Genomic DNA, 50,794 nt, shown 5'->3' with positions numbered 1-50,794 from the left:
ACGCCCTGCTCAAAGCCGATCGATGCTGGACGCAATCTCCAGCTTGATCATCACGGATACTCTAGCCGAACAGATCTGCCAGGAAGTCCCGCATGGACCGGAAACTGCGTTTGTCGGCGTCCGAATTATAGGCGAGCCCCTTGTCAGGCATGTTGACTGCATGATCGGTGAACGCGTGCCCGGTGTGACCATAGGCGTGGATCTGCCAGTCGCAGCCCGACTGCGTCAGCTCTTCGGCGAGCGCGACCGTGGCGGCCGGAGGAGCGATAGGATCATCCCAGCCATGGCATATCAAAAGCTTCGCTGTCATGGCGGCATTGGGAAATGGTGGCGCGTCGTACACGCCATGGAAGCTGACGCCACCGGCAATATCCGCGCCGCTGCGCGCCAGGTCGAGCACGCATTTGCCGCCGAAGCAAAAGCCGATCGAGGCTGTCCGGCTCGCATCCACTTCCGGCAGGGATTTCAGGTGCGCGTGTGAAGCCTTGACCCGGTCGCGGAGCAATGCGCGATCGGCGTTGAGCGCGTTCATGTAGCGCGCCATATCCGGATCATCGCGGCTGGTGCGCTTCCCTTGGCCGTAAATGTCGGCGACGAGCACCGTGTACCCAAGCGCCGCGACCTTTTCAGCATAGGCGAAATCCGCTTCCTTGGTCCCCAGAACATTGGAAAAGAGCAGAATGCCGGGCCGAGGTCCTCCTGCGCTCTTGTCCAGGACGGCCATGCTCTCGAAGGGGCCACCAAGGCCTTCATGAAGCGTGACGCGGCGGGTGATGGTCATGGGCAAGCCTCGCTCGAAATAACAGCGAAGCCGACATTAGGCTGGTGCAGACAGGAGACAAGGGCGCCTGTGCGCTGTCATTTCTCACATAAAAAAAGGGCGCCCTCGCGAGAGGGACGCCCTTTCTTTTTCTGCTGAGCCGTTTCTTAGAAACGGTAGCCGAGGATCAGCGCAGCCTGGTGACGCTCGGGGTTCACGTTGCCGATGTTCTCGTAGCGCGAATAGCGATATTCGGCGCGCGCGATGAAGCCCTGAACGGTCGTTTCCAGACCGGCGCCCAGGCGGTAGCCGTCGAGCTTGAAGCCGTCGTCGGCGGCATTCTCAAAACGGGCGTTGGTGTAGCCACCCTTGGCATAGGCCATGACGTTCGGCACGACTTCGCCGCCGATGCGGACGCCTGCATAGAGGTCACGATCAGTGCGAAGGCCGAGCTCCTTCACGTCGGAATCGGCATATTCGCCTTCGATGCCGAACACGGCGCCGTTGACGTTGATGTCATAGCCGATGATGCCGCCATAAAGCAGGTCGCTGTCATGGTTGACGGAGTTAACGTCCACATGATCCAGACCGACGACGCCGGCGATGTAGGGACCGGAAAACGGCACGGCGTCCTGCGCGAAAGCGGGGGCCGAAACGCTGGCAAGCAGCAGCGCCGAAGCGATGAGTTTTTTCATGAGGAGGCTCCTTCTCTGGGTTCCTGTTGTCGTTGGGCGCGCTTTAGAGAGGCTGACGGGGGCGAGTAAAGCTTCGCAAACAACGACATGCCGCATTGCACCACGCACTGTGGCAATGTTGCATCACGTCTTGAAAGTGGATTATCGTGCTCCACCAGCTTCCAGGAAAGCTGGCCAGCCCCGCTTTTTCAGGCCTGCATCAAAGTTACAGGCTGCCATATCCCGGTGCTTCGCCGCGCGCCTGCTTGTCTAGCCGGGTAGGGCGTTTCCAGCCGATGCGCGGGCGCTTGCGCAGCCGCAAGGTTGGCCAATCGCCATTGTCCATACGTTCCGCGAGGCGCATGCCTTGAGCCCGATAGGCTGACAGAACGGCATCCGCCTGCTCCTTCAGCAATCCCGCGAGCAGGATCGTGCCGCCTTCTTCCACCAGCGCACATAGCGAGGGCGCAAGTTCGATCAGCGGACCGGCAAGGATGTTCGCGATCAGCAGATCATAGGGCGCCCGGGTAGCGATAGCCGGATGATCGACGCCCGCCGCGACATAGAGCGCGAGCTGGCCTTGTCCCTTTCCGGCCTGGATTTTATTGGCGGCAGCATTTGCCGCACTGATATCAACGGCAACCGGGTCGATGTCGGATGCTGTGGCATAGGCGTTGGGCCACAGGTGAAGCGCTGCGAACGCAAGCAATCCTGTTCCCGTGCCGATATCCGCAACATTGCCAAAGCGCATGCCGACACGACGCATCCGATCCAGCATCTGAAGGCAGCCTGCGGTTGTTTCATGCTGCCCGGTGCCGAACGCCCGGCTTGCCTCGATCAGGAAGTTGACATGCCCCGGCTGTTCCGGATCGCTGGCAAGGTTGCGGATGTGGAAGCGCCCGGCGGTAACCGGCTCCAGACCCTGCTGGCTCAGCGTTACCCAATCCTCGTCGGGCAGCTGTTCGACCACCGGCTTGATACCATTCGCGCTCGGCACCAGCGAACGAAGAAGCTTGATCGCGGCGGGGCTGGGCTCGCCTTCGAAATAGGCGTCGAGTTGCCAGGCATTTTCATCGTCCGGCGTCGCTTCGCTGGTCATCAGCACCGGCGGCTTGTCCATGAGGGCAAAGGCCGCGATGTCGCCGTCCAACGCCTCCGCTTCGGCGCGGGTGCAGGGGAGGGTCACTTTCCAGCTTTGAGCGGATGAGGGCGCGGCATCGGTCATGGCGCGGCCTTTAGAACTTTGAACGGGAGAGGGGAAGCGGGGGCGCTTTTCCCTCAACCTGTTTCGTCATGCCAGCGGAAGCTGGCATCTTTTATGGATGGTGCGGATTAGCCGTGCAAAATCCCGGCATTGCCTGGAGCGCCCCTCGGGTCGCTAGGGTGACGGTTAGCGAGGGGCTCTGCAGGGCCCACCCCCGACCCCTCCCGCCTGCGGGAGGGGAGAAGTGGGTCAAGCCACTTGCCGTCCGAAATCGGACGATGCGGCGCGCAGGCTGGCAAGCTTGCCTTCGACGCTCATGAAGCCGCGTTCCAGCTGGTCTATTTCCGAAGCGACGACCTCCGTATCCTGACGGATCGCGGAAATGGTGCTCGACATGGAGTCCGCCGCCAGCGCCGTCTCGTCGACAGCGGCGGTGATCATGGTGACCGTCTGGGCCTGTGCATCCATCGCATGGCGGATGCGATCGGCGCTCGATTGCACTTCGCCTACCGTGTCGCGGATCCGCTCGTTGGTTTCCACCGACTGCCGCGTCGAAGCCTGAATATCGGCGATCTTGCCTGCAATCTCGTCGGTGGCACGCGCTGTCTGGTTGGCGAGGCTCTTCACTTCCTGCGCAACGACAGCAAAGCCGCGTCCCGCATCACCTGCGCGGGCTGCTTCGATCGTGGCGTTGAGGGCAAGGAGGTTCGTCTGGCCCGCAATGTCGCGGATCAGGCCGAGGATCGATTCGATCGATTTGGCATGTTCCGACAAGGTGGCGGACATGGTCACCGCATCTCCCGACTGGCGGGCGGCGCGCTGGGCAACGTCTGCGGCGCTCTCCACCTCGGTGCGGGCGTCCTCGATCGCGCGGATGAGACCCGCCGAAGTACGCGCCGCTTCCCGCATCGCAATGGCCGACTGTTCAGCCGCCGCAGCGACTTCAGAAGCCTTGCCGAGCATGCCGCGCGTGGCGGCGGAGGCGTCCTTCGCCTGTTCACGAAGCGATTCGCCCAGATGCGAAGCGCCGTCGATCTCGCCCATGATCCGTTGTTCGAAAAGGGTGCCGATGCGCTGGCGCTCGTTGCGCTGGGCTTCGGCTTCGTCGCCGGCAAAGGCATTGGTCATCATGCTGGCATCGACCATGCTGACCATCGTGATGATATTCACCAGCCGCTGACGAGTGGCGTCATCCGCAGCCTTTTGCCAAATGAGGCTCGTCAGCTTCTTGTTGGCTTCCGATACCGCCGTCAGGACGACACCCAGCGGCAAGCCGCGCTTGCGAGCCAGCCGCACACAAGCGATGCAACTGCCCGCCCAGCTGCCTGCTTCATAAAAGCTGAGCTTCTGCCGGACATATTCATGCGCTTCGGTCTCGATTTTCGCGATCGTCGAAGCGGCCAGCGTGCTGCGCAGATGCGACTGATCCATATAGCTGTCGAAAAAGGTGCGGGCCACGACCGACGAGGCGTCGCCTATCAGGTCACGAATTTCGCGAAGTCCCGCGGCCAATTCGCCGGTTGGATCGATTTCGGCCATGCTGGCGATCATTGCGCTCTTCGCTGGTGCGACGGACGTCATATGCGGCAAACCTCAATTGTCTTGTTCGTGTCCGAGGTCATAGCGCGATCTGGTTAATCAGTTCTTAGCCGAGATCGCCCGCCCGCGCGGCCAGCGCGGCTTGCCCTCTTGACCGATCGTGCCTAAGGGGACGGGAATCAGGGACAAGCATCAGGGACGTAGGTAGATATGGCGCGAACCACGAGCCGGCCGCTCTCGCCGCATTTGACGATCTGGAAATGGGGGCCGCACATGGCGATCTCCATCCTGCACCGCGTGACCGGCAACGGTCTTGCAACCGTTGGTGTGATGGGGGTTGTATGGTGGCTGATGGCGGCGGCGATCGGGCCGGAAGCCTATGCAAGCTTCATCAACTGCGCCACCTCGCCCCTGGGCTATCTGGTGATGGTCGGCATCAGCTGGTTCTTCTTTCAGCATATGATGTCGGGCATCCGCCACTGGGTGCTGGACCTGGGCGCGGGCTATGAACTCAACACCAACAAGCGGTGGGCGCTGGTGATCCCGTTTCTATCGACACTGGCCACCGTCGCGCTGTGGGCCTTTATCTTCGCGGGGAAATTCTGATGGGAACGGGAACCGGAATCGGCCGCGTTCGTGGCTTGGGCTCGGTGCGCCACGGCGCGGGCCATTGGCTGACGCATCGCTATACGTCGGTCAGCAACCTGCTGCTGGTGCTGTGGCTGATCTTCAGCCTCGTCAGCCTGCCGGGCCTGGATTATGAGAGCGTCCGCAACTGGATCGCCAATCCGCTCGTCGCCGTGCCGCTGATGCTGATGCTTGTCAGCGTCTTCTGGCACCTGCGCCTTGGCATGCAGGTGATGCTGGAGGATTATGTTCACGACAAGGGGCTGAACTTCTTTGCCATCCTGCTGCTCAACTTCTACACTATTGCTGGCGCCGCCGCTGGCATCTTCGCGATCGCCAAGATCGCGCTCACGGGGGTCGTCAAGTAATGACCGAAGCCTATAAGATCATCGACCACACCTACGACACCGTCGTGGTGGGCGCGGGCGGATCGGGCCTGCGCGCGACCATGGGCAGCGCCGAAGCGGGCCTGAAGACCGCCTGCATCACCAAGCTGTTCCCGACCCGGTCGCACACCGTCGCGGCACAGGGCGGCATCGCCGCGTCGCTCGGCAACAACTCGCCCGACCACTGGACCTGGCACATGTACGACACCGTCAAGGGGTCGGACTGGCTGGGCGACCAGGACGCGATCGAATATATGGTGCGTGAAGCGCCTGCGGCCGTGATCGAGCTGGAACATGCCGGCGTGCCGTTCAGCCGCAACGAGAATGGGACGATCTACCAGCGTCCGTTCGGCGGCCATATGCAGAATATGGGCGCCGGCCCGCCGGTGCAGCGCACCTGCGCCGCCGCCGACCGTACCGGCCACGCCATGCTGCACGCTCTGTACCAGCAGAGCCTGAAATATGATGCGGACTTCTACATCGAATATTTCGCCATCGACCTGATCATGGAAAATGGCGAATGCCGTGGCGTGATCGCCATCTGCATGGAAGATGGCTCGATCCACCGCTTCCGCAGCCATGCGGTCGTGCTGGCGACGGGCGGCTATGGCCGCGCCTATTTCTCCGCCACCTCGGCACATAGCTGCACCGGCGACGGCGGCGGCATGGTGCTGCGCGCGGGCCTGCCACTCCAGGATTTGGAGTTCGTTCAGTTCCACCCGACCGGCATCTACGGCGCGGGCGTGCTGATCACCGAAGGCGCGCGCGGCGAGGGCGGTTACCTGACCAACTCCGAGGGCGAGCGCTTCATGGAGCGCTATGCCCCCTCGGCGAAAGATCTTGCGTCGCGTGACGTCGTGTCGCGCTCGATGGCGATGGAAATGCGCGAAGGGCGCGGCGTGGGTCCGAACAAGGATCACATCTACCTGCACCTCGACCATATCGATCCCAAGGTGCTGGCCGAGCGCCTGCCGGGCATCACCGAAAGCGGCAAGATTTTCGCGGGCGTCGACCTGACGCGCCAGCCGCTGCCTGTGACCCCGACCGTCCATTACAATATGGGCGGCATCCCCTGTAACTATCATGGCCAGGTGGTGACGAAGGTCGGCGATGATCCGGAAGTCGTCGTGCCGGGCCTCTATGCAGTCGGCGAAGCGGCCTGCGTGTCGGTCCATGGCGCTAACCGCCTGGGTTCGAACTCGCTGATCGACCTTGTCGTGTTCGGCCGCGCTACGGGCCTGCACCTCAAGGAAACGATCAAGCCCAATGGTTCGCACCGGCCGCTGCCGACCGACGCGGCCGATCTGGCGCTTTCGCGTCTCGACCATTATCGCAACGCCAAGGGCGGCTCGCCGACGGCGAAGATCCGCCTTGAAATGCAGCACACCATGCAGAAGCATGCCGCCGTGTTCCGCGACAGCGCGCTGCTGAGCGAGGGCGTCACCAAGATGGCGCAGGTCAATGCCAGCTTGGCTGATGTGGCGGTCAGCGACCGCTCGTTGATCTGGAACACCGACCTTATCGAGACGCTGGAACTGGACAATCTCATGTCCCAGGCGGTCTGCACCATGGTCAGCGCGGAAAATCGCAAGGAAAGCCGCGGTGCGCATGCGCATGAGGACTTCCCGAACCGCGACGATGAAAACTGGATGAAGCACACCGTCAGCTGGTTCGAGGGCTGGGGTGGCAAGGGCGGCAAGGTGTCGCTCGATTACCGCCCGGTGCACGACTATACGCTCACGGACGAAGCGGAATATATCAAGCCCAAGGCACGCGTTTACTAAGACGCTGCCTCAGGCAGGATGCAAGAGGGGCGGGCTGCAAGGCTCGCCCTTTTTCGTTTATTGGGTCGTCTGACATATTGAGGGAGGTGGCGATGTCGAACCCAAACAGACATTCTGGCCAATGCCATTGCGGCGCGGTCGCGTTCGAGGTTGAGCTGAGCAATGGCCTTGACAGCGCCCGGCGTTGCACCTGCTCATTTTGCCGTATGCGGGGTGCCCTAGCGGTGTCGGCAAAGCTCGATGGTCTACATGTCGTGCGAGGCGCGGACATGCTTACCAGCTATCGTTTCAATACAGGAGCAGCCGAGCACTTCTTCTGCTCGCAGTGCGGGATCTACACCCATCACCAGCGCCGCTCCAATGCGAACGAATATGGCGTGAACGTCGCATGCCTCGAAGGAATGAGCCCCTTCGACTTCGATGAGGTTCCGGTGCTGGATGGTGAGAAGCATCCCAGCGATAATGGCGGACGCACGCGGATGGCGGGGGTGCTGAGGTTCGTTCGGGCGGGTAACGATGATTAGGGCGAGTGTTGAACGGGTGATATGTTGGGATTCTTCCCCTCCCGCAGGCGGGAGGGGCTAGGGGTGGGCGTGAGCGCAGCGAGCTTCCGGGGCGCTGTTCAAGAGCAATCTCCCGCCGTTGCGCTGGCCCACCCCCCCCTCCGGCCTGCGGGAGGGGGAATGGCTGCTATTCACCGACCCAAGACAGGCGGCCCAGGTGTTGCTGGTCCCCATCATCTGCTGACCCGCCTTGAGAATGGTAAACCCCCTCTGGCGCAGTGTCCCTCCTCTCGCTAAGTCTTCTTCCAATGACGATCGATCCTCTGGTCCTGTTGCAGGCCTATGCCATCGGCGTGTTTCCCATGTCCGATGATCGGGATGCGGAGGAGGTCTATTGGATCGAGCCCAAGCGGCGGGCGATTATGCCGCTTCATGGCTTTCACATGTCCCATTCGCTGGCCCGGACGATCCGCCGGGACAGATTCCGCGTAACGGCCAATCGCGACTTTGGCGGGATTGTATCACTGTGCGCACAGGCGGCGGAGGACCGGCCTTCGACATGGATCAACAGGGAGATTGAACAGACATACCGGCATTTGCACGACATCGGCTTTGCCCATTCGATCGAGGTCTGGGACGGCGATGAACTGGTAGGCGGGCTTTACGGGGTCGCACTTGGCCAGGCATTTTTCGGGGAGAGCATGGTGTCGCGAAGGACCGACGCGTCGAAGGTCGCTTTAGCGTGGCTTACCGCACGGATGCGCTTTTCCGGCTTTACCCTCCTGGACTGCCAGTTCATGACCGAACATCTCCGGTCCTTGGGCGCCATAGAGATTAGCCAGAAGGACTATCTTGCGCTTCTGGCAGGTGCGCTCGGTGAAGTGCCGCTCGGTGCGGGGCGTTCGTCAGCATTGGCTGGCGGTTCGGGAGCCTGGGCAGAACTGGCATTTGCCCCGCTGGCGGGGGACGCAGCGGCAGGGGGTTCGCCTTTGCTGCCCAGCTTGACCGTATCGGGGCCGCTTTCCGGCCAGGACATCGTACAGCTTCTCACCCAGACATCGTAAATCGGATGCTGCACGACATTGCGTTCAGGCCGCTCCTTGAACAGCCAGCCCGAAAAATTGCGGCGCCATTTGTTGTCGGCGGTACTGCGTACGTCGAGTTGGACGAAGGCGCCGGTTTCCTGGACATTTTCCCACGGCGCGCTGGTTTCGCAGGCCTGTAGCCGGACGATCGCGTCGCCCAGGCGCAAGGCGTCGCCGGGCTTCATTGTGAGGTCGGTCGTTATGCCGTTGCGCTTGTTGAGCAGTCCGATCACGGCCACCCGCTCCGCCATCGGGGTGCCGGGCAGGGCATCGGACCCGCCATTACGGATCTTTTGTCCTTCGATCTTCACCGGACCGGTGCGATTTTCAGTCGGCGGCTCATTGTCGCCGCAGGCCGCCAGTGACAGCAGCAACGCAAGGGGCAGGATCGGCAGGACCGCCCCCGCCGGGCGCAGGATCATGATGCGTCAGGGCTCCACGCTTCATAGTCGCCGGTTGCACGCTGACGCTGCGCACCCTTTTCGAGCGCGCCGGTCGGGCGGTAGGCATGGGGTGTGCCAGTCGCGTTGGGCGTGAAATCCCGTTCCCATATGCGCGGCGGAGGAAGGAAGCTTTCCGGCGTTCCCTCAATGGTGTGATGGAGCCAACCGTGCCATTCCGCGGGCACGCGGCTGGCGTCGTTATTGCCGTTGTAGATCACCCAACGGCGGGTGCGGCCGTGCACGTCCGTGCCGCCTTCATAATAGATGTTGCCCTGATGGTCTTCGCCCACCTTCTTGCCCTTGCGGGAGGTGTAAAATGCGGTGCCGATGGTCGCGCCATTCCACCAGGTGAAGATCTTGGCCAGGATTCCCATGCGCCAAGCGCTTAGCGCCTGCCGTGGGGCATTGGCAAGGCGGATATGGCGTCAGCGCGCGCGCGAGGGGCAGAAATCAAGCTCGCCGGGGCTCTTGATCGCGGGATCGACGCAACTGCCCCAGGATACGCTATCCCCCTCGGAAATGCCGAGTTCAGCGGCGCGTCCGCCCCGCAGTTCAAGGACGGCGGTCACCGGGACCCCGGCGGAAACCGGCACGCGTGAATAGGGCGCGGCGTTGGGGGCGATGAAGGCTATCGTGCCATCGGTCCGGATGAAGAGCATGTCCAGCGGGATCAGCGTGTCCTTCATCCAGAAGCTGGCGGTGCGCGGCGGCGTCATGGGGAACAGCATGCCGCCGTCCGCATCCAGCGACTTGCGGAACATCAGGCCCTTTTCCTGCTGCTGCGGCGTGACCGCGGTTTCCACGGCGAAGCGGTGGCTGCCGCCCTTCGTCCGGATTTCGAGCGGCAACAGATTGTCTTGCCGGGCTGCGGCGCTGGCGGCTTTCTCCGCCTTGGGCTGCGTCGGGGAGCAGCCAGCCAGCAAGGCGACGAGAAGGGGAAGAGCGATCCTCATGCCCCGCTGCTAGCCCAAAGCGGAAGAGGAGCGCCATAGATTTCGCCTCAGGCCGTCACTGGTCGCGTTCGGGCGGTTCCCCCGGAGCCGCGTCGATCCAGCGGCGCGCCGTTTCGAAACCATGCCCCGCCCGCAGGAAGGCGGCCAGAGCCTTGTCACGCTGCTTGGGATCGGCTGGTGCGGCGGCATAGGGGCCGAGGCGCTTCCGGCGAGCGAATCGATCGGCCGCGTCCCAGCTGTCGTTGGAAAGCTGCGTGTCCGCTTCTTCCCTGTCCGCATCGGCGATGCCGTCGGCACGGAGCGTCTGCGCTACCCGCCGCGCGCCATAGCCCCGACGGGTAAGCGCAGCACTTTTCATGACGGCAAAGCTGCGGTCATCGACATAGCGCAGTTCCGCAAGCCGTTCGACGAGCCGCTCCGGCGCGGGCGGGCCTTCGCCATCCCATCCACGTTCCTTTAGCTTGCGATTGAGATAGGCAAGCAGCTTCGCGCGGCTTGTTGCAAAGCGGCTGACATAGCGCAGCGCCAGATCGCGCAAGCTGTCGCCATCCAGAGGCGGTCGGGGGCGTATACCGGTCATGTCCGCATCTTCATGGCAATGGTTTATGCAAGCGCCGCCTTGATTATGCCACAGTGGGGCCGGAATTTTACCGCGCCTTATGCTGTAGAAAGCGACGCTGGAATGCAACTATCCGGTGCATCGCTGCTTCAAAGATGATAGCGGCCCCGCCGGAAGACAAGATGAAGACAATCGGGTGACGCCAATATGACGGGTTCGCAGAGCATGATGGCACCGACGCCGACCGAAGACAGCCTGCCTCGGCGCTTCTCCGATTTCGAGACCCTGGGCGAGGCGCTCGATTATGCGGCGAGCGGCCGGCGCGGCCTGAACTTCCACGATGCGCGCGGCAATCTGGCGCGGCCTTATCCTTTTTCGGAACTGCGCGACGACGCGATCGCTTGCGCTCAGCGGCTGATCGCCCATGGCGTCAAGCCAGAGGATCGCGTGGCGCTGGTCGCGGAAACTGGGGCGGATTTCGCGCAACTGTTCTTCGGGATCGTCTATGCGGGCGCATGGCCGGTGCCGCTGCCCCTGCCGACCAGCTTCGGCGGCAAGGAAAGCTATATCGACCAGCTGAACGTCCAGTTGAATAGCTGCGACCCGATGCTGTTCCTCTTCCCCAAGGAACTGGAGGAGATGGCGGGCGAGTCCGGGCGGCAGAAGAATGTCGAGAGCATCGCCTTCGAGGATTTCATCGCGCGCGAGGCCGTGGCTAGCGATCTGCCGCAGGCGAGGGGCGACGAGATCGCCTATCTGCAATATTCCAGCGGTTCGACCCGCTTCCCCCATGGCGTCGCGGTGACGCACCATGCGCTGCTGAGCAATCTTGCCGCGCACAGTCATGGCATGCAGGTGCAGGACAGTGATCGCTGCATCAGCTGGCTGCCCTGGTATCATGACATGGGCTTGGTCGGCTGCTTCCTGTCGGTGGTCGCGAACCAGGTGTCGACCGACTATATGAAGACCGAGGATTTCGCCCGCCGTCCGCTGGCGTGGCTGGACCTGATCAGCCGCAACGAAGGCACCTCGATCAGCTATTCGCCGACTTTCGGTTACGACATCTGCGCGCGGCGCATGTCGAGTCAGACGAAGGCGCAGGACCGGTTCGACCTGTCGCGCTGGCGCCTTGCGGGCAATGGTGCGGACATGATCCGGCCTGACGTGATGCAGAGCTTCGTCGATGCGTTCGCCGACGCGGGTTTCTCGCCGAAGGCGTTCCTGCCGAGCTATGGCTTGGCCGAAGCTACGCTGGCGGTCACCATCATGCCGCCCGGCGAGGGCATCATCGTCGAACTGGTCGAGGAAACCGATCTCTCCGGCGGCGACGCGACCGAGGGACGGCCGCAGCGCTTCCGGTCGATCGTCAACTGCGGCAGGCCTGCGCGCGACATGATCGTGGAAATCCGCGACGAAGATGGCGCGCCGCTCGGCGAACGGCAGATCGGCAAGGTGTGGACCACCGGGCCTTCGCTGATGGTGGGCTATTTCCGCGATCAGGAAGCGACTGACGCCTGCATGGTGGACGGTTGGCTCGACACCGGCGACATGGGCTATCTGAGCGATGGCTATCTGTACATCGTTGGTCGCGCCAAGGACATGATCATCATCAACGGCAAGAACCACTGGCCGCAGGATATCGAATGGGCGGTGGAGCAGTTGCCAGGCTTCAAGCAGGGCGACATCGCCGCCTTCGCCATCACGACGCCGGGCGGCGAAGAAGCGCCCGCCGTGCTGGTGCACTGCCGCACGTCCGACAATGACGAGCGCACGCGGCTGCGCGACCAGATTCGCGAGCGGGTGCGGGCGATCACCGGCATGAACTGCGTCGTCGAACTGGTCCCGCCGCGCACCTTGCCGCGCACCAGTTCGGGCAAATTGAGCCGGTCGAAGGCGCGCAACCTGTATCTGACAGGTGAGATCAGGCCCTACGACATCGCGGCCTGAGCAGGGCCTGCCTACGGGCAGGTCGCGCCAGATTGATATGGCGCGGGCTGGCGCTCCAGGTCATCGAAGGATGGGCAGCTGAGACCGGCTGATGTGGAAGTCTTCCGCCTAAAATGCCGTCGTGCTCGTCTGTGCGGGATGACGAAGATGGGTGGTTAGCGGAGCCTCCGCAATGCGATGGCAAGCAGAGGAAGCCGCCGTCGCGTTGTGAACGAGGAAGGTGGTGCGCTATCCGGAATCAAATTCTTATGAGCCCCGCTTGGGGCATGACCTTATGGCTGCTGCTTAGGATCGATCCGGACAAGAGCGACACCAAAGCCGCAGCTGGAATGCGCATCTAAGAAGAACTCTTGGTATCGGTTGAACAGACCATCAAGATGCTGATCAATTTCCTCTTGTGTGTAGTCCAATGAGTTAACACAGCCATAGCCACGATCCGATGCCCGCTTATGCGCCGCGTCCGCATCATCGACGCCGAAGCAGACGGTCAAAATGCCTTCTCCACGGCGAGCAAGAAATTGCGACACTGCGCTATCCTCTTCTCGGCCCGCCATCGGCGCGCACAACTCGATCCCCGCATCCCAAGAGATGGCGACATTGATACCGAAAGGCTCCCCCGTCCAATCAGCATCCATGAAAGTGGCACCTAATAGTTCACTATACTGGCGCTTCGACTTCTCCAAATTATGTACTGCGATTACAACGCGATCTACGCCCCTAAGCCCCATAAACCTCTCCAACTATATTTCTGGCATTTATTAGCTTTGCGCCGCACGTAATCAAGGCCGCGCGTAGAAGTTAACCTTGACGCGTAAGCCTAAATGAGCGGCAAAAATCGGCATTGCCCGCACGCTCTGGAATTACTTGGATCCGTGAGAGTTACCGGTCTCCTTTCACACACTGCTCGAGTGCTCATGAATCGCTAAGGTTGGTCGCTCCCGGACCTTTCACTATGCAGCATGATGACCACGCCTGTCTCATGGCCAAGTGTCACCCAACAGCCACATCCATATCCAAAAACCATCCTATTTCTCCAACAGGGCGCGATTTTTCCCTGTCCTATTTCCTGCCGGAGAGCCTAATCGCCGTGCGTCTTTGAAATGTCAGGTATATCGCGCCCTCACCTACACGCGCGCGCGGGTACGCGCGCGCATACACTGTGAACTTCGGCGGAAAACAAGCGCTTGGAGCCTTTCGGCCTGCCTCCCCGGTCCTACGCGGATTGGAGCGTCCAGCCAGTTTGATCGGACCTGCCAGCGCGCCGCTGCCCCGGCTGGGCTCAAGCCTTGGACAATTGCCGCTCGACTGTGGTCCACAAGGCCGCGAAGGCCTGCGCTGGCGGCGATGATGCAGCGAAGGAGCCTAGAGGCTTTCTCTGCACGGTCATCTGTTCGACCAGGCTCGCCATCGGGATGGCGGCCCAGCCGGGCTGTTCCTCCAGCGCTTTCCGGTGGAGGGCGCGGCGGCGGTCGACCATCGAATAGACGGGCAGGATCGGCGCATGCGATCCGCCGCGCTGGACGAGGTAGCGGGCGACTTCACCCATGGCCCGTTGCGACAGGGGGGACGGGATGACCGGGATGACGATCATGTCGGCGGCGCGCAGCACCTGCTCGCTGGTTTCCGTAAGGCCGGGCGGGCAATCTAGGATGATGCGGTCATAATCCCGGCCTAAGCTGTCGATCAGCTTGGCGAGCCGCTTCTTTTTATCCATTTCCCGGAAGAGATGGTCCAGGCTGCGCAGGGACGTGTCGGCGGCGATGAGGTCAAGGCCGGGAACGGTCGAAGGCTGGATGAGCTTGCGGACCTCCACATCCTTGCTGAAGATCGCCTGGGCAGCATCGCGGCTCTGCCTGTCGGTGGAGATCAGCCAGCTGGACGCGGCTTGCGGATCGAGGTCCCACAGCAAAGTGCGTCGCCGCGAGATGGTGGCGGATGCCCAGGCGAGATTGATCGCGAAAGTGGTCTTACCCACGCCACCCTTGAGGCTGTAAACGGCGATGGTCGCCAATGCCGGTTCCTTTGCCATGGGTGAAAGCTACGGCTTTGACCCGCCAAAGCAAGCGGACAATCATAGGTTAGTGACGCTGTCGTGACAGACGCGCGGACCTTATGAAAAATCCCGCCGGAGATGACCGGCGGGATTTTCCTGTTTCGACGAATGGATCAGGCCGCGGCGCGGCGTTCCTTCAGTTCCTCGTTCAGCATCTCCGCGAGCAGGAATGCGAGTTCGAGGCTCTGCGCCGCGTTGAGGCGCGGGTCGCAATGGGTGTGGTAACGATCGGCAAGGCCCTCGTCGGTGATGGCGATGGCGCCGCCGGTGCACTCCGTCACATTCTGCCCGGTCATCTCGGCATGGATGCCGCCACCGAAGCTGCCTTCGGCGCGGTGCACGGCGAAGAAGCCGCGCACTTCGGCCAGAATGCGATCGAAGGGCCGCGTCTTGTAGCCATTGGCCGCCTTGATGACGTTGCCGTGCATCGGGTCGCAGGACCAGACGACAGGATGACCTTCCTTCATGACCGCGCGAACGAGCTTGGGCAGGCCCGCCTCGATCTTGTCATGGCCGTAGCGCGTGATAAGGGTGATGCGCCCGGCCTCACGCGAGGGGTTCAGGATGTCGAGCAGGCGGATCAGCGCGTCGGGCTCCAGGCTCGGGCCGCACTTCATGCCGATCGGATTGCCGATGCCGCGTAGATATTCGACATGCGCCGACCCTTCGAACCGCGTGCGGTCGCCGATCCAGAGCATGTGCGCGGACGTGTCGTACCAGTCGCCGGTCAGCGAATCCTGCCGGGTCAGCGCTTGCTCATAGGGGAGCAGCAGCGCTTCATGGCTGGTGTAGAAGCTGGTCCCGCCAAGCTGCGGCACGGTTTCGGGCGAAAGGCCGCAGGCGCGCATGAAGTCGAGCGCCGCACCGATCTGGTCAGCGACGGCGTCGAACTTCGCGGCCAGCGGGCTGCGGCCCATGAAATCCAGCATCCAGCCATGGACACGGTCCAAGCTCGCATAGCCGCCCGTCGAGAAGGCGCGCAGCAGGTTGAGCGTCGCGGCCGACTGGTTGTAGGCGCGGATCATGCGTTCCGGATCGGGCTCACGCGACTCTGCTGTGAAGCCGATGTCGTTGACATTGTCGCCGCGATAGCTGGGCAGTTCCACGCCGCCGATCGTTTCCGTATCTGCCGAGCGCGGCTTGGCGAACTGGCCCGCCATGCGGCCGACCTTCACCACCGGCAGCTTGGACGCAAAGGTCAGCACCACCGCCATCTGCAACAGCACGCGGAAAGTGTCGCGAATGTTGTTGGGGTGAAACTCGGCGAAGCTTTCGGCGCAATCGCCGCCTTGCAGCAGGAATGCCTCGCCGGTCGTGACCTTGGCGAGTTCAGCCTTCAGGTTGCGCGCTTCGCCGGCAAAGACGAGCGGGGGAAACTGGCTGAGCTGACCTTCCACGGCGGCAAGCGCCTGTGCGTCACGATAGACGGGCATCTGAATGCCCTTATGCTCGCGCCAGCTTTCCGGCGTCCACTTCGCCGTCACGTCTTTTCTCCCAAAGCTATAGAAATAGGGGCCGCCCCTACGCTGATGTAGGGGCTAAAGCAAGTTTATACCAGCGGCGGAGGGCAAGGGGTGGCGCTGAGGCGCGGCGGGCACGAAGCGATATGGAGTTTGGTAAACCCGCAGCCTCTCCACCCGCCCTATCGCGGCGTCATTTCTCGCACGGATAGTGTCCGTTCAAGGCCACGCTGACCAGAACCGAAGCGGGCGCGTTGCGCTGGTCAGGATAGCGTTGGAGATAGGCAACGACGATCTTTCGCACTTCTTCGGCTTGCATCTTGTCGGGCCAGCAATTAGGGAGCGCGCGGCCGATGAACACGTCTTTCTTGATGCCATCCACCGCCCCGACGATGTAGGCGGTGCAAGCCAGCGCATATTCGGGCGCCTTGTTGCGGCACTTGGCAAGCAATGTGCTGCCAGTTTCGAACATGAAATTCTGCGCAGCTACCGGGGACGCGGCAGCGGGGCTTACAGCCGAAAGAAGCAGCGCCGCTGCGAGTTGCAATTTCATGGGTCGATGGTGCCCTTCCGCCATAATCCTGTCCAGCCGGACAAGCGCAATCGCGGCACGGCCTACCGCATCATAACGGTTTCGTAACTATATGGTAAATAACGACTTTACCCTAGTTCCAGCCGCCAATCCCAGCGCAGCGGGTCGCCGTCCATGACCTCCACTCCACGAGCGATCAAAAGGTCCCTGATCTCGTCGGACAGGACGAAATCCTTGGCGGCGCGCGCGGACTGACGACGGTCCAATTCCGCTTCAATCTCTTCAGGCGTGATCTGCGCGCCCTTGGGCATGATACGTAAGTCCGCCCGGCTAAGCTCCAGAAGGTTGAGGCCTAGGGCTTGATCAAAGGCGGCGATGAGGCAGAGCTTTTCATCCACCGGCACCTTCTTAAGCGCAATGGCTTCTTCCAGAAGAGGCAGGGCACGAGGCGTCATCAGGTCGTCGCTGATCGCTGCGTCAAATTGTTCGAGCAGCGGAGAAAGCTTGGGGTGCAGGTTGGTGCGAAGATAGTCGAGGCGCGGAGACTGCCAGGTCACGCCCTCTGCTCGCGCTTTGAGACCCTCGACAGCCATCACCAGCCGCTTGAGACGGGTGAGGGCCGCGCCGACGCTTTCCGCGCTGAATTCGAGCTCGCTGCGATAATGAGCGCCAAGGCATAGCAGGCGATAGGCGAGCGGATGGACGCCCGCGTCGATCAGCGAGAAGAGGGTGGTGAAGCCGCCCTTGGACTTGCTCATCTTGCCCTGGCGATCGACCAGGAAGTTGTTGTGCATCCACCAGCGCGCGCCAGTGAAGCCGGGCTGGGCGTCGGTGCAGCCGCAGTAGGCCTGATTTTGTGCGATCTCATTGGGATGGTGGATTTCGCGATGGTCGATGCCGCCGGTGTGGATGTCGAACGGATGGCCAAGGCGCGCCTCGCTCATTACCGAGCATTCAAGGTGCCAGCCCGGCGCACCTTTGCCCCAAGGGCTGTCCCACTCCATCTGCCGCTGCTCCCCGGGTGGGGACTTGCGCCAGATGGCGAAGTCGGACGGATTGCGCTTGCCCGCGACCGGATCGATCCGGGCGTGGGCGGCATCGTCCCGCCCGCCTGCCAGGGCGCCGTAATCAGGCACGCTGCTGCTGTCGAAATAGAGGCCGCTTTCCAGTTCGTAGCAGTGCGCTGGGGCTATCTTCTTCGCGAACTCGATCATCTGCGGGACATAGTCGGTGGCGACCGTCCATTCGCTTGGCTCGATGATGTTGAGGTCCGCGATGTTCTGCTTGAACGCGTCGGTATAATGCGCCGCTATGTCCCAGATGCTTTTTGCCTGAGCGCGGGCGGCAGCCTCCATTTTATCATCGCCCGCGTCTGCGTCGCTCGTCAGGTGCCCGACATCGGTGATGTTGATGATGTGGGTGACGTGCATGCCTTTCCACAGCAATGTACGGCGCAGCGTGTCAGTGAACACATAAGCGCGCAGATTGCCGAGATGAGCGTAGTTGTAGACGGTCGGGCCGCAACTGTAGACGCGCGCATGGCCAGGGTCGATCGGGGCAAAAGGTTCGACGGCGCGGGTAAGGCTGTTGAACAGGCGCAGCGGGGCGTCGGCATGCTGATCATGGGGCATGGTGAAGCCATGTCGCGAACCGCATCGGGGGTCAACAGCGGACTATCGCCTGATAAGCGCTATTTCTTCAGCGAGCGAGACGTTTGAAAACGGACGAGGGCGGATTGGATGGATGAGACGGGTTGGCTCTGGCCATCGTAGGCGACAGGTGGATTGTAGCTTTGCGTCAGCTGATGGCATGCGATAGCGCCCAACTGTCCAAGTTCTTGAAGTGGGGACGAGCCGCCGGGCAGGGGCGCGCAATCGGCAATTCGTCCATCGGCAGAGACCTCAAGTGCAACGCGAATATCCGCCGGATCTGGCGATCCGGAAGGCAACCGTTCCACGGTCAGCGCCACGACATGTTTTGGCGGTGCAGGCGGCAGGTTTTTCGCGGGAATGCGGAAGGTGATCCGGTGAAGATACAGGCCCGTCGTGGCTTGCCCTTTCCTGTCCATCGCCGGACTGAAACGGGCACGCTGCATAACCGTTTCACAAACGGATCGGGAGAAGGCCGATGGGCGGACAGGATCGCACCGTAACGGCATTCCGGACAAAGATGTCGTGATATGGGCGAGAAAATAGCCCCGCTCCGCCACTTGCAGGGAGGTTGGAGGATAATCTTCTTCTCTGATCCAATCAGCTGCGTTGATGGGGTGCGGAGGCGTCAATTGCGCGGCGGCGAGAAGAAAAAGGGGGGCCATGCTTCACCTTATCTTTGTATGAGAATGATAATCAATATCTATTATTCCATTGTAACAAATTGTTTCCAGCGGGCCGATCTCTTGCCTTCATGCGTTCGACCTCCAATATTGCTTGTGCGGGCCGGGCCCCTCTGGCGGTTGGATAATCCAATCGTGATGTCGGACCGCATCGAGTGCGCTCGGTGCAGGTTCGTGGGCTTTATCCCCCCTCAAAGCTCCACGAAGACCGCGCCGGGCCACTCGATCCAATCAGAAGTTTGTTTTGAAGGATGGAGTTTTTACGCCGTGAACAATCCCGTTCGTACACCAAATTATGGGACGACGCAGGCGGCGCAACATGACGCCGGGCTGCGCAGTCACATGCTGGGCGTCTTCCGCAACATGGGGATCGGCTTGGTCATCACTGGCTTGGTCGCTGCCTTTATCGGCAATACGCCAGCGCTGGCCGCCGCGATCTTCAATACGCCGCTGAAGTGGGTGGCGATCTTCGCGCCGCTGGCGTTCGTGTTCTTCTTCAGCTTTCGCATCGAAAAGATGACTACGGCTGGCGCGCGGACGGCTTTCTGGGCCTTCTCGGCCGTCATGGGTGTGTCGTTGGCCAGCATTTTCCTGGTCTTCACAGGCGCCAGCATAGCGCAGGCCTTTTTCTCGGCGGCGGTGATGTTCCTTGCGATGGCGCTGTGGGGCTATACCACCGGGCGTGACCTGTCGAAGATGGGGTCATTCCTGATCATGGGCCTGATCGGTATCCTGGTCGCCAGCCTCATCAACATCTTCATCGGCTCTTCGGCCATGCAGATGGTGATCTCGATCATCGGCGTCGTGGTCTTCACCGGCCTGACCGCCTGGGACGTGCAGCGCATCAAGTCGGAATATTTCTACTATGCCGGTCATGAGGTCGCGCAGAAGATGCAGGTGATGGGCGCGCTGTCGCTGTACCTGAATTTCGTGAACCTGTTCCAGATGCTGCTGAGCCTGACGGGCGAACGGGAATAATGATGCGCACGCCCGAAGCCGTGTCGGCGATGCTCTGCCCGGTCTGTCATGTCGGACTATCGATGACGGACCGGCAGGGGGTGGAGATTGACTATTGCCCGCAATGCCGGGGCGTGTGGTTGGACCGGGGTGAACTCGACAAGATCATCGAGCGGTCGGGGACGGCCACCGCAGCGCCACCGCCTCAGCAGCCTCATTATCGGCCTGATCGCGATTATCGTGACGATGGCCGATATTATCAGAAGAAGCGCAAGAAGAGCTTCCTGGAAGAACTGTTCGATTAGGACGGCCGTTGCGCCGTCCCTTTTTTGAAGCGCTTGCCTCTGGCCGCTGATCCTTTAGAGCTTTCCTTCAGTTCCACTTCGCGGCCAGGATTTTAATGTCGATAAGCAATGCACCTCAGATGGAGGTCACCCCCGTCATTCTCGCCGGGGGGTCTGGCACTCGCCTTTGGCCGTTGTCGCGCAAATCCTATCCCAAGCAGTTCGTGCCGCTGCTGGGCGAAACGACATTGTTCCAGTCGGTCGCACGGCGTCTTTCCGGCAAGGCTGAGAAATTTTCCTTTGGTCGGCCGCTGGTCCTTACCAACTCGCTGTTCCGCTTCATCATCGCCGAGCAGTTGGCAAAGGAGAATATCGATCCGCAGGCCATCCTGATCGAGCCGGAAGGGCGCAATACTGCTCCTGCTATATTGGCCGCGGCGCTGCATCTGGTGTCGAGCAAGCCGGATGCTGTCATGCTGGTGGCACCTTCGGACCATGTCGTGCCCGATGTGTCGGCATTTCATGAAGCTGTCGGCAAGGGCCTCGGCGCGGCGCAGGGTGGCGACCTTGTGACTTTCGGGATCAAGCCGACGCGCCCGGAAACGGGCTATGGCTATCTTCAGGCGCACAGCAGGCCCGATGGGACGGGCGAGCCGATCAAGCTTGCCAGCTTCGTTGAAAAGCCCAACGCGGCCCGGGCGGAAGAGATGCTGGCGACAGGTGATTATCTGTGGAATGCGGGCATTTTCCTGTTCGCTGCCAAGGATTTGATCGCGGCCTTCGAGCAGCATGCGCCGGGCATCCTCACGGCTGTGCGCGGGGCTGTCGAACAGGCGGAAAGCGATCTCGGTTTCCTGCGGCTGGCCCCGGAACCTTGGGGAGAGGCGGAAAGCGTCGCAATCGATTATGCGATCATGGAGCGGGCGGCCAATCTGTCGGTCGTACCGTTTGACGCCGAATGGTCTGATCTGGGCGGTTGGGACGCCGTTTGGAGCCATTCGCAGCCCGATGACAATGGGGTTGCGCTCTCGGGCGCGGCGACGGCGTTGGATTGCCGCGACACATTGCTGCGGTCGGAAAGCGAGGGGCTGGAGTTGGTCGGGCTCGGCCTCGACAACATCATCGCGGTCGCGATGAACGACGCGGTGCTGATCGCGGACAAGTCCCGCACGCAGGACGTGAAGCTGGTCGTGGAAGCGTTGCAACGCAAAGGCGCGTCGCAGGCTGAGGCATTTCCGAAGGATCACCGGCCATGGGGCTGGTATGAGAGTCTGGTGGTCGGCTCGCGCTTTCAGGTGAAGCGCATCACCGTGCTGCCCGGGGCGTCTCTCAGCTTGCAGAGCCATTTCCACCGCTCTGAACATTGGATCATCGTCGAGGGCACGGCGAAGGTGACGGTGGGCGAGGAGGTGCAGTTGCTGTCGGAGAACCAATCCGTCTATGTGCCGGTGGGGGCGGTGCATCGGATCGAGAACCCGGGGCGTATCCCGATGGTGTTCATCGAGGTGCAGACCGGGTCCTATGTGGGCGAGGATGACATTGTGCGCTATGAGGATCGTTACGCGCGCAATTGATCTGCATTGGTCCCGCTGCGGTTGGGAACTGAGATGAGGGCCGGGTCCGGCTCACGAGATCCCAGCTTCCGCTCCGGATGACGATGTTAGGCTAGTGGGCCGCTCCCCAACTGGGGCCGTGTCCGATTTCCACGCCTAGGGGCACGCTGAGCTTCACGATCGGTTCGGCTGCCGTTTCCATCACCTGACGGATGACGGTGCTGGCCTGTTCCACATCAGCTTCGGGCAGTTCGAAGACCAGTTCGTCATGGACCTGGAGCAGCATCTTCACATTGTGCAGACCCTCAGCCGCGAGCGCTGGGCCCATGCGGACCATTGCGCGCTTGATGATGTCGGCGCTGGTGCCCTGGATCGGGGCGTTGATCGCGGCGCGTTCGGCGCCCTGGCGTTCGTGCTGGATCGGTGCCTTGATACGCGGGAACCAGGTTTTGCGGCCGAAGAGGGTTTCGGTATAGCCGCGCGCGCGCGCCTTCTCGAGCGTTTCGGTGATGTAAAGGCTGATGCCCGGGAAGCGCTCATAATAGCGGCTGATCATGTCTTGCGCTTCGTCGGCGGTGATTTCCAGCCGCCCGGCAAGGCCCCAGCGGGAGATGCCGTAGAGGATGGCGAAATTGATCGTCTTGGCCCGGCTGCGGGTGTCGCGGTTCACTTCTCCGAACAATTGCTCGGCGGTCGCGGCGTGAATGTCCTCGCCCGCTAGGAAGGCTTCGCGGAGGGCAGGAACGTCCGCGATGTGGGCGGCGAGGCGCAGTTCGATCTGGCTGTAGTCAGCCGCGAGGATCACATTGCCGGGTTCGGCAACGAAGGCGTGGCGAATCTGGCGGCCGACTTCGGTACGGATCGGGATGTTCTGGAGATTGGGGTCGGTCGAGGAGAGGCGGCCGGTCTGCGCGCCGGACAGCGAGTAGCTGGTGTGGACGCGGCTTGAATCCTTGTTGATCTGCGCCTGGAGCGCGTCGGTGTACGTCGATTTGAGCTTCGACAGCTGACGCCAGTCGAGCACTTTTCCCGCGATCTCCGCGCCTTGCGCTTTCAGCTGCTCAAGGATGGTGACGTCGGTGGAATATGCGCCGGACTTGCCTTTCTTGCCCCCTTTGTAGCCCATCTTGTCGAACAGGATCGCGCCCAGCTGCTGCGTCGATCCGATGGCGAAGGGCTGGCCCGCGATGGCGTGTATCTCGCCCTCCAGCTTGGCGATTTCGGCGGTGAATTCGGCCGACAGGCGGGAGAGGGCTTCGCGATCGACCTTGATGCCTTCATGCTCCATCCTGGCGATGATGGAGACGAGCGGGCGGTCGACCAGTTCATAGACGCGGGTTGCGCCTTCGTTCGCGATGCGGCTCTTGTAGATTTTCCACAGGCGCAGCGTCACGTCGGCGTCCTCGGCGGCATATTCGGTCGCCTTGTCGAGCGGAACTTCGGCGAAGCTGATCTGGTTCTTGCCGGTGCCGCACACATCCTTGAAGCTGATGCATGTGTGATTGAGGTGCACCTTTGCCGCTTCGTCCATGCCATGGCCCGCCAGGCTTTGCCCGGCGTCCAGGTCGAAGCTCATGACGATGGTGTCGTCATAGGGTGCGATTTCGATGCCGTGGCGGCGCATGACGGTCAGGTCATATTTGAGGTTCTGGCCGATCTTGAGGACGCTGTCGTCCTCCAGCAGCGGCTTGAGCTTTGCAAGCACAAGGTCCTTGGACAGCTGCTCGGGCTTTTCCGCGAACATGTCCTTGCCCCCGTGGCCCACCGGAATGTAGCAGGCCGCGCTTGGGCCAACCGCGAGGCTGACGCCGACGAGCGCGCAGGACACGCAGTCGAGCATGTCGGTTTCGGTGTCGATCGCGAGCAACCCTTCGGCATGGGCAGCGGCGATCCAGCGGTCGAGCGCCTCTTCCGTCACCACCGTTTCGTAGAGGCTCCGGTCGATCGGCGGTTCTTCCTCCAGCGCCGGAGCGGCGGGCGGCGTGCTTTCGGTAACAGCAAGCGCGGCGGTTGCGACGGCAACGGCGGCAGCGGGCGCGCCGAGGCGCGTCAGGAGCGACTTGAAGCCATGATGTTCCAGGAAGTTCTGGAGCGGTTCAGGCGGAATGCCCTTGAGCGTCAAGTCCTCCAGAGGTTCTGGCAGATCCATGCCGTCGTGCAACGCTACCAGCCTGCGTGAGAGGCGGGCCATGTCGGCATGGGCGATGAGGTTTTCCTGCATCTTCGACTTTTTCATGCTCGGGGCGGCTTCGAGCGCGGCTTCCAGACTGCCATATTCGGTGATGAGCTTGGCGGCGGTCTTGGGGCCGATGCCGGGGATGCCGGGGACATTGTCGACGCTGTCGCCCATCAGCGCGAGGACGTCGCCCAACTGCTCCGGCTGCACGCCGAACTTGGTCATGACATAGTCCGCGCCGCGCCGCTCATTCTTCATCGTGTCGTACATGTCGACGCCGGGCTGGATGAGCTGCATCAGGTCCTTGTCGGAACTGACGATGGTGACGTGCCAGCCAGCCGCGACGGCGGCCTTCGTATAGCTGGCGATGATGTCGTCGGCCTCGAACCCCGCTTCCTCGATGCACGGCAGGGAAAAGGCGCGGGTCGCGTCGCGGATCATCGGGAATTGGGGGACGAGATCCTCGGGCGGCGGGGGCCGGTTCGCCTTATAGGCGTCGTACATTTCGTTGCGGAAGGTCTGGCTGCCCTTGTCCAGCACCACCGCAAGATGGGTCGGGCCTTCCGCCTTGCCCAGTTCCTCCGCCAGCTTCCACAGCATCGTCGTATAGCCATAGACCGCGCCGACCGGCTGGCCGTGCCGATTGGTGAGCGGGGGGAGCTGGTGGTAGGCGCGGAAGATGTAGCCGCTGCCGTCGACGAGGTAGAGATGATTCTGGGCCATGGGCGCAGGGGATAGCCGGTTAGGGCGGCGCGCTCCAGTGTGGTCGTTCGGGGAGAGGACAGGCCTATTATCCCTGCGCGATATTTACCTTTAATCTGGTTCTCGAACCCGCACGAAGATCGTACCGGTCGCCACATCGCCAGATGCAGAGCGTGTCTCATAGGTGACGTGCGTCAGTCCGGTGAACGTGCCAACTCGGTTTAGATAGATGCTGCCTTTTGTCAGGCTGGCAGTCAGTTTGCCGGGTTCCGTTGCTTGAACAGCGGTCAACTCTGTCGAATCTGGCCCGCGAAAGATCGGCCAATCACTGCACGTGGGCAGGCGCGAAGGGGTTAATGCGGCGCAATCATTCAAGATCAAGGAATATGGCGGCGACGACGAGTCAGTCACTTCTCTATAGTCGGGCACAGCCATCAGGGAACCGACCACTGGTGCGGGAACTGAGCGAAAGCTCTCCGCAACTTCCGCGATGTCGGCTGGTTGAATAGCTGCTATCCTGGCTGCAGCCGGATTAGGCCATCGACGATCAAGGATTTTCAGCTCCGGTAAGATGAAAAAGCGAAACGTATAAGCCCAAGCTCGAACATCGGCCTCATCTCTGATTCGGACGGGCATTGCCGTCATATATTTCGCGATCAGATCGGCCTTGGCGTCACGCCAGTCAGTGGGGATATTCAGGTCAGGAGCCGGGCCTAACACAGCCATTAGCGCCACGATGCTAGCTTGACTGGTCAAATCCAACGTCGCGTTGGTGACCATGGCACCTGATATATGCTGCGACACCTTCGCCAGTGATACACCTACATCTACAGGGTCTCCAGGCGTCTCCGTGAAATATGCCGCAAGCGCGAGCAGTTGTAGGTTGATCGTGGTGAGGCGGCCCGCGTCTTGAGAGATGGCTGTATCGCTATTCTGCCAGTTCAGGGCAGGATTGAACTGTAGCAAATCTGTTTCCGAGCGCACAGCGTAGGGACCTGCATCAAGTCTCAGCGCCCTTCTCACCGAGTCTGCTGATCCCTGAATGTCGATCAGGGTAGTAAGTGGCGAAATGATCGTGGCGCCAATGGGTGCGCTCATATGGCCGACAATCAGACCCGTTGTCGCGTCGATGCCCCAGCCCATGCTCATGCGACCAGTCGCAGTTGTCGGCACCGTCCCGAAACCAAGCGACGACTGCAAGACATTGACGCCCTGCCCAAACTGTCCCTTGGCGGATGTCGTGCTGGTTGCATCGGTCGTGCCGTCGCCATTTAGGTCGAACGATATTGGCGCAAGCAAGGGACCAGCGCTGACCGCGCTAAAGACTGTTGGTGTAGGGCTGAGGCCGGGGGTTGGCGCTGGTGCAGGAGTCGGCTCACTTGAACCGCCGTCAGATCCTCCGCCACAAGCAGATAATAACGCGGCTACTGAAATGGCAGCTATCAGAGGCAGGCGCATCGAATTTCCCTAGTAAAGCAGGATGACGTAATGGATGTGCTTCCATTGAAGCTGGCAAATCCCGCGACCTCGTCAAAGCGATGTCCGCCCGGTTGGAGGTCCGGATTTGTCATCGATTCCGCGGAAGCTCGATCGCTAGAGAACTTTGCTTAACCGTTCGGGCGGGCGGGCGATGACCGCGCCCTTGTCGGTGATCACGATAGCGCGTTCGATCAGGATCGGGTGCTGCGCCATGGCATCGAGGACCGCTTCGTCATCGGCGACGTCGAGGCCGATGTCCTTCACCACCGCTTCGCCCTTGCGCAGCGCTTCGGAAGGGCGCACGCCTGCTTTCGTCAGCACCGCTTCGATCTCTGCACGGGTGGGCGAGGTTTTCAGATACTCCACCACTTCGACCTCTACCCCCGGTGTCTCCTCAAGGATCGCAAGCGCGGCGCGCGATTTGGAGCAGCGGGGATTGTGCCAGATGGTGGCCTTCACGCCTGCTCGTCCTTCGCCAACCACTCCTCCAGCCATTTGATGGTGTAGTCGCCGCTCAGGAATTCGGGGTCCTTGAGCAGCTTCTGGTGGAGCGGGATCGTGGTCTTCATGCCTTCGATCACATATTCTTCCAACGCGCGCTTGAGGCGCATGATGCAACCTTCGCGCGTGCGGCCGTAGACGATCAGCTTGCCGATCATGCTGTCATAATAGGGCGGCACCCTATAGCCCTGATACAGGCCGCTATCGACGCGGACGTGCATGCCGCCGGGGACATGATAGCTGGTGACGGTGCCGGGCGAAGGTGCAAAGGTGCGCGGATCTTCCGCATTGATGCGGCATTCGATGGCGTGGCCGTGAAACTCGATCTCTTCCTGCGCGACGGAGAGCGGCTTGCCCTCAGCAACGCGGATCTGTTCGCGGACGAGGTCGAGGCCGGTGATCATTTCCGTCACCGGATGCTCCACCTGAAGGCGGGTGTTCATCTCGATGAAGTAGAATTCACCATTTTCCCACAGGAACTCGATCGTGCCCGCGCCGCGATAGCCCATGTCGGCCATCGCCTTGCGCACGACTTCGCCCATGCGGTCGCGCTCTGCGGCGGAGAGGACGGGGGAGGGGGCTTCCTCCAGCACCTTTTGGTGGCGGCGCTGGAGCGAGCAGTCGCGCTCGCCAAGGTGGATGGCCTGGCCGGTGCCGTCCCCGAAGACCTGGAATTCGATATGCCGGGGATTGCCCAGATATTTTTCCATATAGACGGTGTCGTCGCCGAACGCCGCCTTCGCCTCGCTGCCGGCCTGGCGCATCAGCGTTTCAAGCTGGTCTTCGGACGGCACGACCTTCATGCCGCGCCCGCCGCCGCCCGAGGCCGCCTTGATAAGGACGGGGTAGCCGATCCTGGCGGCGACTTCGCGGGCTTCCTCGACCGTCGATAGCGCGCCATCGGAGCCGGGGACGAGCGGCAGGCCGAGCGCGCCTGCGGTGCGCTTGGCTTCGACCTTGTCGCCCATGATGCGGATATGTTCGGGCTTGGGGCCGACGAAGGCGAGGCCGTGCGCTTCCACGATTTCCGCGAACTGGGCGTTTTCGGAGAGGAAGCCATAGCCCGGGTGGATCGCGTCCGCGCCGGAGATTTCGGCGGCGGAGATGATCGCGGCGATGTTGAGATAGCTGTCCTTGGCCGCGGGCGGCCCGATGCAGATCGCTTCGTCGGCGAGCCTCACATGCATGGCGTCGGCGTCAGCGGTGGAGTGCACCGCCACCGTCTTGATGCCCATTTCATGGCAGGCGCGGTGGATGCGGAGCGCGATTTCGCCCCGGTTCGCGATCAGCAGCTTTTCGATGGCCATGTGTGAAGCGGCCCTTATTCGATGACGATCAGCGGCTGGTCATATTCGACCGGCTGGCCATTATCGACCAGAACGGCCTTGACCGTGCCCGCGTTGGGCGCGGTGATGGCGTTCATGACCTTCATCGCTTCGACGATGAGGACAGTGTCGCCAGCCTTCACGGTCGCACCGACGGCGGCGAAGGGAGCAGCGCCCGGTTCCGCCGAGAGATAGGCGGTGCCGACGATCGGCGATCGGACGGCGTTGGCGGCGACGGCAGGCGCAGCGGCAACGGCCGGAGCGGCGGCGGGCGCAGGAGCGGCGACCGGGGCTGCGGCGACCGGTGCGGGGGCATAGGCGATGGCGTTGCCGCCGCCGACCTTGCGCGCGACGCGGATCTTGCGATCGCCGTCCTCAACCTCGATTTCCGTCAGGTTGGTGTCGTCGAGCAGCGCGGCGAGATCCCGCACCAGCTGCACGTCCACCTGCATTGCGCCCTTTTCAGCCTTGTCGTTCATTTGAAGTCCCTGGACGGTGAAATATCTTATGCGATGCCCGCGCCTATGCGCATTTAGGCCAAAGCGCAACTTTTGTGCGCCAAAACCGGTGAGGGCCTAGAGTTCCAGCGCGGCTTCCAGCGCCAGCATGTAGGACATTGCGCCAAAGCCGGCGATCGTGCCCTTTGCCGCCATGCCGACATAGCTTTTGTGGCGGAATGGCTCGCGGGCATGCGGGTTCGACAGGTGAACCTCGATCACGGGCACGCTGATGGCCTTGATCGCGTCATGCAGCGCGATGGAGGTGTGGGTGAGGCCGCCCGGGTTGAGGATGACGGCATGCGCGCTTTCCTCATGTGCTTCCTGGAGCCAGTCGATCAGGTGGCCTTCATGATTGGACTGGCGGAAGTCGATTTCGACATGGGCGCGGGTGGCGGCATCCTCCATCCGCTCGGCTATGTCGTCGAGCGTGTCATAGCCGTAGATGTCCGGCTCCCGCGTGCCCAGCATGTTGAGGTTGGGGCCGTTCAACACATAGATTTTCCGCGCTTCGGCCATGGCAATCCCCCTTAGCATGTTGCGGCAGGGGCGGCGCCGCCCCTATATGCTGCGCTGATCCTTAGCCTTTCGTGTCGCGCCAAGTCGAGACACGTTGTTGATTTGAAGACAGGACACGAGCATTGCACGTCGACGGCACCTTATCGATCACCATCAATGGCGAGCATCGCCGCGTGCGCGCAGGCATCACGCTGGCGGAATTGGCGAGCGAGCTTGGCTTCGCGCCGGAGAAGGTGGCGGTTGAGCGTAACCTGGAGGTCGTGCCCCGGTCGACGCTGGCGCAGGTGTGCGTCGAGGATGGCGATGATCTGGAGATCGTGCATTTTGTCGGTGGCGGCGATGTGTCGGCTGTCGATGAGGATAGCTGGAGCGTCGCGGGCAAGACGTTCCGGTCGCGACTGATCGTCGGCACCGGGAAATACAAGAATTTCGAGCAGAATGCGGCGGCTGTCGCGGCTTCGGGGGCGGAGATCGTCACTGTGGCAGTGCGGCGCGTGAATGTGTCCGATCCTAACGCGCCGATGCTGACGGACTTTATCGATCCCCGGAAGATCACCTATCTGCCCAATACGGCGGGTTGCTATACAGGTGAAGAGGCGATCCGGACGCTGCGGCTAGCGCGTGAGGCGGGTGGCTGGGACCTCGTCAAGCTGGAGGTGCTGGGCGAAGCGCGGACGCTCTATCCCGACATGGTCGAGACGCTACGCGCGACGGAAATCCTGGCCAAGGAAGGCTTCAAGCCGATGGTCTATTGTGTCGATGATCCGATCGCGGCCAAGCGGCTGGAAGATGCGGGCGCCGTGGCGATCATGCCGCTGGGTGCGCCGATCGGCTCGGGCCTTGGCATTCAGAACCGGGTGACGATCCGCCTGATCGTCGAGGGCACGAAGCTGCCGGTGCTGGTCGATGCTGGCGTGGGCACCGCGTCCGAAGCGGCCGAGGCGATGGAGTTGGGCTGCACGGGCGTGCTGATGAACACCGCCATCGCTGAGGCCAAAGACCCGGTGTTGATGGCGGCGGCAATGAAGGCCGGCGTCGAGGCCGGGCGCATGGCTTATCGCGCCGGTCGGATGGGGAAGCGCATGTATGCCGATCCGTCGAGCCCGCTTGCTGGCCTTATCTAATACGCCTTCGCCGGAAAGGAGCGGGAGCCGCATCACTTTCGCCATTGCAGCAAATTGACCGTCCGGCCGCTTCCGCTTATGGGCTAAACGCATTCAGGAGGAGGAAAAGCGATGGTCAATAAGCTGTACCCCGATGCTGCGTCTGCGTTGGAGGGCCTTCTCTTTGATGGCATGCATCTTTGTGCGGGCGGCTTTGGGCTTTGCGGAATTCCCGAGCGCCTGATCGACGCGATCCGTGATTCGGGGGTGAAGGACCTCACGATCGCGTCCAACAATGCCGGGATCGACGGCGAAGGCCTCGGCAAGCTGCTGCGCACCCGCCAGGTCAAGAAAATGATCAGCTCCTATGTCGGCGAGAACAAGGAGTTTGAGCGGCAGTATCTGAGCGGCGAATTGGAGGTGGAGTTCTCACCCCAAGGCACGCTGGCGGAGCGCTGTCGCGCTGGCGGCGCTGGCATTCCGGGCTTCTACACGAAGACGGGCGTCGGCACGGCGGTCGCTGAAGGCAAGGAAGTGAAGAATTTCGACGGGCAGGATTATATCCTTGAACGCGGCATCTTTGCCGATGTGTCGATCGTCAAGGGCTGGAAGGCGGATGAGAGCGGCAACCTCATCTTCCGCAAGACCGCGCGCAACTTCAACGCCCCCATGGCGACCGCCGCCAAGATCTGCGTCGCCGAAGTCGAGGAAGTGGTGCCGGTCGGCAGCCTGGACCCCGACAGCATCCATCTGCCCGGCATTTATGTGAAGCGCATGATCATCGGCGCGCCCTACGACAAGAAGATCGAATTCCGCACCGTTCGCCAGAGGGAGACCGCCTGATGCCTTGGACTCGTGACGAGATGGCCGCGCGGGCGGCGAAGGAGCTCAAGGACGGTTTCTACGTGAACCTTGGCATCGGTATCCCGACGCTGGTGGCGAACCATATTCCGGCGGGTGTCGAAGTGACGCTTCAGTCGGAAAACGGCATGCTGGGCATCGGCCCCTTCCCCTATGAGGGCGAGGAGGATGCGGACCTGATCAACGCAGGCAAGCAGACGATCAGCGAACTGCCGAACACGGTCTATTTCTCCAGCGCCGACAGCTTCGCCATGATCCGGGGCGGGCATATCGACCTGACCGTGCTTGGCGCGATGGAGGTCGCGGAAAATGGCGACATCGCCAACTGGATGATCCCCGGCAAGATGATCAAGGGCATGGGCGGCGCCATGGATCTGGTCGCTGGCGTCAAGAAGATCATCGTCGTCATGGAACATACGTCCAAGGACGGCAGCTCGAAATTCATCCCGGCCTGCACATTGCCGCTGACGGGCAAGAATGTCGTGGACATGATCGTCACCGACCTTTGCGTGTTCCAGCGGCCCGACCATGACAGCCCGTTCAAGCTCATCGAACTCGCACCGGGCGTGACGGCGGAGGAAGTCGCCGCTAAGACCACGGCTCATTATCTGAGCTGAGGAACCGGACATGAGCCTTGAAGGCACTTATGACGAAGGCAATGTCTTTGCACTGATCCTCCAGGGCAAGATCCCATCGACCAAGCTGTATGAGGACGCGCATACCTATGCGTTCCTGGACATTCAGCCACAGTCGAAGGGGCACAGCCTGGTCATTTCCAAATGGTCCAAGGCGCGCAACATCCTGGAGATCGAGGATGAGGCGCTGGCGCAGGTGATGGCGACGGTGAAGAAGGTCGCCAATGCGACTGCCAAGGCGCTGAAGCCTGACGGTATCCATGTCGCGCAGTTCAACGGTGCGCCTGCCGGGCAGACCGTCTTTCATCTGCATTTCCACATCGTGCCACGCTGGCAGGGCGGGCCGATGGGCTTTTCCGCTCATGCACAGGGCGATTTCGCTGATCCCGCTGCCCTCGAAGCGCTGGCGGAAGAGATTCGTGCCCAGTTCTGAGTCCGGCGCGTCCTTCCATGGCCGGATATATGAAGAAGTGCTGACATGGCGCTGAAACCCTTCAAGGCGCCGGGTGCCCGGCTCGCGCTGCGATCGAAGCCGGCGAGGAGCTATGTCGCGGCGGCCGATGGCAAGGCGGAGATCATCCTCGACATCTCGCGCCTGTTGTCGCGCAGCTTCCATGCAGCGCCAACGGGGATCGACCGGGTCGAATATGTTTATGCGCGCGAACTGCTGGAGCGGATTCCGGAGCGGCTGGCCTTTGCCGCCGTGCATCCGGCGGGCGGCTATTATGGCCGCCTGAACGGCGCGGCGGTGCGGCAGTTTCTGGCGTTCACGGCGGCGCGCTGGCGCAACAGCAGCGTTAAGGATGAGGCTGCGGGACGGGCGGCGGTGATCCGGCACCTGATCGCGCTGCGGCCACGCCCGGTGCCGCGCGCCCGCAGCCCTCGCGTCTATCTGCAAGTGTCGCCCCATCATCTGGACGATCCCGATCAGGTTGGCGCAATATTGCGGGCGGAAGGCGCGCGGTTCGTGACGCTGGTGCATGATGTCATCCCGCTTACTCATCCGGAGTTCGCACGGCCGCAGGGGGCGGCAGAGCATCGGCGGCGGATACGCACGATCGACCGCTATGCCGACGGGATCATCGGCAACAGTCAGGCGACGATCGATGCGCTTGGCCCCTTCATGACGCGCAGCATGGAAGGGCGCAGCCTGTGCGTTGCGCATTTCGGCGCTGACCCGCCAGACATATTCGGGGGCGAAAGCCACAAGGTGCCGTCGCGGCCCTATTTCGTGTATATCTCCACGATCGAGCCGCGAAAGAACCACCTGCTGCTGCTCAATCTATGGCGACGGTTGGTGGAGCGGTTGGGCGATCGGGCTCCGGTTCTGGTGCTGATCGGCCGCCGTGGCTGGGAAAATGAGAATGTCGTCGACATGCTGGAGCGTGCCGAGATCTTGCGCGGCCATGTCATTGAAGCAGGCAGCGTGCCGGACACGGAAATGCACGCGCTGGTCGCTGGCGCAAGGGCGATGCTGATGCCTTCGTTCGAGGAGGGGTTTGGCATTCCGGTAATAGAGGCGCTGTCGGTAGGCGTGCCGGTGATTTGCAGCGACATCGTCGCGCATCGGGAAGTGGGTGGCGAGGCGCCCGATTATCTCGATCCGCTGGACGGTCTTGGCTGGATGCGCCTGATCGAGGCCTATGCCATGCCGGATTCACCCGAACGCGAGGCGCAGATGGCGCGCATCAAGGCATGGCGCGCGCCGCAATGGCGGGACTATTTCGACATCATCATGCAATTGCTGGACGATGTGACGGCTACCGCGCCCGCTTGACGTGCCCGCCGGGGCTGCGCATGAAACTCTTGTGAACAATCGCTTTTCTGCCGGGTGCGGACTGGATTTGACGAAGTGACGCCGCTGCCCTTCCTGCGATCGCCGCCCTTTCCCGGAATCGCCTCGCGCGTGGCCGCGGTGAGCATCCTGCGCGAGCGGGCGGGCGAGCCCGATGAAGTGCCGGATAGCGTTATCGAACAGATCGCGGCCGCGCGTGTGGGCGGGGCCTATTGGGGCAGGCAGCGCGAAGGGGTGAAGCTGGTGGCGCGGGCGGGGTGCTGCTTCTCCCGCGACGGACTTGATCGACGCGAGGTCGTCATTCTGCCGCTGCGGCAGCCCGCCAAGGCATATGACCCTTGGGCGCTGGTGGCGCAGGCCCGCTCTGTCCATGCTAAAGCTGACGATGAACTGGCGATCATCGCGGGGATGCTGGGGGTCGCCGTGCATGGGCCCGATGGTGAAATCATCGCGCCGGAGCGGCTTCGGCTGGAGGCGAAGCGGGCCGTGGCAGCAGCGAGCTATCGGGATTGTTTCAGCGGGAAGGCGGTTGGCGTCGATCAAGCCATCGCGCAGCTGGCTGAGTGGGGACGCCACTTGCAGGGCAATCGGCATATCGCCGCTGCCAGCGGCATGGCCTTCTGGAAGCGGGAAGCGATGCGGCGGTTCCTGTGGGATGGGGTGCGGTCTCCGCCATTCCTGTCTCCGCGCGCGGGAGTGGTGCGCGCACGACGGGAAGATGGAGCACTGGCGATATGGCCGTCTCGGGTGCCGTCTTCCTTGCAGGCGGACGCGCCGGATATTGCCGTCGCGCGGGTGGAGGATGGCTTCTTGCGGTCGAAGGGGCTGGGCGCCGCGCTGACGCCGCCGGGCTCTGTCGTCGTCGATCGGTCCGGCATCTATTATGATGCGGGCAGGCCGAGCGATCTGGAAACGCTGCTCGCGACTCATGCTTTTTCGCCAATGCTTGTCGAGCGGGCGCGGCGGCTGCGTGAAACGATCCGGGCGACGGGCGTCACCAAATATGGGCAGGATGCCGGGCAGATGCCGAGCCTTCCTAGCGCCAAGCGCACGGTGCTGGTCGTCGGGCAGGTGGAGGATGACCTTTCGGTGCAGCTTGGCGGCGCTGGGGTCGAAGGCAATCTGGGACTGTTGAAGCGGGCTCGCCGGGCCGAACCCGATGCCCATATCATCTACCGACCCCACCCCGATGTGCAGGCCGGATTGCGGCGCGGGCATTTGAGCGATGCCGTGGTGCATGACCATGCCGACGCGCTGGACAGCGGCGCGCCGCTGATGGCGTTGGTGCAGGCGGTGGACGACGTGCATGTCCTGTCGTCGCTGACGGGGTTCGAGGCGTTGCTGCGCGACCGGCCCGTCACGGTGCACGGCATGCCATTCTATGCCGGGTGGGGACTGACGCGCGACTTGGCGGAACCCAATCCACGGCGGGGGCGCAAGCTGACCATCGACCAGCTTGTCGCGGCCGCCCTCATTCTCTATCCTCGTTACCTGGACCCGGTAACATGTCTGCCCTGCGGCCCCGAAATCATGGTGGAGCGTTTGGGCAGTGGATCGACGTCATCAATCTCATGGCTGATCCGAATGCGGACGCTACAGGGGAAAATTAGAAGATTTATGACTGTGTCTGCCGAGCGTCTCCATGGCTGACGGCCAAGCCAAGACCTTCCTTTTCCTCCAGGGACCGCATGGACCCTTTTTCGCGATGCTGGCCGATGCCTTGCGCGCGCGGGGGCACGGGGCGCTGCGGATCAACATCAATGGCGGGGACAAGGTCGACTGGCCGGGGGAGGCGACTGATTATCGCGGTACTTTTCGCAACTGGCCGCTCTTCTTCGACGATTTCATCGTCCAGCATGGCGTCACCGACCTGATCCTTTATGGTGACTGCCGCCCCTATCATGCGTCGGCGCACAAGATGGCGCGGCTGCGAGGCTTGCGCGTCCATGTGCTGGAGGAGGGCTATATCCGGCCCGATTTCATGACGTTGCAGGAAGATGGGGTGAACGGCAATTCGACCTTGCCACTCGACCCGCAATGGTTCCTGGATCAGGCATTGGGGCTGCCGCCGGAGGGTGGGCGGGAGCCGCAAATCCCCTCGACCTTCCGCAGGCGCGCCGTCAACACGACACGCAACGGGCTTGCGTCGGCGATGATGTGGCCGGTCTTTCCCTTCTACCGCACGCATCGGCCGCAAAGCTTCCTGCTGGAGGCGGCGGGATGGTTCAAGAAGCTGATGCTACGCAAGCGGGACGTGCGCCTGTCGCATGCGCAGTGGGAGAAGATTCGGGACAAGCCCTATTTCGCCCTGCCGTTGCAGCTCGATTCCGATTACCAGATCCGGGTGCATTCGCCGTTCGGCAATATGCGCGCGGCCTTGCGGTTCGTGATCAAGAGCTTCGCCCGCTACGCGCCCGATGGCACCTACCTGCTGGTGAAGCGCCATCCGCTCGATTCAGGACTGGTCGCCTGGGAGCGGCTGACGCGGAGGCTGGCGGCCCGATATGGGGTGGAAGACCGGGTCTATTATCTGGCCGACCTCGACATCGCGCAGGTGGTGGGGCGATCATTGGGCGTCGTGACGGTCAACAGCACGGTCGGCACGCTGGCGCTGAACAAGGGCAAGCCGGTACTGGTGCTGGGACATGCCGTCTACAAGGTGCCGGGCGTCGTCTACAAGGGCACGCTGGACGAATTCTGGCTCGATCCAGGGGCGCCGGACCAGACGCTGTATGCGGCATTCCGGCGCGTGCTGATCGACCGATGCCTGATCCGGGGCGGCTTGCTGAGCGATCAGGGGCTCGACATGCTGGTGAACAATGCGGTGGAGCGTCTGTGCGGCCGATCGACGACGGCGGAGCGCAGCGCGGATGTACCCGTTAGGCGGATCAATCTGGCGCGCGTCAGCTGAAGCTTGGCAATCCTGCTTTGCGCAGGGCCTTGTTCAGGTAGCGCGTGAAAGCCTTCTCACGGACGGGCGGGCGCGCGCGGAGCCATGCCAGCGCGACGACAGGGCGCCACTGGCTCAACTGATCAGGCGTGAGGCCGCTTTGCTTGTGATAAGCGTGGCCAAGCTGACCGGCCGCCCAACCGCGCCAGATGTTGGTGACGGGGTCGGCGGGGCCTTCGCCAAAGCGCATCAGCATCTCGCTTCGTACGGCGTCGGCGGCGGGCGCGCCGATCGCGGCTTTTGCCCAATCGAGGATCACCAGTCCGCTACCGCTCACCAGGATGTTGTCGATGTGGAAGTCGCCATGAAGGATATGGCTGCTCTCCGGCAGGCGCGCGAGATAATCCCTCGCGGCGCTCTTGAGCCTTTCGGGGGCCGGGCCATAGTCGATGTCGGTTTGCAGCACGGACTTGACGGTGCGCAGCCCGGAGGCGGAGGGGGTATGAACGCTGTGCAGAAGCCCCGCCATTTGGCGCAGCAGCGACGCGGCTGACAGCGGCTGCTTGCGGATGGCGCGGGTGATCGAGATGCCGCTGATTTCAGGATAGATGAGGGCGCGCTCACCCTCCACCTCGACGCGCGCGCGCGGCGCGGCCGTGGGGAGGCCGAGGGAGGAGGCGAGTGTTGCCGCCGTCATTTCGCGGTCGATCATTTCGTCCGACACGGCTGGATGGAAGATCTTGACCACCTCTCCGTTTCCGATGCGGAAAACCTCTGAGCTTTTGCCCCGGCCAAGCAGCAGCCAGTCGCCTTCCCTTTTCAACCTCATGCGCGGCGTCATTTCCTTGGCTCTATGCATTTGCCGATCGCTCAATTGATGGTAGCTGCGCCGGCATGAATTCCAGGAGCCTGCCCCTATGAAAGAATTGATCGCTTTCGATCTCGACGGAACGCTGGCGGAAAGCAAGCAGCCTTTGGGCGAGGAGATGGGGGAGGCGCTGGCCGACCTGTTGACGGTGGCGCATGTCGCCGTGATTTCCGGCGGGGACTGGCCGCAGTTCGACAAGCAGGTGGCAAGCCGCTTGCCCGCCCGCGCCGACCTGTCGCGCCTGTGGCTGATGCCGACCACGGGGACGAAGCTCTACACCCGGCAACAGGGAGCCTGGACACCGGTCTATGCCGAGCTGTTCGATGAAGCGCAGAAGCAGAAGATCTTCGCGGCTTTCGATCAGGCGCTGGAGGCGACGGGTTTCGTGCCGGAGGAAACCTGGGGCGAGCGGATCGAGGATCGAGGTAGCCAGATCACCTTTTCCGCGCTGGGCCAGCAGGCGCCGATCCACGCCAAGGAAGGGTGGGACCCGGACTTCGCCAAGCGCCGCATCATCCAGGCCGACCTGCGCGAGCGGTTGCCGGGCCTGTCGATCAACATGGGCGGCGCGACATCGATCGACATCACGCGCGAAGGCGTGGACAAGGCCTATGGCCTCAAGAAGCTACGCGACGCGAGCGGCATCGCGCTGGATGCGATGATGTTCATCGGCGACGCGATCTTCCCCGGCGGCAACGACTATCCGGCCAAGGAACTGGGGCTGGACACGGTGCGCGTGCGCGATCCGGAAGAAACACTGTCGGTCATCGCGGCGATCGTCGCCTGCCAGAAATGACGCAAGCTGGCTGATTTCGCGCGATGACGGTGGTTCGAACGCTTTGCGGCCAATGTTCGGTCGGCTGTGGCGTGCGCGCCATGACGGGGGAGGGGCGCGACCTGTCCTTCGGAGGCGATCCCGTACACCCGGCCAACAGCGGCCTGCTGTGCGCGGGGAGCGGTGCGATCGATGCCATGGTGCCCCTGGACGGGCGGCTGCTTCACCCCCTGCTGAACGGGCAGCGGCTAAGCTGGGACCGGATGATCGGCCAAGCCGCGCGGCGATTGAAGGATGTCCTGCATCGTCATGGGCCGGGCTGCGTCGCCATGCACGTCGCGGGCGGGCTGCTCACCGAGGATTATTATGTCGCCAACAAGCTGATGAAAGGGTTCATCGGCTCCGCGCATATCGATTGCCCTTCTGCGGGCGGGGCTGCCGCGGAAATCTATCGCCGGGCGCTGGGCGAGGATGCGGTGCCGGGAACATATGAGGATGTCGACCGGGCGGAATTGATCCTGGTTCCGGGCGAAGCGGCGTTGCGCAACCATCCCATATTGGCCGATCGGGTCCAGGCTGCGCGGGAAGAAGATGGCGCGCGATTGATTCTGCTAAGTGATGGAGCGGATGAGCAGGTGATCCCGGCTGACATTAGGCTGGACATCACGCGGGCAAGCGCAGCCATCCTGCTCAATGGACTGCTGCTGCATTGTCATGAGCGCAAGCTGGTCAACAGGGCCTATCTCGACCGGCATGTCGTGGTGCCCGCCGATTTCTGGGCGCGCCTGCGGCACGGGCATGATCTTTGGTCGGTCGCCCGGCGCTGCGGGATGCAAGCGGGTGAGGTTCGCGCCTTCTATGATCTGGTCGCGGCCGGACGGCGTGTGGTGACGTTGCTTGATGATGGTGACGCAGGCCTGATGCAGGCCGTGCTCAACCTTCACCTGTCGATGGAGTGGATAGGGCGCCCCGGCGCGACCGCGTTTGCTCTGGCGCGGGACAGCAACGCGATGGGCGCGCGAGAGGTCGGATGCGGCAACAGGCAACTGGCGGCGCATCGCGACTTCTCCGACGACGCGCTGAGTTCGACGGCGCGCTTCTGGAGCGCGCCGCACATGGCGGAGGAGCCGGGATTGTCCGGCGATGACGTGCCGGACGCGATAGAGCGAGGGACGATCAAGGCGCTGTTGGTCGTCGGGGGCCTTGCTCCGGAACATCGGCTGTCGCCTCTGGTCGCCAAAGTGCCGCTGGTCATCATGACGACGCCATGGGCACCGGAAGCTGGCGCGAAGAACCTTTTGGCGCTGCCGTCCCCCGTCTGGATCGAGAAGGATGGCACGGCGACCGGGGCCGATCGGCTGATCAGTCGCCAGCGCCGCCTCTTTCCGCTGCCGGGCGAAGCGAAGCCGGATTGGTGGAGCCTTACCCAGATCGCGCGTGCGATGGGGTGGGGAGATGCGTTCCATTATGAGCGGCCTGCTGAAATCTATCGCGAGCATGTGCGGCTGACCGGCTACCGCAATGGTGGCGAAAGACTGCTCGATCTGCGACGGCACGCGCCGATATCCAACCCCGCTTATGATGAGCTGACACCATGGCGGTGGGGCGAGATCCCCTTTGACGAGGGGCGGTTTCCGACGCCCGACGGCAGGGCGAGGCTTTTGCTTTGAAGTTGAGTGCGAGAACCTGAAACACTTGATCCGTTCGGGGCTGAGCTTGTCGAAGCCTTCTTTTTTAAACGAAGTAGAGCCCTTCGACAGGCTCAGAGCAAACGGGGTGCAGGAGTGATGCCCGCCCATCTTCTGACGGAGATGTGGCGTGCTCCTGCGCGCGCTTAGAGATCAGCCGCCACGCGCTATGCCCTTCAGATGATGGAGCAGCAGGTCGGCATTGGCTTCCCAGGTGAAGCGCAGGGCCGTGTCGCGCACCGCTTCGCGCTCGGGCGGATTGTACAGGATTTCGCCGATGGCAGCGGCGATGGCTTCAGGGTCGCGATCGACGATCTTGCCCGCTTCCGGCCGATCGAGCAGTTCGCGTGCGCCGCCCACATCGGTGATGACGATCGGGGTGCCGCAGGCGAGCGATTCGACCCAGGCGTTGGCGAGCCCTTCGGAAGAGGAAGGCAGCGCCATCACATCGGCGGCGGCGTAGATGCGCGGCAGCCGGTCATGCGGCACTGAACCCAGGAAACCGATACGGCGATCGACGCCAAGTTCCTCCGCCTGCTTTTCCAGTGACCGGCGATATTGGCCCTGGCCAGCGAACAGCAGCGTGATGCCGGGCAGCCGAGGGAGCGCCTGCACGAGGAGATCCTGGCCCTTGCGGGGAATGAGGGCCCCGACGCACAGGACGACCGGACCTTCAAAGCCGAGGACATCCTTGGCGACGGCACGATCGGCTATTTCGAAGCGATCGAGATCGACGCCCGTATAATGGACCCGGATCTTGGCAGCGTCCATGCCGAGCTTTACCATCGACCGGCGCATGGCGCTGGAAACGGCGAGCAGGCCAGCCGCCTCAGCCCCGGCGCGCTTGACCATGGCGCGGGTGTCGCGCCGCTTGCCCCAATAATGAATATCCGCGCCGCGCGCCTTGACCGAATAGGGAATGCCGAGCGCGCGCGACAGGCGCTGCGTGACCGGGCCGTCGGGGAAGAAGAAGCTGGCGTCGATCACGTCGAAGGGTTGCTGCCCATGCAGATGGCGGACCAGCGGCAGGATCGCGCGGGTCATGCTGCCGACATTGTAGCGCGCGCCGATTTTCGGGATCGTCGAAAAGAGTGGGCGGTAGACGGTCAGGTCCTTCCACCTTTCCTTGCGGGGCAAGGCGCGGAGCGGGGCATATTGATCTGCGAGGCCGATCGGCCAAATGGGGATGCCCAAGGGCGCGATGACCGTGACATTCACGTCCGGGCGGCTGGCGAGTTCCCGCGCCTGCCGCTCAACGAACACCCCGAAATTGGGGCGGCTCATATCCGGAAAGAGGGTCGAGAGCGTGAGGACATTCAACGTCATGCCGTCTCCCATAGGGCATCGCGGTTAATCGAGGGTTAGGGGTGAAGTAAGGCTTTGGCTATAATTGTCTGACCAGCTGAACGGCGACGGCACCCCAGGGCGGATCAGTGATCACTTGCTGGCGGCTGCCGCTGCCGAGCGGGAGGATCTGGAGCTTGTCACCCTCGCGCCCGATGAGGCGGCCGAAGACGAAGCGCCCGGCATGGCGGGGCAGCAATATGTCGCGATTGAGCGCGCTTGCAAATTCGTCCGGGCCGATGCGGCGGCACCAGATTTCATCGCCGCTGCGATAGTCGCCAATGCTGGCGGACACCTGCACCCCGATCATCGCGTCGGCGGGGACGGGCGGCGGGAAGGACAGGCTGCGGGTAGGGGCGCGCGCGCCTTCTGGGCCGAGCAGCGCCGCGACCGGCACCACGCTTTGTCCCGGAAGCGCGACAAGCTCCGATGATCCCACGCCCAGCGCATCGGCAATCCGGTTCAGCCAGTTGACCGATACGGTTCGTGTCCCGGTTTCAAGGCGCCCGATGGTCTGCGCGGTCGTCGGAGGCTGGCAGAGGGCGGCTACCTGCTCCAGCGTCAATCCCTTCGCTTTTCGAACTTCTCTTATCCGCGTGATCATGCCTGTTCCAGAATTTCACCTATTTGGTTTTTGTTCTTTCCTACAAATGGTTCGTCGTGGCAAGTCCCTTCCACCAGTCATCTGAGAGGAGGAACCGATGCGAGGCCAATATGTGGAGCATAGGATCGAGGACCCCGCCGGGCAGGTCCAGACGGTTGCCGTCAATCTCGGCGAATCGCCGTTGGCCTGGCTGCACGCGCGGGGCCATTTGAGCGATCGCTATTACAGCGCGGGCGAGTTGCTGCGGGCCGATTGGGAGAAGGCAGGGCTGGGACCGCGCGTGACGATGCGCTGGGACGCTGCGCCTGCGACTGGCGGGGCACGGCGCGGCGCGGGAACGCCCGATCCCAGCATGGCGCAACTTTCCGCGCGGGAACGGTTCCACGCGGCGATTGCCGCTGCCGGGCCGGGGCTGGGCGACATATTGTGGCGGGTCGCCTGCGCTGGCGAGGGGCTGGCCGCAGCGGAGCGGGCGCTCGGATGGCCGAGCAGGGCAGGCAAGCTTGTGCTGACGCTGGCGCTTGAGCGGGTGGCGGCCTGGTATCGCGTGCCTTGACGCGTCAGCGGCTCAAGTCCGGGCCGAGCAACAGCAGCAGCTTGACGTCGATGGCGAAGCCTTCGGCGCGCCAGGCGGCTATCCGCTGGGGCACGTCGTCGAGCGGTACGCGGTGGACGCGGATATCCTCCCCGTCCACGCCTCCGCCCTCGCCGGTCTTCTGCAAATCATGGGCGCGGAAGAGGCAGAAGCTTTCCGATACCATGCCGGGCGAGCTGTAGAAGTCGCCAGCGGGCTCCATGCGTCCGGCGCGGTATCCGGTCTCCTCTTCCAGTTCGCGGATCGCGGCGAGGGCGGATTCCTCGCCTTCTTCCGTGTCGCCGACCAGCCCGGCGGGGAGTTCGATGCAGCGGCGGCCGAGCGGCACGCGAAACTGATCGACCAGCAGCACATGGCGGCGGCCGTCCGCATCTTCGTCGATGGCGAGGATGACGGCGGCGTGGATGCCGCGCGCCCGGCCGACATATTCCCATCTGCCCCGGCGCTTGGCGGTGATGAAGCGCCCCGCCCACATGATTTCTTCGGGGGCGGCCATATCCTGTTCGCTCATAACTCGATCAGCCTGTCGGGCAGTTCGTTGATATCGCCCTGTTCCCGCGGGAAATGGGTGGCGAGGACGGCGCCCACCTGGGCCACGGCCTGTGCCAGCCCCTCGCCGGGTTTACCCAAACGGATGGCTTCAATCAGCGCCGTCATCGCGTCGCCCCATGCCTCCGGCGCGACCTTTTCGTTGATGGCGCGATCGGCGACGATTTCGGCGCGATGTTCGTCCAGAGACAGATAGATGAGGACGCCTGTGCGTCCATGCGTGCGCGCTTCGGCTGCGGTGCGAAACAGCAGGATGGCGCGGCGGCGCACCCGACGGGCCTTCGTCGCGCGCGGCGTCATCAGCATGCGCAGCGGCATGATGGCGAGCAGATAGCGCACCACCAGGAATTTCAGGATGAGAATGGCTGTCAGCCCGAGGAGCAGTTTCCAGTCTGCCAGCTCATGATCCCAATCGAGCAGCAAAGACGACAGGAAGGCCCGCAGGTGTGCAGGGAAGGCCGCCATGAGCGCCAGCGCAAGGAAGACGGCCGCCGCCGCCCAACTGAGCCCGACATCATGATAGCTGTCCGACCGGCGGGCGACGATCGTCACGATCTCACCAGAGGTGTGTATCTCCGCTTCCTGTACGGCGGCCGATACAAGTTCGTGATCGGCCTGGCTGAGCAGCACTTGCATTACCAGCCCCCCGACGCGCCGCCGCCGCCGAAGCTGCCGCCGCCGGAAAAGCCGCCGCCCCCGCCGCCTCCGCCGCCCCAGCCGCCGCCTCCCGAGCCCCAGCCGGAGCCCATGCCGGGACCCCAGATGATCACGGGCGCGCCGCCGCCCCGGCGATAGCGTTTGCCGCCGCGCGCGCGGGACAGGAGGGGTAGCAGCACGAAGAAGACGAAGAACATGATGATCCAGAAACCAAGGATGCCGCCGCCTCCGCTGTCCTGCTGCCGTACTTCGGCCTCCGCCTGCGCAGCGCGTGCGCGGGCCTGGTCAGGGGGGAGGGCAAGGAGCGAGCTGATCTGGTCGACGCCCGCCTCGATTCCGCCTGCCATGTCGCCCGCCTTGAAGCGCGGGGTGATGGCGTTGCGGATGATCTGCGAAGACAGTGCGTCCGTCAGTATGCCTTCGACGCCATAGCCGACCTCTATCCGTACCTTGCGATCATTGGGCGCGACGATCAGGAGGACGCCTTGGTTGTCTTTGTCGCCAATGCCCCAGGCACGCCCGAGCCGGTAGCCATAGTCGGATATGTCATAGCCTTGCAGGTCGGGGATGGTGGCGACCACCAGCGACCGACCGCTCGCCTGCTTCTGCGCGATCAGCTTTTGGCTGAGCGTCTGTTCCTGCGCTGGGTCGAGGATGTTCGCGGCATCCACGACGCCCTTGTCGTCGAACTTCGGAAAGCTCTGCGCTCCGGCGGCCGGGATCAGCCAGAGCGCCCCGGCCAGTAACGCGAAGATCAGGAGCAGGCGGCGGAACATGGCTGGCGCTTAGTTGCCGAAATCGACCTTGGGCGCTTCCTCCGCTCCCGGCGTGGTCGCCTGGAAGGGCGTCATCGGCTTGGCGCCATGGATGATCTTGGCACCGATCGCGTCGGGGAAGGTGCGGATGCGGGTGTTGTAGGCGCGGACCGCTTCATTATAGTCGCGGATGGCGACGGCGATGCGGTTCTCGGTTCCTTCCAGTTGCGATTGCAGGTCGAGGAAATTCTGGTTGGTCTTGAGATCGGGATAGGCCTCAACCGACGCGAGCAGCCGCCCAAGACCCTGGCTCAGTTGCGCTTGTGCCTGCTGGAACTGCTGGACCTTGGCGGGATCGGACAGGTCTTCGGCATTGACCTGTACCGACGTTGCCTTGGCGCGCGCCTCCGTAACCCGGACCAGCGTGTCCTGTTCCTGCTTGCCTGCCGCCTTCACCGTCGCGACGAGGTTGCCGATCAGGTTGGAACGGCGCTGATATTGCGCCTGCACGTCAGCCCATTTGGCCTTGGCGGCCTCTTCGGCAGTGGGCACGCTGTTGATGCCGCAAGCCGATAAGGCGAAGGCGGTGAGCAGGGGCAGGAAAAGGGAAGGGAAAAAGCGGCGCAGGATCGTCATGGAACATCCTCGGCATTGTTACGATGTCGGAAATAGGTGGTTGTGGATGCGGGCGCAACGCCTCATCCTGATAAACACGCAATCAGGGCAAGGGGTTCGCACATGGGACTGATTTCCGAATTCAAGACGTTCATCAATCGAGGCAATGTCATCGATCTGGCAGTCGGCGTGATCATCGGCGGCGCCTTTGCAACGATCACAAAGTCGCTGACCGATGACCTTATCATGCCGGTAGTCGGCTTCCTGTTCGGCGGCGCCGATTTTTCCCGCTACTTCATCCGGCTTGGCGACATACCCGCCGGGTTCAAGGGCAATCCGGAAAGCTATGCCGACCTGAAAAGCGCTGGCGTAGCCATGCTGGGCTGGGGTGAGTTTCTGACCGTGCTCGTCAACTTCCTGATCCTCGCCTTCATCATCTTCCTGCTGGTCAAGGCAGTGAACAAGCTGATGCCCAAGCCGGAGGCCGCGCCTGCCGCGACGCCTGAAGAGGTGCTGCTGCTGCGCGAAATTCGCGACAATTTGAAAAAATAATTCGTTTCTGCGACGAAAGGAGTGTGCGGCGGGAACCATCTGCCGTGCGACCAGTTGATCGCGGTCAGAGTTCGGGGCGCATTGCGCGATCGGGCTCTTGCCGAATGACGTCAGCCCCAGGGGGGCGCAACAGGAGAATACGCCGTGAAAACCATCGTCTCAGTCCTCGGCCTTGCCAGCTTGGTCGCGCTTGCTGCGTGCGACTCCAAGCAGGAAAACAAGGTCGAGAACGCATACGAGAATCAGGCGGACGCCATCGACAACCAGGCCAGCAACATGGAAGCGATGGCCGATAACCTGTCGGGCAACGCAGAGGCTGCTGCTGAAAACGCCGCCGACGCACTGGAGAACAAGGCTGAGGCAACCCGCGAAGCAGGCGAGCGCGCTGCCGACGCGGTTGAAGAGAAGACGGAACGCTAAGCTTTCGCTTTCCCAAGCCGGAAAGGGCGTCGCGATGATGATCGCGGCGCCCTTTTTGCTTGGCGTCTCAATGTCTTTAACGGCCCTTTAACCACGCCCTGCCCATGGTGCCGTCGCGCGCATCCGTGAAGGCCAAGGGAATGGACGAGCTACTTCAGGAATTCATAGCCGAAACACAGGAAACGCTGGAGGCTCTGGCGGGCGAAGTCGTCGCCTGGGAAGCCGACCCCGGCGACCGGGACCGGCTCGATGCCATCTTCCGCTTCTTCCATACGGTGAAGGGCAGCTGCGGTTTCCTCAACCTGCCGCGCTTTGAACGGCTGAGCCATGCGGCCGAGGATGTGCTGTCCGAAATCCGCGCCGGCAATCGTACCGCTGATCCGGCGACCGTGAGCGCCGTCCTTGGCATCATGGACCGGATTGCCGAACTGGCGGAAGCCGTGGCGATCGGCGCGGCGCTGCCGGACGAGAATGACGATTATCTGATCGGCGCGCTTGCCGAGAGGGAGCAAGGCGCGGCGACCGAAGAGCTGGCCCCGACCGTGGAGCCTATCCGTCAGGGTGGCGCCCAGGCGGTGCCACGGACCATCCGTCTGCCATTGTCGCTGATCGATCAGTTGATGAACGGCGTGTCGGACATGGTGCTGGCGCGCAACGAACTGTCCCGCAAGCTGCGCGAACGGACAAGCGATCCCGAGCTTGAAAGCGTGTTCGAGCGGCTGTCGACCTGCGTTGCGGACATGCGCGATTCCATTTCGAAGACGCGGATGCAGCGGGTGGAGCGGCTGTTCACCGCCATCCCGCGCATGGTCCGCGACCTTGGCCGTGAACTGGGTAAGCGCATCGACCTGGTCCTGGAGGGCGGCGACGTCGAAATGGATCGCGAAATGGTGGAGATGGTGGTCGACCCCCTGACCCACATCGTCCGCAACAGCATCGACCATGGCATCGAGACGCCCGAGCAACGCCGCGCGCTTGGGAAGCCCGAGGCGGGGACGCTGAAGGTGCAGGCGCGCCAGTCGGGCAACCAGATCGTGATCGAGGTCAGCGACGATGGGCGCGGCATCGACACGGCAAGGCTGGTCGAAAAATCCATTGCGAGCGGCAAGCTGACCCGCGAGGCCGCTGCGAAGATGAGCGAGAGCGAAAAGCTGGAGCTGATCTTCCAGGCCGGGCTTTCCACCGCGCAGCAGGTTACTGCGATTTCCGGGCGGGGGGTCGGCATGGACGTGGTGCGCGCCAATGTCGAGCGGATCGGCGGAGTCATCGCGCTGCATAACCAGATCGGGCGCGGGCTACGCATCGCGCTGCGTGTGCCGTTGACGCTGACCATCATTCCGGGCCTCATCATTCGTTCGGGCGGTTTGCATTTCGCCATCCCGCGGGCTGCCGTCGTGGAAATCCTGCACGACAATAATGAAACGCTACACATCGCAGAAGTCGGCGGCGCCAAGATCGCCACGATCCGGACGGTCCGTCATTCGATGATCGATCTGGAAGATGTGTTGGGCATGGAGAAGGTGGTTCAGCCGGGCCCCCGCGCGATTATGGTCGTGCGTTCCGCCACGGGTGTGCCCTTTGCTCTCGGCGTCGCAGCGGTCGACAATCATGAGGAGCTGGTCATCCGTCCAGCCTCTCCGCTGATCATGGCGACGGGCGTCTATGCGGGCATGACGCTGCCCGACAATGGGAAGCCGATGCTGCTGCTGGACGCCGCTGGTCTCGCCAATGCTGCCCGCCTGCCGAACATCGTGGATGAGCGCTCGATCGATCAGCTGGAGGACAGCGGCGACGGAGAGGCGCGGGTCGAAATGGTGTCGGCGCTGCGGTTCGAAGAGCTTTCGGGCGAAAGGCGGCTGATCAAATTGTCGCTGGTAGAGCGGGTGGAAGATGTCGATGCCACGCTCTTTGGCCGTTCTGGCGGAAACGCCTTTGTTCGCTTGGACGGGCGGCTGGTGCCGGTAGCGAACGGAGCGCACAGCTTTGCAACCGGTCATGTATCGGCACTGCGTCTGCGCGACGGCAGCCAGGAGGCCTGTTACCCGGTTGCCGCTGTCCTGGACATCGTCGAAATGCCGGCCGTGCCCGATATGGTGGCCATGCAGGGTGCGCTGAGCGGCGTCGCCGTTGTCGATGGCGAACATCTGGAAGTGCTCAACCCCTTCGCCTTGTTCGCTTCCTTGCCCGGAGGGCCGATCGTGGAGCGCCGCCGGGGACGGTGCGTCCTGGCGGACAGCGAGGACGGCTGGACGCGTGAGATATTGGCTCCCTTGCTGCGTCAGGCGGGACATGATGTCCTTCTGGGCCTGCCGCAGGATGAGGCTGTCGATCCGGCCGATGTCGTCCTTTGTTCGGGCGGCGATGTCTCCCAGGCGGCAGAAATACTGGGATGCCGCATCGTTCAACTGCGCGCTTCGCCAAGGCCGACGGGGCCAGAGGATGGCAGCATCTACCGTTATGATCAGGACGCGCTGATGGCGGCCATCTCCGGCACGCGGCGTTAAGGAGGCTATTGATGGAACAGCTTTACCTTCTCGCGACGCTTGCCGATACAAGGGTCGCCGTTGCGGCGCATGAGGTCGAGGCCGTCGTCAAGCTGGCCGACATCTCGCCTGTTCCCGGAATGCTGCGGCATGTGGCGGGATTGTCCGCCTTGCGCAGCCGGGTTCTCACCATCATCGACGTGCCTGCGCTGATCCATGGCGCGCCTACGCCCGCCGACAGGCGCGGCTTGGCGATCATCGCCGACATTAGCGGCCACAGCTACGGCCTGATGGTGGATGCGGTGCATGACATTTGCGAAGTGCCGGAAGGTGACCTGCCGCTCCGGGGCCAGCTCGACCGGGCATGGGCTCCTTATGCACGCGCGATCGTCGAGCAGGATGGCCATCCGCACCTGCTGGTATCGCTGGCAAGCTTCATCGAAACGGGATTGCTGGCGCAGGCTGCATAATTCCGGCTTCTTGTTTACCAATTACTTGGCTTTGGCAGCTAATCCTTCCTTTACGAGGAAAATCTAAGGGACGCTTCATGAAAAACTGTCTGGTGGTGGATGACTCCAAAGTCATCCGTAAAGTTGCACGGCATATACTTGAATCGCTCGACCTGTCGGTAAGCGAAGCGGTCGATGGGCAGGATGCGCTGACCCAGTGCGAAGCGGCCGCGCCGGACGTGGTCCTTCTCGACTGGAACATGCCGGTCATGAGCGGAATGGAATTCCTGCAGGCCCTGTCCACCGCCAAGGTGTCCGCACGGCCGAAGATCATCTTCTGCACCACCGAAAACGGCATCAGCCATATCAAGGCAGCGGTGGAGGCGGGGGCCGACGAATATGTGATGAAGCCCTTCGATCGCGAAACATTGGAAAGCAAGCTGTCGATCGTCGGCGTCATCTAAAGACCGCTGACCTACTCGTTGCCAACCTCACTGCCGGAAAGTCCTTCCATGTCCCCCCTTTCGCCGATCCTGGCCAGCCAAAGCAGACCGCAGGTCCGCGCGATGGTTGTCGATGATTCGGTCGTGGTGCGGACGATGATCGCGCGGATATTGAATGGTGACCCGGCTTTCTCGGTGGTTCACAAGACCAACAGCGCCGAACATGCGCTTCGCTATCTCGCCGCGCATGAGGTCGACCTTGTCCTGCTCGACATTGAGCTGCCGGGTCAAAGTGGGTTGGCCGCCCTTCCGGCGTTCCTGCGTGCCAATCCCCAAGGCAAGGTCGTGATCCTGTCGGGCAACTGCGAAGAGGGCAGCGGGGCCGCAGTCGAGGCGCTGGCGCTGGGGGCTAGCGACATCTTCGCCAAACCGGGCAGCGGGAGTTTCGGCGAGCAGTTTCCTCAGGCGCTGATAGACCGCCTGTCGCGCTTGTTCGGCGCGCATCCGCAGCAGCCTGCGGAAACGCAGCCGGTCCTGATGGCGGCGAGCAAGCCGAGCGCGCCTCTTGCCTGTCTGGGCATCGGCGCGTCTACGGGAGGCATCCATGCGCTGGGCCAGCTGTTTGCCGGGATGAGCGCGCCCCTTGGTGTGCCGATCCTGCTGACGCAGCATCTGCCTGTCAGCTTCACATCCTATTTCGTGCAGCAGCTTGCCCGGATGACCAGTCTGCCGGTGAAGGTCGGCGAGCAGGGGGAGTTACTGGCGCCCGATACCGTCTATGTGGCGCCCGGCGACGCGAATTTGCAAGTGCGCCGCGGCCTTTATGGGCGTGTGATGGTCACGCTCAATCCAGAGCGTACGCCCGCGGGCAACCTGCCCGGCGTCGATCCGATGTTCACCAGCATGGCGGAAGCCTATGGGCCGGGGGCTGCTGGTGTCGTGCTGACCGGCATGGGCCGCGATGGCACGGCGGGCGGGCATGACATCGTCGCAGGCGGCGGCTGGATCGTGGCGCAGAATGAAGCAAGCAGCGTGGTTTGGGGCATGCCGGGATCGGTGACAGGGGCGGGGCTCAGCTGCGCCTTGCTCGATCCCTATGCCATCATGGATTTCGTCGCGCGGCGCGGAAAAAGCAGAGGTTTGACACATTGACCCTATCAACTGATTCATCCTCGCGCGGCGCCGCCCGCATCTTTTCCGGCCTGCTGGAGGCGCGCACGGGTCAGATCCTGTCGGAAAGCCGCGCCTGGCGGATGGAAACCGCGTTGAAGCCCGTCATGAGGGCCAATGGCGTGGCCGACATGGATGAACTGGCCACGCGGCTGCTCGGCAATCGCGATCCCCGGCTGGAAGAGGAAGTCGTCAATGCGCTGCTCAACAATGAAAGCAGCTTCTTTCGCGACCTTCAGATATTCGACATGATCAACCGGCACATCCTGCCTTCCTTCGCGGAGCGGCGGGAGCGGGTGCTGCGGATCTGGAGCGCGGGCTGTTCTACAGGGCAGGAAGTCTATTCGCTGGCGATCCAGCTCCGCAATGATGCGGCGCGTTGGCGCGGCTGGCGGATCGAGATATTGGCGACGGATATTTCGACGGCGGCCATAGATCAGGCGCGCAGCGGCATCTTTTCGCAGATGGACGTTCAGCGCGGCCTTGCCGTGGGCGACCTCATCAAATGGTTCGAACCTGCGGGCGACAATTGGCGCGCGAGCCCTGAGCTGCGCCGGATGATCGATTTCCGCACCGACAATCTCTTTGAGCCCAAGGCGCCCTCGGGCGACTATGATCTGCTGCTCTGCCGCAATGTGCTGCTGTATTTCACGCCCGAGCGGCGGCAGGAAGTGTTCCGGCTGATGACGCGCCACAGCCATGACCGGTC

General features: G+C 62.7%; 52 protein-coding genes and 1 pseudogene (1 of these 53 cut by a window edge). 26 read left to right on the top strand and 27 right to left on the bottom strand.

Features of this window, described 5'->3' with window-relative positions; all coding sequences use genetic code 11:
- Positions 1-61 precede the first annotated feature (61 nt).
- The 4 genes from MU848_RS18725 to MU848_RS18710 form a co-directional block, all read right to left on the bottom strand.
- On the bottom strand, positions 62-781 hold the full coding sequence (locus MU848_RS18725; protein WP_247234827.1) for a dienelactone hydrolase family protein: 720 nt from the start codon (positions 779-781) through the stop codon (positions 62-64).
- A gap of 146 nt (positions 782-927) precedes the next feature.
- Positions 928-1,455, bottom strand: a complete 528-nt coding sequence (locus tag MU848_RS18720) for a porin family protein (protein ID WP_247234825.1) — start codon at positions 1,453-1,455, stop codon at positions 928-930.
- A gap of 205 nt (positions 1,456-1,660) precedes the next feature.
- The gene (locus MU848_RS18715) at positions 1,661-2,659 is read right to left on the bottom strand and encodes a 50S ribosomal protein L11 methyltransferase (protein ID WP_247234823.1); all 999 of its coding nucleotides are present in this window, start codon (positions 2,657-2,659) and stop codon (positions 1,661-1,663) included.
- A gap of 228 nt (positions 2,660-2,887) precedes the next feature.
- Positions 2,888-4,219, bottom strand: coding sequence for a methyl-accepting chemotaxis protein (locus MU848_RS18710; RefSeq protein ID WP_097090943.1), 1,332 nt, complete (start codon positions 4,217-4,219; stop codon positions 2,888-2,890).
- Between the two features lie 168 nt (positions 4,220-4,387).
- Between MU848_RS18710 and sdhC the strand changes: the two genes are divergently transcribed.
- The 5 genes from sdhC (at position 4,388) to aat (ending at position 8,541) form a co-directional block, all read left to right on the top strand.
- Positions 4,388-4,783 (top strand): succinate dehydrogenase, cytochrome b556 subunit, encoded by a 396-nt coding sequence (gene sdhC / locus MU848_RS18705; RefSeq protein ID WP_201515030.1) that lies wholly within the window; start codon positions 4,388-4,390, stop codon positions 4,781-4,783.
- Positions 4,783-5,172 (top strand): succinate dehydrogenase, hydrophobic membrane anchor protein, encoded by a 390-nt coding sequence (gene sdhD, locus MU848_RS18700; RefSeq protein WP_097090945.1) that lies wholly within the window; start codon positions 4,783-4,785, stop codon positions 5,170-5,172. The genes sdhC and sdhD overlap by 1 nt, the downstream gene beginning before the upstream one ends.
- On the top strand, positions 5,172-6,974 hold the full coding sequence (gene sdhA, locus MU848_RS18695; RefSeq protein WP_097090946.1) for a succinate dehydrogenase flavoprotein subunit: 1,803 nt from the start codon (positions 5,172-5,174) through the stop codon (positions 6,972-6,974). The genes sdhD and sdhA overlap by 1 nt, the downstream gene beginning before the upstream one ends.
- A 92-nt stretch (positions 6,975-7,066) precedes the next feature.
- A complete protein-coding gene (locus MU848_RS18690; protein WP_281494542.1) occupies positions 7,067-7,498 on the top strand; it encodes a GFA family protein in 432 nt (143 codons plus the stop codon).
- Positions 7,499-7,785: 287 nt separating this feature from the next.
- Complete coding sequence (aat, locus tag MU848_RS18685; protein WP_201515027.1) at positions 7,786-8,541, top strand: leucyl/phenylalanyl-tRNA--protein transferase; 756 nt, start codon at positions 7,786-7,788, stop codon at positions 8,539-8,541.
- 35 nt (positions 8,542-8,576) lie between these two features.
- Here aat and MU848_RS19095 read toward each other — a convergent pair.
- From MU848_RS19095 to MU848_RS18665, 4 genes and pseudogenes are all read right to left on the bottom strand, one after another.
- Positions 8,577-8,747 (bottom strand): annotated as a pseudogene (locus MU848_RS19095) (DUF2155 domain-containing protein); the annotation flags it as partial.
- Positions 8,748-8,980: 233 nt separating this feature from the next.
- A complete protein-coding gene (locus MU848_RS18675) occupies positions 8,981-9,379 on the bottom strand; it encodes an NADH:ubiquinone oxidoreductase subunit NDUFA12 (RefSeq protein ID WP_247234817.1) in 399 nt (132 codons plus the stop codon).
- A gap of 51 nt (positions 9,380-9,430) precedes the next feature.
- Positions 9,431-9,958: a DUF192 domain-containing protein gene (locus tag MU848_RS18670; RefSeq protein ID WP_247234815.1), complete on the bottom strand. Its 528-nt coding sequence runs from the start codon at positions 9,956-9,958 to the stop codon at positions 9,431-9,433.
- Positions 9,959-10,013: 55 nt separating this feature from the next.
- Positions 10,014-10,538, bottom strand: coding sequence for a regulatory protein RecX (locus MU848_RS18665; protein WP_097090950.1), 525 nt, complete (start codon positions 10,536-10,538; stop codon positions 10,014-10,016).
- A 204-nt stretch (positions 10,539-10,742) separates the two neighbouring features.
- Between MU848_RS18665 and MU848_RS18660 the strand changes: the two genes are divergently transcribed.
- Positions 10,743-12,464 carry a fatty acyl-AMP ligase gene (locus MU848_RS18660; RefSeq protein WP_247234839.1) on the top strand — a complete coding sequence of 574 codons (1,722 nt, stop codon included), beginning with the start codon at positions 10,743-10,745 and terminating at the stop codon, positions 12,462-12,464.
- A gap of 272 nt (positions 12,465-12,736) precedes the next feature.
- Here MU848_RS18660 and MU848_RS18655 read toward each other — a convergent pair whose 3' ends face one another.
- The 6 genes from MU848_RS18655 to MU848_RS18630 form a co-directional block, all read right to left on the bottom strand.
- Positions 12,737-13,192: a VOC family protein gene (locus tag MU848_RS18655; protein WP_236575033.1), complete on the bottom strand. Its 456-nt coding sequence runs from the start codon at positions 13,190-13,192 to the stop codon at positions 12,737-12,739.
- A gap of 551 nt (positions 13,193-13,743) precedes the next feature.
- Positions 13,744-14,493: a ParA family protein gene (locus MU848_RS18650; protein WP_201515021.1), complete on the bottom strand. Its 750-nt coding sequence runs from the start codon at positions 14,491-14,493 to the stop codon at positions 13,744-13,746.
- Positions 14,494-14,630: 137 nt separating this feature from the next.
- Complete coding sequence (locus tag MU848_RS18645) at positions 14,631-16,001, bottom strand: class II 3-deoxy-7-phosphoheptulonate synthase (protein WP_097090953.1); 1,371 nt, start codon at positions 15,999-16,001, stop codon at positions 14,631-14,633.
- Positions 16,002-16,170: 169 nt separating this feature from the next.
- Positions 16,171-16,530 (bottom strand): Rap1a/Tai family immunity protein, encoded by a 360-nt coding sequence (locus tag MU848_RS18640; RefSeq protein WP_247234813.1) that lies wholly within the window; start codon positions 16,528-16,530, stop codon positions 16,171-16,173.
- Positions 16,531-16,637: 107 nt separating this feature from the next.
- On the bottom strand, positions 16,638-18,140 hold the full coding sequence (gene cysS / locus MU848_RS18635) for a cysteine--tRNA ligase (protein ID WP_247234811.1): 1,503 nt from the start codon (positions 18,138-18,140) through the stop codon (positions 16,638-16,640).
- Positions 18,141-18,199: 59 nt separating this feature from the next.
- Positions 18,200-18,823 carry a hypothetical protein gene (locus tag MU848_RS18630; protein ID WP_247234808.1) on the bottom strand — a complete coding sequence of 208 codons (624 nt, stop codon included), beginning with the start codon at positions 18,821-18,823 and terminating at the stop codon, positions 18,200-18,202.
- Positions 18,824-19,108: 285 nt separating this feature from the next.
- On the opposite strand from MU848_RS18630, the gene MU848_RS18625 reads away from it, so the two are divergent.
- From MU848_RS18625 to MU848_RS18615, 3 genes are all read left to right on the top strand, one after another.
- Positions 19,109-19,819 (top strand): Bax inhibitor-1/YccA family protein, encoded by a 711-nt coding sequence (locus tag MU848_RS18625; protein WP_201515018.1) that lies wholly within the window; start codon positions 19,109-19,111, stop codon positions 19,817-19,819.
- A gap of 2 nt (positions 19,820-19,821) precedes the next feature.
- Entirely contained in the window at positions 19,822-20,103 is a 282-nt protein-coding gene (locus tag MU848_RS18620) for a TFIIB-type zinc ribbon-containing protein (protein ID WP_097092677.1), read from the top strand.
- Positions 20,104-20,222: 119 nt separating this feature from the next.
- Positions 20,223-21,656 carry a mannose-1-phosphate guanylyltransferase/mannose-6-phosphate isomerase gene (locus tag MU848_RS18615; protein ID WP_247234806.1) on the top strand — a complete coding sequence of 478 codons (1,434 nt, stop codon included), beginning with the start codon at positions 20,223-20,225 and terminating at the stop codon, positions 21,654-21,656.
- 91 nt (positions 21,657-21,747) lie between these two features.
- Here MU848_RS18615 and polA read toward each other — a convergent pair whose 3' ends face one another.
- The 6 genes from polA to aroQ form a co-directional block, all read right to left on the bottom strand.
- Complete coding sequence (gene polA, locus MU848_RS18610) at positions 21,748-24,534, bottom strand: DNA polymerase I (RefSeq protein WP_247234804.1); 2,787 nt, start codon at positions 24,532-24,534, stop codon at positions 21,748-21,750.
- 90 nt (positions 24,535-24,624) lie between these two features.
- Entirely contained in the window at positions 24,625-25,971 is a 1,347-nt protein-coding gene (locus MU848_RS18605; RefSeq protein WP_201515015.1) for a hypothetical protein, read from the bottom strand.
- Between the two features lie 135 nt (positions 25,972-26,106).
- Complete coding sequence (gene arsC / locus MU848_RS18600) at positions 26,107-26,451, bottom strand: arsenate reductase (glutaredoxin) (RefSeq protein ID WP_201515014.1); 345 nt, start codon at positions 26,449-26,451, stop codon at positions 26,107-26,109.
- A complete protein-coding gene (gene accC, locus MU848_RS18595; RefSeq protein WP_247234802.1) occupies positions 26,448-27,800 on the bottom strand; it encodes an acetyl-CoA carboxylase biotin carboxylase subunit in 1,353 nt (450 codons plus the stop codon). The genes arsC and accC overlap by 4 nt, the downstream gene beginning before the upstream one ends.
- Before the next feature lie 14 nt (positions 27,801-27,814).
- Positions 27,815-28,297: an acetyl-CoA carboxylase biotin carboxyl carrier protein gene (gene accB, locus MU848_RS18590; RefSeq protein WP_247234801.1), complete on the bottom strand. Its 483-nt coding sequence runs from the start codon at positions 28,295-28,297 to the stop codon at positions 27,815-27,817.
- 96 nt (positions 28,298-28,393) lie between these two features.
- Positions 28,394-28,834 (bottom strand): type II 3-dehydroquinate dehydratase, encoded by a 441-nt coding sequence (aroQ, locus tag MU848_RS18585; RefSeq protein ID WP_247234799.1) that lies wholly within the window; start codon positions 28,832-28,834, stop codon positions 28,394-28,396.
- Positions 28,835-28,956: 122 nt separating this feature from the next.
- Between aroQ and thiS the strand changes: the two genes are divergently transcribed.
- The 7 genes from thiS to MU848_RS18550 all read left to right on the top strand — a co-directional run bounded on the left by thiS (position 28,957) and on the right by MU848_RS18550 (position 36,139).
- Positions 28,957-29,958, top strand: a complete 1,002-nt coding sequence (gene thiS, locus MU848_RS18580) for a sulfur carrier protein ThiS (RefSeq protein WP_247234796.1) — start codon at positions 28,957-28,959, stop codon at positions 29,956-29,958.
- 111 nt (positions 29,959-30,069) lie between these two features.
- The gene (locus tag MU848_RS18575) at positions 30,070-30,780 is read left to right on the top strand and encodes a CoA transferase subunit A (protein ID WP_247234794.1); all 711 of its coding nucleotides are present in this window, start codon (positions 30,070-30,072) and stop codon (positions 30,778-30,780) included.
- A complete protein-coding gene (locus MU848_RS18570; RefSeq protein ID WP_247234792.1) occupies positions 30,780-31,415 on the top strand; it encodes a CoA transferase subunit B in 636 nt (211 codons plus the stop codon). Before MU848_RS18575 ends, MU848_RS18570 begins: the two co-directional genes overlap by 1 nt.
- 10 nt (positions 31,416-31,425) lie before the next feature.
- Positions 31,426-31,866: an HIT family protein gene (locus MU848_RS18565; protein ID WP_247234790.1), complete on the top strand. Its 441-nt coding sequence runs from the start codon at positions 31,426-31,428 to the stop codon at positions 31,864-31,866.
- Between the two features lie 45 nt (positions 31,867-31,911).
- Entirely contained in the window at positions 31,912-33,210 is a 1,299-nt protein-coding gene (locus MU848_RS18560) for a glycosyltransferase family 4 protein (protein ID WP_247234788.1), read from the top strand.
- 75 nt (positions 33,211-33,285) lie between these two features.
- The gene (locus MU848_RS18555; protein ID WP_201515007.1) at positions 33,286-34,878 is read left to right on the top strand and encodes a capsular polysaccharide export protein, LipB/KpsS family; all 1,593 of its coding nucleotides are present in this window, start codon (positions 33,286-33,288) and stop codon (positions 34,876-34,878) included.
- Positions 34,871-36,139, top strand: a complete 1,269-nt coding sequence (locus MU848_RS18550) for a capsule biosynthesis protein (protein WP_201515006.1) — start codon at positions 34,871-34,873, stop codon at positions 36,137-36,139. The genes MU848_RS18555 and MU848_RS18550 overlap by 8 nt, the downstream gene beginning before the upstream one ends.
- Here MU848_RS18550 and MU848_RS18545 read toward each other — a convergent pair.
- Positions 36,132-36,947, bottom strand: a complete 816-nt coding sequence (locus tag MU848_RS18545; protein WP_247234786.1) for a phosphotransferase family protein — start codon at positions 36,945-36,947, stop codon at positions 36,132-36,134. The two genes, MU848_RS18550 and MU848_RS18545, sit on opposite strands and share 8 nt — an antisense overlap.
- Positions 36,948-37,035: 88 nt before the next feature.
- Between MU848_RS18545 and MU848_RS18540 the strand changes: the two genes are divergently transcribed.
- Both MU848_RS18540 and MU848_RS18535 read left to right on the top strand, forming a co-directional pair.
- Positions 37,036-37,782 (top strand): HAD-IIB family hydrolase, encoded by a 747-nt coding sequence (locus MU848_RS18540; RefSeq protein ID WP_247234784.1) that lies wholly within the window; start codon positions 37,036-37,038, stop codon positions 37,780-37,782.
- A gap of 23 nt (positions 37,783-37,805) precedes the next feature.
- Positions 37,806-39,431, top strand: coding sequence for a molybdopterin-dependent oxidoreductase (locus tag MU848_RS18535; protein ID WP_247234782.1), 1,626 nt, complete (start codon positions 37,806-37,808; stop codon positions 39,429-39,431).
- A 171-nt stretch (positions 39,432-39,602) separates the two neighbouring features.
- Here MU848_RS18535 and MU848_RS18530 read toward each other — a convergent pair whose 3' ends face one another.
- Both MU848_RS18530 and MU848_RS18525 read right to left on the bottom strand, forming a co-directional pair.
- Entirely contained in the window at positions 39,603-40,775 is a 1,173-nt protein-coding gene (locus MU848_RS18530) for a glycosyltransferase (protein WP_247234780.1), read from the bottom strand.
- Positions 40,776-40,833: 58 nt separating this feature from the next.
- The gene (locus tag MU848_RS18525; RefSeq protein WP_201515002.1) at positions 40,834-41,397 is read right to left on the bottom strand and encodes a helix-turn-helix domain-containing protein; all 564 of its coding nucleotides are present in this window, start codon (positions 41,395-41,397) and stop codon (positions 40,834-40,836) included.
- A 97-nt stretch (positions 41,398-41,494) separates the two neighbouring features.
- On the opposite strand from MU848_RS18525, the gene MU848_RS18520 reads away from it, so the two are divergent.
- The gene (locus tag MU848_RS18520) at positions 41,495-41,953 is read left to right on the top strand and encodes a DUF6456 domain-containing protein (RefSeq protein WP_247234778.1); all 459 of its coding nucleotides are present in this window, start codon (positions 41,495-41,497) and stop codon (positions 41,951-41,953) included.
- Between the two features lie 4 nt (positions 41,954-41,957).
- On the opposite strand, the gene MU848_RS18515 is transcribed toward MU848_RS18520, so the two are convergent.
- From MU848_RS18515 to MU848_RS18500, 4 genes are read right to left on the bottom strand one after another with little or no spacing between them, the layout of a single operon-like run.
- Entirely contained in the window at positions 41,958-42,503 is a 546-nt protein-coding gene (locus MU848_RS18515; protein ID WP_247234776.1) for an NUDIX hydrolase, read from the bottom strand.
- Positions 42,500-43,177: a TPM domain-containing protein gene (locus tag MU848_RS18510; RefSeq protein ID WP_247234774.1), complete on the bottom strand. Its 678-nt coding sequence runs from the start codon at positions 43,175-43,177 to the stop codon at positions 42,500-42,502. Before MU848_RS18510 ends, MU848_RS18515 begins: the two co-directional genes overlap by 4 nt.
- A complete protein-coding gene (locus MU848_RS18505) occupies positions 43,177-43,974 on the bottom strand; it encodes a TPM domain-containing protein (protein WP_247234772.1) in 798 nt (265 codons plus the stop codon). Before MU848_RS18505 ends, MU848_RS18510 begins: the two co-directional genes overlap by 1 nt.
- 9 nt (positions 43,975-43,983) lie before the next feature.
- Positions 43,984-44,589 carry a LemA family protein gene (locus MU848_RS18500; RefSeq protein ID WP_247234770.1) on the bottom strand — a complete coding sequence of 202 codons (606 nt, stop codon included), beginning with the start codon at positions 44,587-44,589 and terminating at the stop codon, positions 43,984-43,986.
- Between the two features lie 102 nt (positions 44,590-44,691).
- On the opposite strand from MU848_RS18500, the gene mscL reads away from it, so the two are divergent.
- The 7 genes from mscL to MU848_RS18465 form a co-directional block, all read left to right on the top strand.
- Positions 44,692-45,120, top strand: a complete 429-nt coding sequence (gene mscL, locus MU848_RS18495; protein WP_247234768.1) for a large conductance mechanosensitive channel protein MscL — start codon at positions 44,692-44,694, stop codon at positions 45,118-45,120.
- Positions 45,121-45,264: 144 nt separating this feature from the next.
- On the top strand, positions 45,265-45,540 hold the full coding sequence (locus MU848_RS18490; protein WP_097090980.1) for a hypothetical protein: 276 nt from the start codon (positions 45,265-45,267) through the stop codon (positions 45,538-45,540).
- Between the two features lie 140 nt (positions 45,541-45,680).
- Complete coding sequence (locus MU848_RS18485; protein ID WP_247234838.1) at positions 45,681-48,044, top strand: chemotaxis protein CheA; 2,364 nt, start codon at positions 45,681-45,683, stop codon at positions 48,042-48,044.
- Between the two features lie 11 nt (positions 48,045-48,055).
- Entirely contained in the window at positions 48,056-48,493 is a 438-nt protein-coding gene (locus MU848_RS18480) for a chemotaxis protein CheW (RefSeq protein WP_201514996.1), read from the top strand.
- 77 nt (positions 48,494-48,570) lie between these two features.
- Positions 48,571-48,936, top strand: a complete 366-nt coding sequence (locus MU848_RS18475; RefSeq protein ID WP_201514995.1) for a response regulator — start codon at positions 48,571-48,573, stop codon at positions 48,934-48,936.
- Between the two features lie 48 nt (positions 48,937-48,984).
- Positions 48,985-50,067, top strand: a complete 1,083-nt coding sequence (locus MU848_RS18470; RefSeq protein ID WP_247234766.1) for a chemotaxis protein CheB — start codon at positions 48,985-48,987, stop codon at positions 50,065-50,067.
- Positions 50,064-50,794, top strand: the 5' portion of a protein-coding gene (locus tag MU848_RS18465) for a CheR family methyltransferase (protein ID WP_247234764.1). It continues 136 nt past the right edge of the window; 731 of the gene's 867 nt are visible here — the first part of the coding sequence; it begins with the start codon at positions 50,064-50,066; its stop codon lies beyond the right edge, outside the window. The genes MU848_RS18470 and MU848_RS18465 overlap by 4 nt, the downstream gene beginning before the upstream one ends.

The organism is Sphingobium agri, assembly GCF_023051225.1.
Lineage (GTDB): Bacteria > Pseudomonadota > Alphaproteobacteria > Sphingomonadales > Sphingomonadaceae > Sphingobium > Sphingobium agri.
Note: the sequence above shows the minus strand (reverse complement) of the source record. Positions and strands in the feature narration are given on the sequence as shown.

What these genes read in the sequence shown, in the direction of transcription:
- MU848_RS18725 (WP_247234827.1), bottom strand. Translation starts at nt 781, where the DNA reads ATGACCATCACCCGCCGCGTCACGCTTCATGAAGGCCTTGGTGGCCCC.
- MU848_RS18720 (WP_247234825.1), bottom strand. Translation starts at nt 1,455, where the DNA reads ATGAAAAAACTCATCGCTTCGGCGCTGCTGCTTGCCAGCGTTTCGGCC.
- MU848_RS18715 (WP_247234823.1), bottom strand. Translation starts at nt 2,659, where the DNA reads ATGACCGATGCCGCGCCCTCATCCGCTCAAAGCTGGAAAGTGACCCTC.
- MU848_RS18710 (WP_097090943.1), bottom strand. Translation starts at nt 4,219, where the DNA reads ATGACGTCCGTCGCACCAGCGAAGAGCGCAATGATCGCCAGCATGGCC.
- sdhC (WP_201515030.1), top strand. Translation starts at nt 4,388, where the DNA reads ATGGCGCGAACCACGAGCCGGCCGCTCTCGCCGCATTTGACGATCTGG.
- sdhD (WP_097090945.1), top strand. Translation starts at nt 4,783, where the DNA reads ATGGGAACGGGAACCGGAATCGGCCGCGTTCGTGGCTTGGGCTCGGTG.
- sdhA (WP_097090946.1), top strand. Translation starts at nt 5,172, where the DNA reads ATGACCGAAGCCTATAAGATCATCGACCACACCTACGACACCGTCGTG.
- MU848_RS18690 (WP_281494542.1), top strand. Translation starts at nt 7,067, where the DNA reads ATGTCGAACCCAAACAGACATTCTGGCCAATGCCATTGCGGCGCGGTC.
- aat (WP_201515027.1), top strand. Translation starts at nt 7,786, where the DNA reads ATGACGATCGATCCTCTGGTCCTGTTGCAGGCCTATGCCATCGGCGTG.
- MU848_RS18675 (WP_247234817.1), bottom strand. Translation starts at nt 9,379, where the DNA reads ATGGGAATCCTGGCCAAGATCTTCACCTGGTGGAATGGCGCGACCATC.
- MU848_RS18670 (WP_247234815.1), bottom strand. Translation starts at nt 9,958, where the DNA reads ATGAGGATCGCTCTTCCCCTTCTCGTCGCCTTGCTGGCTGGCTGCTCC.
- MU848_RS18665 (WP_097090950.1), bottom strand. Translation starts at nt 10,538, where the DNA reads ATGACCGGTATACGCCCCCGACCGCCTCTGGATGGCGACAGCTTGCGC.
- MU848_RS18660 (WP_247234839.1), top strand. Translation starts at nt 10,743, where the DNA reads ATGATGGCACCGACGCCGACCGAAGACAGCCTGCCTCGGCGCTTCTCC.
- MU848_RS18655 (WP_236575033.1), bottom strand. Translation starts at nt 13,192, where the DNA reads ATGGGGCTTAGGGGCGTAGATCGCGTTGTAATCGCAGTACATAATTTG.
- MU848_RS18650 (WP_201515021.1), bottom strand. Translation starts at nt 14,493, where the DNA reads ATGGCAAAGGAACCGGCATTGGCGACCATCGCCGTTTACAGCCTCAAG.
- MU848_RS18640 (WP_247234813.1), bottom strand. Translation starts at nt 16,530, where the DNA reads ATGAAATTGCAACTCGCAGCGGCGCTGCTTCTTTCGGCTGTAAGCCCC.
- cysS (WP_247234811.1), bottom strand. Translation starts at nt 18,140, where the DNA reads ATGCCCCATGATCAGCATGCCGACGCCCCGCTGCGCCTGTTCAACAGC.
- MU848_RS18630 (WP_247234808.1), bottom strand. Translation starts at nt 18,823, where the DNA reads ATGGCCCCCCTTTTTCTTCTCGCCGCCGCGCAATTGACGCCTCCGCAC.
- MU848_RS18620 (WP_097092677.1), top strand. Translation starts at nt 19,822, where the DNA reads ATGCGCACGCCCGAAGCCGTGTCGGCGATGCTCTGCCCGGTCTGTCAT.
- MU848_RS18615 (WP_247234806.1), top strand. Translation starts at nt 20,223, where the DNA reads ATGGAGGTCACCCCCGTCATTCTCGCCGGGGGGTCTGGCACTCGCCTT.
- polA (WP_247234804.1), bottom strand. Translation starts at nt 24,534, where the DNA reads ATGGCCCAGAATCATCTCTACCTCGTCGACGGCAGCGGCTACATCTTC.
- MU848_RS18605 (WP_201515015.1), bottom strand. Translation starts at nt 25,971, where the DNA reads ATGCGCCTGCCTCTGATAGCTGCCATTTCAGTAGCCGCGTTATTATCT.
- accC (WP_247234802.1), bottom strand. Translation starts at nt 27,800, where the DNA reads ATGGCCATCGAAAAGCTGCTGATCGCGAACCGGGGCGAAATCGCGCTC.
- accB (WP_247234801.1), bottom strand. Translation starts at nt 28,297, where the DNA reads ATGAACGACAAGGCTGAAAAGGGCGCAATGCAGGTGGACGTGCAGCTG.
- aroQ (WP_247234799.1), bottom strand. Translation starts at nt 28,834, where the DNA reads ATGGCCGAAGCGCGGAAAATCTATGTGTTGAACGGCCCCAACCTCAAC.
- MU848_RS18575 (WP_247234794.1), top strand. Translation starts at nt 30,070, where the DNA reads ATGGTCAATAAGCTGTACCCCGATGCTGCGTCTGCGTTGGAGGGCCTT.
- MU848_RS18570 (WP_247234792.1), top strand. Translation starts at nt 30,780, where the DNA reads ATGCCTTGGACTCGTGACGAGATGGCCGCGCGGGCGGCGAAGGAGCTC.
- MU848_RS18565 (WP_247234790.1), top strand. Translation starts at nt 31,426, where the DNA reads ATGAGCCTTGAAGGCACTTATGACGAAGGCAATGTCTTTGCACTGATC.
- MU848_RS18560 (WP_247234788.1), top strand. Translation starts at nt 31,912, where the DNA reads ATGGCGCTGAAACCCTTCAAGGCGCCGGGTGCCCGGCTCGCGCTGCGA.
- MU848_RS18550 (WP_201515006.1), top strand. Translation starts at nt 34,871, where the DNA reads ATGGCTGACGGCCAAGCCAAGACCTTCCTTTTCCTCCAGGGACCGCAT.
- MU848_RS18545 (WP_247234786.1), bottom strand. Translation starts at nt 36,947, where the DNA reads ATGAGGTTGAAAAGGGAAGGCGACTGGCTGCTGCTTGGCCGGGGCAAA.
- MU848_RS18540 (WP_247234784.1), top strand. Translation starts at nt 37,036, where the DNA reads ATGAAAGAATTGATCGCTTTCGATCTCGACGGAACGCTGGCGGAAAGC.
- MU848_RS18535 (WP_247234782.1), top strand. Translation starts at nt 37,806, where the DNA reads ATGACGGTGGTTCGAACGCTTTGCGGCCAATGTTCGGTCGGCTGTGGC.
- MU848_RS18530 (WP_247234780.1), bottom strand. Translation starts at nt 40,775, where the DNA reads ATGACGTTGAATGTCCTCACGCTCTCGACCCTCTTTCCGGATATGAGC.
- MU848_RS18525 (WP_201515002.1), bottom strand. Translation starts at nt 41,397, where the DNA reads ATGATCACGCGGATAAGAGAAGTTCGAAAAGCGAAGGGATTGACGCTG.
- MU848_RS18520 (WP_247234778.1), top strand. Translation starts at nt 41,495, where the DNA reads ATGCGAGGCCAATATGTGGAGCATAGGATCGAGGACCCCGCCGGGCAG.
- MU848_RS18515 (WP_247234776.1), bottom strand. Translation starts at nt 42,503, where the DNA reads ATGAGCGAACAGGATATGGCCGCCCCCGAAGAAATCATGTGGGCGGGG.
- MU848_RS18510 (WP_247234774.1), bottom strand. Translation starts at nt 43,177, where the DNA reads ATGCAAGTGCTGCTCAGCCAGGCCGATCACGAACTTGTATCGGCCGCC.
- MU848_RS18505 (WP_247234772.1), bottom strand. Translation starts at nt 43,974, where the DNA reads ATGTTCCGCCGCCTGCTCCTGATCTTCGCGTTACTGGCCGGGGCGCTC.
- MU848_RS18500 (WP_247234770.1), bottom strand. Translation starts at nt 44,589, where the DNA reads ATGACGATCCTGCGCCGCTTTTTCCCTTCCCTTTTCCTGCCCCTGCTC.
- mscL (WP_247234768.1), top strand. Translation starts at nt 44,692, where the DNA reads ATGGGACTGATTTCCGAATTCAAGACGTTCATCAATCGAGGCAATGTC.
- MU848_RS18485 (WP_247234838.1), top strand. Translation starts at nt 45,681, where the DNA reads ATGGACGAGCTACTTCAGGAATTCATAGCCGAAACACAGGAAACGCTG.
- MU848_RS18480 (WP_201514996.1), top strand. Translation starts at nt 48,056, where the DNA reads ATGGAACAGCTTTACCTTCTCGCGACGCTTGCCGATACAAGGGTCGCC.
- MU848_RS18475 (WP_201514995.1), top strand. Translation starts at nt 48,571, where the DNA reads ATGAAAAACTGTCTGGTGGTGGATGACTCCAAAGTCATCCGTAAAGTT.
- MU848_RS18470 (WP_247234766.1), top strand. Translation starts at nt 48,985, where the DNA reads ATGTCCCCCCTTTCGCCGATCCTGGCCAGCCAAAGCAGACCGCAGGTC.